At 65.5% G+C, this 57,367-nt stretch carries 50 protein-coding genes (1 of these 50 cut by a window edge); 21 read left to right on the top strand and 29 right to left on the bottom strand.

Annotation, left to right across the window (positions count from 1 at the left end; all coding sequences use genetic code 11):
• The 4 genes from RT424_RS09045 to RT424_RS09030 form a co-directional block, all read left to right on the top strand.
• Positions 1–150, top strand: the end of a protein-coding gene (locus RT424_RS09045) for an aldo/keto reductase (protein WP_313436618.1). It extends 771 nt beyond the left edge of the window; the window shows 150 of its 921 coding nt (coding positions 772–921); the start codon falls outside the window, past its left edge; it ends in the stop codon at positions 148–150.
• On the top strand, positions 147–1,214 hold the full coding sequence (locus RT424_RS09040) for an LLM class flavin-dependent oxidoreductase (protein WP_313436615.1): 1,068 nt from the start codon (positions 147–149) through the stop codon (positions 1,212–1,214). Before RT424_RS09045 ends, RT424_RS09040 begins: the two co-directional genes overlap by 4 nt.
• A gap of 293 nt (positions 1,215–1,507) precedes the next feature.
• Positions 1,508–2,743 (top strand): MFS transporter, encoded by a 1,236-nt coding sequence (locus RT424_RS09035; protein WP_313436613.1) that lies wholly within the window; start codon positions 1,508–1,510, stop codon positions 2,741–2,743.
• 72 nt (positions 2,744–2,815) lie between these two features.
• Complete coding sequence (locus RT424_RS09030; protein WP_313436610.1) at positions 2,816–5,101, top strand: TonB-dependent receptor; 2,286 nt, start codon at positions 2,816–2,818, stop codon at positions 5,099–5,101.
• A gap of 196 nt (positions 5,102–5,297) precedes the next feature.
• Here the strand turns inward: RT424_RS09030 and RT424_RS09025 are convergent, their stop codons facing one another.
• Complete coding sequence (locus RT424_RS09025; RefSeq protein ID WP_313436608.1) at positions 5,298–6,662, bottom strand: FAD/NAD(P)-binding protein; 1,365 nt, start codon at positions 6,660–6,662, stop codon at positions 5,298–5,300.
• A gap of 172 nt (positions 6,663–6,834) precedes the next feature.
• On the opposite strand from RT424_RS09025, the gene RT424_RS09020 reads away from it, so the two are divergent.
• Positions 6,835–7,425, top strand: a complete 591-nt coding sequence (locus tag RT424_RS09020) for a uracil-DNA glycosylase family protein (RefSeq protein ID WP_313436605.1) — start codon at positions 6,835–6,837, stop codon at positions 7,423–7,425.
• Between the two features lie 128 nt (positions 7,426–7,553).
• Here RT424_RS09020 and RT424_RS09015 read toward each other — a convergent pair whose 3' ends face one another.
• Together RT424_RS09015 and RT424_RS09010 are read right to left on the bottom strand one after the other, a co-directional pair.
• Positions 7,554–8,408 (bottom strand): MipA/OmpV family protein, encoded by an 855-nt coding sequence (locus tag RT424_RS09015; protein ID WP_313436602.1) that lies wholly within the window; start codon positions 8,406–8,408, stop codon positions 7,554–7,556.
• Positions 8,409–8,524: 116 nt separating this feature from the next.
• Positions 8,525–9,067, bottom strand: a complete 543-nt coding sequence (locus tag RT424_RS09010; RefSeq protein WP_313436599.1) for an N-acetyltransferase family protein — start codon at positions 9,065–9,067, stop codon at positions 8,525–8,527.
• 74 nt (positions 9,068–9,141) lie between these two features.
• Between RT424_RS09010 and crtY the strand changes: the two genes are divergently transcribed.
• From crtY to RT424_RS08980, 6 genes are all read left to right on the top strand, one after another.
• Positions 9,142–10,341, top strand: coding sequence for a lycopene beta-cyclase CrtY (crtY, locus tag RT424_RS09005; protein ID WP_313436596.1), 1,200 nt, complete (start codon positions 9,142–9,144; stop codon positions 10,339–10,341).
• Complete coding sequence (locus tag RT424_RS09000; RefSeq protein WP_313436593.1) at positions 10,338–11,816, top strand: phytoene desaturase; 1,479 nt, start codon at positions 10,338–10,340, stop codon at positions 11,814–11,816. The genes crtY and RT424_RS09000 overlap by 4 nt, the downstream gene beginning before the upstream one ends.
• Positions 11,813–12,265: a hypothetical protein gene (locus RT424_RS08995; RefSeq protein ID WP_313436590.1), complete on the top strand. Its 453-nt coding sequence runs from the start codon at positions 11,813–11,815 to the stop codon at positions 12,263–12,265. The genes RT424_RS09000 and RT424_RS08995 overlap by 4 nt, the downstream gene beginning before the upstream one ends.
• A 3-nt stretch (positions 12,266–12,268) precedes the next feature.
• The gene (locus tag RT424_RS08990; protein ID WP_313436587.1) at positions 12,269–12,865 is read left to right on the top strand and encodes a TIGR00730 family Rossman fold protein; all 597 of its coding nucleotides are present in this window, start codon (positions 12,269–12,271) and stop codon (positions 12,863–12,865) included.
• 48 nt (positions 12,866–12,913) lie between these two features.
• A complete protein-coding gene (locus RT424_RS08985) occupies positions 12,914–13,897 on the top strand; it encodes a phytoene/squalene synthase family protein (RefSeq protein ID WP_409521462.1) in 984 nt (327 codons plus the stop codon).
• 299 nt (positions 13,898–14,196) lie between these two features.
• A complete protein-coding gene (locus tag RT424_RS08980; RefSeq protein ID WP_021232111.1) occupies positions 14,197–14,346 on the top strand; it encodes a lmo0937 family membrane protein in 150 nt (49 codons plus the stop codon).
• A gap of 33 nt (positions 14,347–14,379) precedes the next feature.
• Here RT424_RS08980 and RT424_RS08975 read toward each other — a convergent pair whose 3' ends face one another.
• Entirely contained in the window at positions 14,380–15,639 is a 1,260-nt protein-coding gene (locus tag RT424_RS08975; RefSeq protein ID WP_313436580.1) for a multidrug effflux MFS transporter, read from the bottom strand.
• Between the two features lie 90 nt (positions 15,640–15,729).
• On the opposite strand from RT424_RS08975, the gene dinB reads away from it, so the two are divergent.
• Positions 15,730–16,851: a DNA polymerase IV gene (gene dinB, locus RT424_RS08970; protein WP_313436577.1), complete on the top strand. Its 1,122-nt coding sequence runs from the start codon at positions 15,730–15,732 to the stop codon at positions 16,849–16,851.
• A gap of 131 nt (positions 16,852–16,982) precedes the next feature.
• On the opposite strand, the gene RT424_RS08965 is transcribed toward dinB, so the two are convergent.
• The 6 genes from RT424_RS08965 to RT424_RS08940 form a co-directional block, all read right to left on the bottom strand.
• Complete coding sequence (locus RT424_RS08965; protein WP_313436574.1) at positions 16,983–17,513, bottom strand: GNAT family N-acetyltransferase; 531 nt, start codon at positions 17,511–17,513, stop codon at positions 16,983–16,985.
• The gene (locus RT424_RS08960) at positions 17,506–17,979 is read right to left on the bottom strand and encodes an NUDIX domain-containing protein (RefSeq protein WP_313436571.1); all 474 of its coding nucleotides are present in this window, start codon (positions 17,977–17,979) and stop codon (positions 17,506–17,508) included. The genes RT424_RS08965 and RT424_RS08960 overlap by 8 nt, the downstream gene beginning before the upstream one ends.
• A 29-nt stretch (positions 17,980–18,008) precedes the next feature.
• On the bottom strand, positions 18,009–18,629 hold the full coding sequence (locus RT424_RS08955; RefSeq protein WP_313436569.1) for a 6-phosphogluconolactonase: 621 nt from the start codon (positions 18,627–18,629) through the stop codon (positions 18,009–18,011).
• Positions 18,630–18,791: 162 nt separating this feature from the next.
• Entirely contained in the window at positions 18,792–19,250 is a 459-nt protein-coding gene (locus RT424_RS08950; RefSeq protein WP_313436566.1) for a DNA starvation/stationary phase protection protein, read from the bottom strand.
• A gap of 99 nt (positions 19,251–19,349) precedes the next feature.
• Entirely contained in the window at positions 19,350–19,907 is a 558-nt protein-coding gene (locus RT424_RS08945) for a hypothetical protein (protein WP_313436563.1), read from the bottom strand.
• A 19-nt stretch (positions 19,908–19,926) separates the two neighbouring features.
• Positions 19,927–20,679: an HAD-IIB family hydrolase gene (locus RT424_RS08940; RefSeq protein ID WP_313436560.1), complete on the bottom strand. Its 753-nt coding sequence runs from the start codon at positions 20,677–20,679 to the stop codon at positions 19,927–19,929.
• Between the two features lie 276 nt (positions 20,680–20,955).
• Between RT424_RS08940 and otsB the strand changes: the two genes are divergently transcribed.
• The 4 genes from otsB (at position 20,956) to RT424_RS08920 (ending at position 25,611) form a co-directional block, all read left to right on the top strand.
• Entirely contained in the window at positions 20,956–21,786 is an 831-nt protein-coding gene (gene otsB / locus RT424_RS08935) for a trehalose-phosphatase (RefSeq protein WP_313436557.1), read from the top strand.
• Complete coding sequence (locus RT424_RS08930; RefSeq protein ID WP_313436554.1) at positions 21,783–23,597, top strand: glycoside hydrolase family 15 protein; 1,815 nt, start codon at positions 21,783–21,785, stop codon at positions 23,595–23,597. The genes otsB and RT424_RS08930 overlap by 4 nt, the downstream gene beginning before the upstream one ends.
• Before the next feature lie 60 nt (positions 23,598–23,657).
• Positions 23,658–25,076, top strand: coding sequence for an alpha,alpha-trehalose-phosphate synthase (UDP-forming) (otsA, locus tag RT424_RS08925; RefSeq protein ID WP_313436551.1), 1,419 nt, complete (start codon positions 23,658–23,660; stop codon positions 25,074–25,076).
• A gap of 280 nt (positions 25,077–25,356) precedes the next feature.
• Entirely contained in the window at positions 25,357–25,611 is a 255-nt protein-coding gene (locus RT424_RS08920) for a hypothetical protein (RefSeq protein WP_313436548.1), read from the top strand.
• 251 nt (positions 25,612–25,862) lie between these two features.
• Here RT424_RS08920 and RT424_RS08915 read toward each other — a convergent pair whose 3' ends face one another.
• The 4 genes from RT424_RS08915 to RT424_RS08900 all read right to left on the bottom strand — a co-directional run bounded on the left by RT424_RS08915 (position 25,863) and on the right by RT424_RS08900 (position 32,214).
• Positions 25,863–27,224 carry a UDP-glucose/GDP-mannose dehydrogenase family protein gene (locus RT424_RS08915; protein WP_313436545.1) on the bottom strand — a complete coding sequence of 454 codons (1,362 nt, stop codon included), beginning with the start codon at positions 27,222–27,224 and terminating at the stop codon, positions 25,863–25,865.
• A 155-nt stretch (positions 27,225–27,379) separates the two neighbouring features.
• Positions 27,380–28,540, bottom strand: a complete 1,161-nt coding sequence (locus RT424_RS08910) for a hypothetical protein (RefSeq protein WP_313436542.1) — start codon at positions 28,538–28,540, stop codon at positions 27,380–27,382.
• Positions 28,541–28,546: 6 nt separating this feature from the next.
• On the bottom strand, positions 28,547–30,739 hold the full coding sequence (locus RT424_RS08905) for a polysaccharide biosynthesis tyrosine autokinase (RefSeq protein ID WP_313436539.1): 2,193 nt from the start codon (positions 30,737–30,739) through the stop codon (positions 28,547–28,549).
• 56 nt (positions 30,740–30,795) lie between these two features.
• Complete coding sequence (locus RT424_RS08900) at positions 30,796–32,214, bottom strand: O-antigen ligase family protein (protein ID WP_313436537.1); 1,419 nt, start codon at positions 32,212–32,214, stop codon at positions 30,796–30,798.
• 179 nt (positions 32,215–32,393) lie between these two features.
• On the opposite strand from RT424_RS08900, the gene RT424_RS08895 reads away from it, so the two are divergent.
• On the top strand, positions 32,394–32,828 hold the full coding sequence (locus RT424_RS08895; protein ID WP_313436534.1) for a hypothetical protein: 435 nt from the start codon (positions 32,394–32,396) through the stop codon (positions 32,826–32,828).
• A 30-nt stretch (positions 32,829–32,858) separates the two neighbouring features.
• On the opposite strand, the gene RT424_RS08890 is transcribed toward RT424_RS08895, so the two are convergent.
• Together RT424_RS08890 and RT424_RS08885 are read right to left on the bottom strand one after the other, a co-directional pair.
• Positions 32,859–34,046 carry a glycosyltransferase gene (locus RT424_RS08890; protein WP_313436531.1) on the bottom strand — a complete coding sequence of 396 codons (1,188 nt, stop codon included), beginning with the start codon at positions 34,044–34,046 and terminating at the stop codon, positions 32,859–32,861.
• A 55-nt stretch (positions 34,047–34,101) separates the two neighbouring features.
• Positions 34,102–35,268, bottom strand: a complete 1,167-nt coding sequence (locus RT424_RS08885; RefSeq protein WP_313436528.1) for a nucleotide sugar dehydrogenase — start codon at positions 35,266–35,268, stop codon at positions 34,102–34,104.
• 737 nt (positions 35,269–36,005) lie between these two features.
• Between RT424_RS08885 and RT424_RS08880 the strand changes: the two genes are divergently transcribed.
• Positions 36,006–37,049 carry an NAD-dependent epimerase gene (locus RT424_RS08880; RefSeq protein ID WP_313436525.1) on the top strand — a complete coding sequence of 348 codons (1,044 nt, stop codon included), beginning with the start codon at positions 36,006–36,008 and terminating at the stop codon, positions 37,047–37,049.
• A 52-nt stretch (positions 37,050–37,101) separates the two neighbouring features.
• Here the strand turns inward: RT424_RS08880 and RT424_RS08875 are convergent, their stop codons facing one another.
• The 9 genes from RT424_RS08875 to RT424_RS08835 all read right to left on the bottom strand — a co-directional run bounded on the left by RT424_RS08875 (position 37,102) and on the right by RT424_RS08835 (position 46,483).
• Entirely contained in the window at positions 37,102–38,076 is a 975-nt protein-coding gene (locus tag RT424_RS08875) for an acyltransferase family protein (RefSeq protein ID WP_313436522.1), read from the bottom strand.
• Positions 38,077–38,094: 18 nt separating this feature from the next.
• Positions 38,095–39,468: a hypothetical protein gene (locus RT424_RS08870; protein WP_313436519.1), complete on the bottom strand. Its 1,374-nt coding sequence runs from the start codon at positions 39,466–39,468 to the stop codon at positions 38,095–38,097.
• Positions 39,465–40,904: a lipopolysaccharide biosynthesis protein gene (locus RT424_RS08865; protein WP_313436516.1), complete on the bottom strand. Its 1,440-nt coding sequence runs from the start codon at positions 40,902–40,904 to the stop codon at positions 39,465–39,467. Before RT424_RS08865 ends, RT424_RS08870 begins: the two co-directional genes overlap by 4 nt.
• Before the next feature lie 11 nt (positions 40,905–40,915).
• Entirely contained in the window at positions 40,916–41,386 is a 471-nt protein-coding gene (locus RT424_RS08860) for a hypothetical protein (protein ID WP_313436513.1), read from the bottom strand.
• Positions 41,383–41,925, bottom strand: coding sequence for a hypothetical protein (locus RT424_RS08855; RefSeq protein WP_313436510.1), 543 nt, complete (start codon positions 41,923–41,925; stop codon positions 41,383–41,385). Before RT424_RS08855 ends, RT424_RS08860 begins: the two co-directional genes overlap by 4 nt.
• Positions 41,915–43,162: a glycosyltransferase family 4 protein gene (locus RT424_RS08850; protein ID WP_313436507.1), complete on the bottom strand. Its 1,248-nt coding sequence runs from the start codon at positions 43,160–43,162 to the stop codon at positions 41,915–41,917. Before RT424_RS08850 ends, RT424_RS08855 begins: the two co-directional genes overlap by 11 nt.
• A 41-nt stretch (positions 43,163–43,203) precedes the next feature.
• Entirely contained in the window at positions 43,204–44,598 is a 1,395-nt protein-coding gene (locus RT424_RS08845; protein WP_313436504.1) for a hypothetical protein, read from the bottom strand.
• The gene (locus tag RT424_RS08840; protein ID WP_313436501.1) at positions 44,595–45,650 is read right to left on the bottom strand and encodes a glycosyltransferase family 4 protein; all 1,056 of its coding nucleotides are present in this window, start codon (positions 45,648–45,650) and stop codon (positions 44,595–44,597) included. The genes RT424_RS08845 and RT424_RS08840 overlap by 4 nt, the downstream gene beginning before the upstream one ends.
• A 200-nt stretch (positions 45,651–45,850) precedes the next feature.
• Entirely contained in the window at positions 45,851–46,483 is a 633-nt protein-coding gene (locus RT424_RS08835; RefSeq protein ID WP_313436498.1) for a polysaccharide biosynthesis/export family protein, read from the bottom strand.
• A 541-nt stretch (positions 46,484–47,024) separates the two neighbouring features.
• Here RT424_RS08835 and galE point away from each other — a divergent pair.
• Positions 47,025–48,029 carry a UDP-glucose 4-epimerase GalE gene (gene galE, locus RT424_RS08830; RefSeq protein ID WP_313436495.1) on the top strand — a complete coding sequence of 335 codons (1,005 nt, stop codon included), beginning with the start codon at positions 47,025–47,027 and terminating at the stop codon, positions 48,027–48,029.
• A gap of 74 nt (positions 48,030–48,103) precedes the next feature.
• Here the strand turns inward: galE and RT424_RS08825 are convergent, their stop codons facing one another.
• The 3 genes from RT424_RS08825 to RT424_RS08815 all read right to left on the bottom strand — a co-directional run bounded on the left by RT424_RS08825 (position 48,104) and on the right by RT424_RS08815 (position 53,272).
• Entirely contained in the window at positions 48,104–51,280 is a 3,177-nt protein-coding gene (locus RT424_RS08825; protein WP_313436493.1) for an autotransporter domain-containing protein, read from the bottom strand.
• Positions 51,281–51,375: 95 nt separating this feature from the next.
• Positions 51,376–52,296 (bottom strand): intradiol ring-cleavage dioxygenase, encoded by a 921-nt coding sequence (locus RT424_RS08820; protein WP_313436490.1) that lies wholly within the window; start codon positions 52,294–52,296, stop codon positions 51,376–51,378.
• Positions 52,297–52,471: 175 nt separating this feature from the next.
• Entirely contained in the window at positions 52,472–53,272 is an 801-nt protein-coding gene (locus RT424_RS08815; RefSeq protein ID WP_313436488.1) for a response regulator, read from the bottom strand.
• Between the two features lie 686 nt (positions 53,273–53,958).
• Between RT424_RS08815 and RT424_RS08810 the strand changes: the two genes are divergently transcribed.
• Positions 53,959–56,160 carry an ATP-binding protein gene (locus RT424_RS08810; protein WP_313436485.1) on the top strand — a complete coding sequence of 734 codons (2,202 nt, stop codon included), beginning with the start codon at positions 53,959–53,961 and terminating at the stop codon, positions 56,158–56,160.
• Positions 56,160–57,089, top strand: a complete 930-nt coding sequence (locus RT424_RS08805; RefSeq protein WP_313436482.1) for an autotransporter domain-containing protein — start codon at positions 56,160–56,162, stop codon at positions 57,087–57,089. The genes RT424_RS08810 and RT424_RS08805 overlap by 1 nt, the downstream gene beginning before the upstream one ends.
• A gap of 26 nt (positions 57,090–57,115) precedes the next feature.
• Here RT424_RS08805 and RT424_RS08800 read toward each other — a convergent pair.
• Positions 57,116–57,367, bottom strand: a 252-nt coding sequence (locus RT424_RS08800) for a molybdopterin dinucleotide binding domain-containing protein (RefSeq protein WP_313436479.1), incomplete at its 5' end; no start/stop codon positions are given.

Genomic DNA, 57,367 nt, shown 5'->3' with positions numbered 1-57,367 from the left:
ATCATGGCTCACCCCTCGCGCGCGATCCCCATCGTCGGCTCGCAGACCCCGGAGCGCATTCTCGCCTCGCGCGATGCGCTGAAGGTCGAATGGACGGCGCCGGAATGGTATGCCGTGCTCGAAGCCTCGATGGGAGCACGCCTGCCGTGACACGCGATCCGTGCGAGATCAGCTGGTTTTCGGCGCTCTGCGACGATGACTACGAGTTCCTCGGCCAGCCGGACCCGATGCTGCGCTCCAGCTGGGAGCATTGCCGCAATATCGTGACGGCTGCCGAGGAAGGCGGTTTCGACAACGTGCTGCTGCCTTCGGGCTATACGCTCGGGATCGACACCACCGCCTTCGCCGCCGCCATCGCCACCCAAGTCCGCCGCATCAAGCTACTGATGGCCGTGCGCATCGGCGAAATGTGGCCTGCCCAGCTTGCCCGCCAGATCGCCACGATCGATCAGATTTTAGGCGGCAGGCTGAATATCAACATCATTTCCAGCGAGATGCCGGGCGAGACGCTGGACGGCCCCGCGCGCTACGAGCGCACGACCGAGGCCATCGAAATCCTGCGCACCCTGCTCTCGGGCCAGTCGCTGGACCATCAGGGCCGGTTCTGGAACCTGAAGCTCGACGCCCCGCGCATGATCGCGCCCGGTTCGAAGTGCCCGGCGCTCTACTTCGGCGGCCTTTCCGAACCCGCCCGAGACGTCGCCGCCAAGGGCTGCGACGTCTACCTGATGTGGCCGGACCGGATGGAAGCGGTGAAGGAAACCATCGCCGACATGCGCGCCCGCGCCGCCAAATACGGCCGCACCCTGCGCTTCGGTTATCGCGTCCATGTCATCGTGCGCGAAACCGAAGTAGAAGCGCGCGGCGCCGCGGATCGCCTGCTTTCGCGCCTCGATGCGGCCGAGGGCGCCGCGATCCGTGCGCGCTCGCTGGACTCGCAATCCGTCGGCGTGCAGGCGCAGGCCGCACTTCGCGAAACCGCCAGCGACGACGGCTATGCCGAAGACAACCTCTGGACCGGCATCGGTCGTGCCCGCTCGGGCTGCGGCGCGGCGATCGTCGGCGATCCGGACCAGGTGCTGGCGAAGTTGCAGGCCTATCGCGAGGCCGGGATCGATGCCTTCATCCTCTCCGGCTACCCTCATGCGCGCGAGGCGGACCTGTTCGCGCGGCATGTGCTGCCCCGGATCGATCACGGACCGCTGGCGCTTTAAGGACAAGGGAAAAGCAGGGGGGCAGCACCCCCTGCACCCCCAACACCGTCTAGGTCACGCCGACCAACTGCCTCACGCGCCCATGGTGGCGTCGGGAGACTTAATGGCTGCGCCGCAAGGAGCGCAGGACCGATAGGTAGCGCACAAAGTAGACATTCCGAGGGTCTGGGGGATCATCCCCCAGGACTTCTGACTTCACCCCTCCACCCTAGAATTTCTTGTTCGCCCCTGCCCCCCGCCATCGCTAGACGATCCGCGATGCAGAAATTCCTCCACACCCGGACGTGCCGCGCATGACCTTGTCCCCGCGCCGCCGCTGGCTGCTTTTCGCTCTCGCTCTTACGGCGGGCGTGCTCAATCTCGTCGACCGCCAGATCATCTCGGTGCTGAAGCCGACGATCGCCGCCGATCTCGGCTGGAGCGACGACGACTACGGCACCTTGGCCGCGTGGTTTCAGGCGGGCGCCGCGTTCGGCTTCCTCGCGGCGGGCTGGATCGTCGATCGGCTGGGCGTGAAGTGGGCCAATGCGGCGGGTGTGGCGGCATGGTCTCTGGCCGCGATGACGCATGGCTGGGCGCATAGCTTCAGCCAGTTCGTGCTTTGCCGCATCGGGTTGGGCGCCACGGAATCGATGGGCACGCCGGCGGGCGTCAAGACCATCGCCACCATCTTCCCGCCGAACTTGCGGTCGCTCGGCTTCGGGCTTTCGAACGCCATGAACAGCCTGGGTGCGATCCTGGCCCCGCTGACGATACCGCTGGTGGCGGCAGTCTGGGGCTGGCGCGCCGCATTCGTGCTGGCCGGCGTGATCGGCCTGTTCTGGGTTGGGGCGTGGCTACTGGCTTCGCGCGGGGTGGACTTCGGGGACCGGCAACCAACCGTGGAGGGCAGCCTGGTTTCAGGCGACAAGCTGTTCCTGAAGGAAGGGCGCACCTGGACGATCGCTCTGGCCAAAGTGCTGTCGGACGCCACCTGGTGGCTCATGCTGTTCTGGATGCCCGACTACTTCAACCGGCAGTTCGGCCTGTCCGGCACCGACCTTGGCCCCCCGCTGGCGCTGGCATACTGTGGCTCGGCGGCCGGATCGCTGATCTCGGGCTTCGCGGCCAACCGCCTGCTTTCGAGCGGCTGGAGCGCCAACCGCACGCGCAAGACGCTGATGCTGATCTCGGCGCTCTGCGTGGTGCCGGTGCCGCTGGCGCTCCATGTCGAGGGCTACTGGCCCGCCGTGGGCCTCATGGCGCTAACCCTGGCCGGACACCAGGGCTTCTCGACCAACCTGTTCGGCCTGATCGCCGACGTGACCCCGCGCCACAAGGTGGGCCGCGTGACCGGCTTCGGCGCCTTCTGCGGCAACCTGGGCGGCACGGCGATCAGCAAGATCGCCGGCCTCGTGCTCGCCGCCGGGCTCGGATACGGCCCGCTGTTCGGCTTCGCCGCCGTCTCCTACCTGCTTGCGCTTGGTTGGATTCAGCTCACCATGCCCCAAATCGTCCCGGCAGAGGACGCCGATTCATCTCGCGCATAGGGCGACTAAAGGAAAACTATCTTTCTCAACTTAAACAGTTGAGTTAGCGCCGCGCGATCCAGGGAGAATTCCATGACCATGACACCGCTCCGCGCCGCCCGCACCCTGCTGCTGGCTTCCGCGGTCCTGCTTCCCGCCACCGCCTATGCGGACGAGGCCCCCGACTCCAATTCGGGCGAGATCGTCGTGACCGCGCGCTACCGCGACGAATCGCTTCAGCAGGTGCCGATCGCCATCACCGCCGTCAGCGGCGAATCGCTGAACGACCGCGCGATCCACAACCTCCAGGACCTGAGCGCCACCGTGCCTTCGGTCGACTTCCGCAATGGCGCCTCGAACAAGGACCGCACGGTCTTCATTCGCGGTGTCGGCACGATCAGCACTTCGCCGGGCGTCGAATCCTCGGTTTCCACCGTGCTTGACGGCGTCGTCCTGACCCGCCCCGGCCAGGCCACGCTCGACGTCGGCGAAGTCTCACGCATCGAAGTGCTGCGCGGCCCGCAGGGCACGCTGTTCGGCAAGAACGCCTCGGCAGGCGTGATCAGCATCGTCACCGCCGCGCCTTCACAGGAATTCCATGCCTATGCCGAAGGCAGCGCGACCACGGACGAGGAATACCGCATCAAGGCGGGCGTCACCGGCGGCATCGCGCCCAATGTCGCCGCCCGGATCGACGGCCTCTATGCCAACTATGACGGCAACGTGCGCAACGTCTTCACCGACAACACGGTCAACGGCTACGAACGTTACGGCGCCCGCGCCAAGATCGAGGCGACGCCGGTCGACAATCTGAAGTTCACCCTCGCGGGTGACTACCTCTATTCGCACGACACCACGCCGAGCGGCGTCTACGCACGCACCAGCCAGATCGCCTATCCCACCGGCACCGTCACCCAGTCTCCGGCCCTCGCAGCCTTCCTGGCGGGCCAGGGCATCACCGCAGGCCCGGAAAACCGCGAGGTCAGCACCAACTTCGACACCGACGTGCGGGACAAGAACTATGGCGGCTCGCTGACCGCCGAGTGGGGCCTGGGCGACTACACGGTCACCTCGATCACTGCCTATCGTGAGTGGAAGAACCGCCAGCACCAGGACTACGACGCCCTGTCGCAGCTCTCCGCCACTTTCCCCGAAGGCGACGATCGCGGCATCGTGGACAACAGTCAGTTCTCGCAGGAACTGCGCCTTACCTCGCCAAAGGGCAAGCTGATCGACTACGTGGTCGGCGCCTATTATCTCCACGCCAAGACCGACGAGGTCTACACCCGCTCGCTCACGCGCCTGATTTCCGGCGCGCAGAACGTGGTGACGGGCGTGGCGAACTACGGCGTGAAGAGCGACAACTACGCCCTGTTCGGTGAAGCCAACATCAACTTCACCCCCTGGCTGCGCGCCATTGCAGGCTATCGCTCGACCTGGGACGACCTGAGCTACTATCACGTCCGCACCTCGACGAACGACCCCACCAACTCGGGCGCGACCGCGCTCGACGTGGCAGGCATCCGCGCCTACCACAATTCAGCCGGCTCCACCTCGACACGTGGCGATTCCTATCGCGGCGGACTCCAGCTGGATTTCGCGGCCAACAACCAGGCCTATTTCACCTACTCGCGCGGCTACAAGGGCCCGGCCTACAATGCCTATTTCAACATGCGCTCGCTCAACGCGACGACGCCGCTGGATGAAATCGCGCTGAAGCCGGAAACTTCGGACTCGTTCGAAGGCGGCATCAAGGGCTCGGCGCTGGGCAACCAGATCACCTACGCCCTTGCCGTCTACACCACCAAGTTCCACAACTACCAGGCCAACTACAACGACGTGGTCGGCGGCGCGCAGGTCACCCGCCTGATCAACGCCGGCACCGTGCAGACCAAGGGCGTGGAACTGGACTTCGGCCTCCGCCCGATTCCGGGCCTCTCGCTCGATACCTCGGTGGCCTATACCGACGCCAAGGTGCTGAACTTCATCTGCCCCACCGGCGCCCCGGCAAGCTGCGATATCAACGGCGAAGTCCTGCCTTTCGCGCCGAAATGGAAGCTCTACAGCAACGCGGCCTACCGCTTCGCGCTGTCGGGTTCGCTCGACCTCGAAGTGCAGTCGGACATCACGCTCAAGAGCCGCACGCAATACCAGCTGGCCCAGACGCCCGGCACGATCCAGCCGGGCTACTACATCTGGAATGCCAGCGTGGCCCTGATTGGTACCACCGGCGACTGGCAGCTGCGTGGTTTCGTGAAGAACATCACGAACCAGAGCTACTCGAACTTCCTCGCCAACGGCACGCTCGCCGGGATCGTCCGCTACGTGCCGCGCGACGACAAGCGTTATGCCGGGATCATGTTGCGCAAGGACTTTTAAGCAAAAGGGAAAGCAGGGGGTCAACACCCCCTGCACCCCCATTACCGTCTAGGTCACGCGGACCGACTGCATAGTGCGCCCATGGCTGCGTCGGGAGACATAATGGCTGCGCCGCAGGGAGCGTACAACGGATAGGTAGCGCGCAAGGTGGACATTCCGAGGGTCCGGGGGATCATCCCCCGGGTCTTCCCTTCCTCTAAAGCCCCTCACCCCCAACCCAATGCGCATCCGCCAGATAGCGCGCGAGGTTCCACACCTGCCGCCGGATATCCGGCACCGCCACGATCTCCCAGGCCTCGCCCTTGGTGACCGGGCCTACTGCAAACAAAGTATCCTGCGGCGCGCCTTCCGCATCGCGCACCCGGCCGAGATGATCGACGTCCAGCCCAAGCCGGTGCGCATCCGAACGCACCTTGCCCTGTGCCAGCAGATCCTTCACCAGCGGCGCCCCGCTGCGCATCAGGTCGCCCTCGGGTCCGGTGCAATTGATGGTGCGCGAGACTTCCAGCCGCACGAGATTGTCCTGCCCACGCGGGCGATAGACCACCGAAACGCCGCGCTCGGTCGGTTCCGCGCCGACGAGCTTTCCGGCAACGAATTCCAGCCGCCCTTCCGCCTCGATCTCGGCGATGCGCCTTGCCACATCCGGCGCCAGGCGATGGCGGTGGACGTCCCAATAGGGGCGGGCATGGCGAAGGAAGCGGCGCTGCCCGGCCTCGTCGTGGCGGCGCCAGAGGTTCTGGGTGTGGGGGCGCAATTCGTCTGCGGCGGCCCGCCAGCCGATCTCGGCAGCGCGATTGCGCACCCGGCGCACGAGGTGCGAGCCGCGCTCTTCCGGGGCGGGGACGTAGCTCACCGAGGGACCACTCTCCGCATGGGCCAAGGGCTTGAGCCCGCGCCGCGAAAGCGCGGTGATCTTGCCCCTGAACCCGGCCTTGTCGAGCGAGAGCACCATGTCGGCAGCCGTAAGGCCGGTGCCGATCAGCAGGACGTGATCGATCTCGTCGATCTTCTCCAGCGTGCCCGGCTGCCAGGGGTCGGTGAAGCGGCGATCCTCGGGAATGGCGGCCAGCACGGGATGGGGCGAAGGCGGGAAATTGCCCAGCGCCAGTACCAGCGCGCGGGCCTCAATCTCGTCTCCGTCCGACATTTCCACGACGACGCGGCCGTCCTCGAAGCGCGTGGAACAAGCCTCGGCATTGACGATGAGAGCGTTCTGCCCCGCTTCGGCCAGTGCCCGGATCAGAAGTTCGCGCAAGTAGAGGCCATAGGACAGGCGCGGGACGAAGCGGTTCGCCTGCTCGTCGCCGCTATGTCCGATCCAGCGCAGGAAATTGGCCTGATCGTCCGGGAAGGCGCTCATGTTGGCAGCGCGCACGTTGAGCAGATGCTCGGGCCAGCGCGTGCCGAATGCCAGGCCCTTGGCAAGCTGGGCGTCCTTGCGCTCGATCAGGACCACACGCACGCCGTTGCGCAGGAGGTTGATCGCCAGCAGGGTTCCGCTGAACCCTGCCCCTACGATCGCAACGGGAAGCGCGCCGTTTCCATTCTGAGTATTCAACTGGCTGCTCCCTTGCGGTATTCGAAAGCACCATCTAGCGACGGCGCCCAGGCTTTATCAACCGTCGCGGTTGAGAATATGACACTCCGGACACAGGCCTTCGACAAACCGGCTGACGCGCCCGGCATACGGTGCTTGCAGCGCGTCGGGCGGCTCTCCATCTGGAGGGGGCATGAACGCTGCTTCCCTTCCGGAACTCCTCGCCGCCATTCGCGAGTGTCGCGCCTGCGCCGACCTGCCGCAAGGCCCGCGCCCGGTCGTCCAGGCAGGCGAGGAGGCGCGCTTGCTGATCATAAGCCAGGCGCCCGGCAGCAAGGTCCATGCAAGCGGCCTTCCCTTCGACGATGACAGCGGGGACAGGCTGCGCGCGTGGATGGGGATCGACAAGACCCTGTTCTACGATCCTGCTGGAATCGCGCTGATACCTGCGGGCTTCTGCTATCCCGGCAAGGGCAAAGGGGGCGACCTTCCGCCGCGCCGCGAATGCGCGCCGCTCTGGCACGACCGGCTGCTCTCTGCCCTGCCGAACATCCGATTGACCCTGCTGGTCGGGCAATATGCGCAGAAGCTTTACCTCCCTCGCGGTTTCGCGCCGAACCTTACCGAGGCGGTGCGGCAGTGGCGGGAGGCGCCGGGCGGACTGCTTCCCCTGCCGCATCCCGCCTGGCGCAGCCGCCTGTGGATGGCGCGAAATCCCTGGTTCGAAGCCGAAATGCTGCCGGACTTGCGCGAACGGGTCCGGCAGGCGCTTTCGGAGATCTAGAGAAATTTTGCGGCATCGGCCCACGCCCCCACCCTACCACCCAACGGTAGTATCCTGCGGGTGGTAGGGTGGGGGCGTGGGCCGGTGCCGCCTTAAAAATGCCCCTGCGGGCATTTTTTCAAAAACAGTTAGAACGTGTAGGCGATGCCCGCGCCGAACGTCCATTGATCGGCACTGCCGCGCAGAGAGGTATAGGGCGTGTCCTTGCCGCTGTTCAGCATGGCCGAGTAGTTGACGACGCCGAACAGCGCGAAGCCGCCGTCGCGCAAGTCTCCGGAAAGGTCGTAGCCGACAAGGGCGCCCATCCCCACGCTGTCCCAGCCGCTCTTCGCCTCATAGACCGGCAGGCCGGAAGCCGCAGATTGCTCAGGCGTCACCGAGTAGTAGTAGCGGGAATAGTCGCCATCGGTATGGCGCGCGCGGGCATTGACGGCGACGATCATCGCCTTGCTCACCGGGGTCATGTAGGTCACCTGCGGTTGCCACACCATGCCGCCATGGGCGCCGGCGACATCCCATTTCACATCTGCCGAGACGGTGAAGGAATCGTAGGGGTTGAGCACGCGGTTGACGGTTACGCCTGCGGTCGCGCCCAGTTCGATGGCGGCGTCCAGCTTGCCGGCGGCGCGCACGACCGCGTCCTTGATGCGGCGGTTGCGGTTGAACGAAACGCCCACGACCGGTCCGGCCGAGAAGTCGATCTTGGCGTCGCGACTCGACGGGATGAGGTTGAAGGCCACGCCGCGCGCGCGGGGATTGACTTCGATGCCTTTGTAACGGCCCTGAACCAGCGGCACGGGCGAGAACGCCTCGTCATCGGAACCGTCGTAGCTGGGGCCGTAGATCGCGCCGACGCCGATAGTCAGGTGGTCCCGCTCGTAGACGTTGTCCGAAGGGGCGGCTTCCTGGGCCGAAGCGGCCGGGACGGAAAAGCTGGAGATACAGGCGCCGGCGACCAGGCCGGCGATCAGGGTGTTGCGCATCGGGTTCCTCATGAGGTTTCCCCGCGCAACGCATCCCACCCCTAAGGGTTGCACCCTAGGTATCGCCGAAGTGGATTGAAAAAATTAGGAAATCCAGGGAACCCTCTGCACGCGCCTCATGCTGCCCGGTCCGGCAGGCTCTGGTCGCCCTCTCCCAGTTGGCGCTGCATGATGAAGACGTCCAGCCACTTGCCGTGCTTCCAACCCGCCCGGTCCAGCGTGCCCACCGGCCGGAAACCGGCGCGTGCATGAAGCACCACCGAGGCCGGCTCGCTCTCCGCAATGACGGCGAAAGCCTGCCGGAACCCGCGCTCTTCGCATTGTTCGAGGAGCGTGCCGAGCAATCGCCCGCCGATGCCCCGCCCGATGCAGTCCGAAGCGACGTAGATCGTCGTCTCCACGCTGTAGCGATAGCCGATGCGCGGCCCGTAGCGATGGGCGAAGCCGAACCCGATCACCCGGCCGCTCGGTTCCTCGCGGACCACGAGGAAAGGGTAGCCGCTGTCGACGATTTCCTTGATACGGCGCGCACTTTCGGCAAGGTCGGGCGGATCCGTCTCGAAAGTTGCGGTACTTTCGAGCACATAGTGCGCATAGATCTCGGCAATGGCTGCGGCATCAGCGATAGAAGCGTCGCAGACAGTCAAATCATCGGTCATTGTCATCACAATGCCGTAAAGCCCCTGCCCTGCCAAGTTGCGGCAGGCATAACCTGTCCTTAAACGGTATTTTCATGGCCCAATTTTCCTCCGATCTGGCAATTCTGGGTGGCGGCCTCGCCGGATCGCTGATCGCGCTCGCCATGGCGCGCCATCGGCCCGAAGTGCGCGTGCTGCTGGTCGAACAGGGCGAGCGGCTGGGTGGCGACCACGTCTGGTCGTTCTTCGAGACGGACGTGGCCCCCGAGCACCGCGATCTGGTCGAACCGCTCATCGCCCGCCGCTGGAGCGGCTACACGGTCCATTTTCCCGGCCATTCGCGCCTGCTGTCGACGCCCTACGCAAGCGTCACCAGCGCCCGGCTCGACGCCCTGGTGCGGGCGACGCTCGGCCCGGATTCGCTGTTGACCGGGGCCTACGTCGCCGAGGCTTCGCCGGACGCCGTGCTGCTAGCCGACGGACGGCGCATCGCTGCCGGAGCGGTGATCGACGCGCGCGGAGCCCATGGCCTGCCCCACCTGACCGGAGGATGGCAGAAGTTCCTGGGCCGCATGCTGCACTTGTCCGTCCCCCACAACCTGGAACGCCCGGTGGTGATGGATGCGCGCGTGCCCCAGCACGACGGCTATCGCTTCGTCTACTGCCTGCCCTTTTCCGAGCGCGAGGTCTTCGTCGAGGACACTTACTATTCCAGCGATCATACCCTCGACCGGCCGGTGCTGCGCCAGAGGATCGGGGATTATGCCGATTCCATGGGTTGGCATGTCGATTCCGTCACTTATGAGGAAACCGGCGTGCTGCCGGTGATCGCCGGCGGCGATTTCGACAGGTTCTGGAACGCTTCGGCCGACCCCGGCGTTGCGCGTGCCGGAACCCGCGCCGCCCTCGTCAATCCGATGACGTCCTATTCCTTTCCCGACGCAGTTAGATTCGCCATGCACCTCACCGCTCTCGACAACCTCTCCGGCGTCAGCCTAGGAAGGACCAGTCATGCATGGGCTGCAAATCATTGGCGCAGGGGGCGCTTCTACCGGATGTTGACGCGCATGCTGTTTGGGGCCGCACGCCCGGAGGAACGCCGGGCGGTGCTTGAGCGCTTCTACACCCTGCCCGAGGGGCTGATCGAACGTTTCTACGCGGGCCGTCCGGGCCTGGCGGACATGGCGCGTGTCCTGGCAGGCAAGCCGCCGGTGCCGGTGGGCGCGGCCATGGCCAGCCTGGCCGGGGGCGGCTATCCGCTCAGCGATCTCGGTCTGGCGGGAGCGTCGCGATGAGGAAGGCCTGCGTTATCGGCGCCGGCTTCGGCGGCCTCGCCCTCGCCATCCGCCTGCAGAGCGCCGGGGTCGAAACCACCCTGGTCGAAGCGCGCGACAAAGTGGGCGGCCGGGCCTACGCCTGGGAGCGGGACGGCTTCACCTTCGATGCCGGGCCTACCGTAATCACCGATCCGGACGCCCTTCGCGAACTCTGGACGCTTTCATCGCAGGACATCGCCGACGACGTGGACCTGATGCCGGTCCTGCCGTTCTACCGCCTCAACTGGACCGACGGCGTCACGTTCGACTATTCGAACGACGAACTGGCCCTGCGGCGGGAAATCGATCGCGTCGCGCCGAAGGACATGGCCGGCTACGAGGAATTCGTGCGCTATGCCGCCGGGGTGTACCAGGAAGGCTACGTCAAGCTGGGGCATGAGGCGTTTCTCGACTTCTCCAGCATGGTGAAGGCCGCCCCGGCACTGGCCCGCTACCAGGCGTGGCGCTCGGTCTATTCGATGGTCAGCCACTACGTGAAGGACGAGCACCTGCGCCAGGCGCTGTCGTTCCACACGCTGCTGGTGGGCGGCAATCCGATGACCACCAGCGCGATCTACGCCCTGATCCACAAGCTGGAGAAGGACGGCGGCGTCTGGTGGGCGCGCGGCGGCACCAACAAGCTGGCGCAGGGCATGGCCCGCCTGTTCCAGCGGCTCGGCGGCGAACTGCGCCTGGGTGAAAAGGTCGTGCAGATCCACACGCTGGGCGACCAGGTCACCGAAGTGGAAACGGACAGCGGCTGGAAGCAGCGCTTCGATGCCATCGCCAGCAACGGCGACATCATGCACACCTACCGCGACCTGCTCTCCGGCAACCAGCGCGGCCAGGACATGGCGCACAAGCTCAAGAAGAAGCGCTTCTCGCCCAGCCTCTTCGTCGTCCACTTCGGGCTGGAAGGCACCTGGCCGGGCATTCCGCACCACACGATCCTGTTCGGCCCGCGCTACCAGGGCCTGCTGGACGACATCTTCGAGCACGGCGTGCTGCCGCGCGATTTCTCGATCTATCTTCATCACCCCACCGTCACCGACCCCTCGATGGCGCCGGCCGGCAAGAGCACGTTCTACGCGCTCGTCCCGGTCGCCAACATGGGCAAGCTGCCGATCGACTGGGACGAAGCCGGCCCGATCCTTGAACAGCGCGTGCTGGCCGAAGTCGGCCGCCGCCTGATCCCCGATATCGACGACCGCATCGTCACCAAGTTCCACTATGCCCCGCCCGATTTCGAGAGCGATCTGGGCGCCTACAACGGCAACGGCTTCAGCCTGGAGCCGCTGCTCACGCAGAGCGCCTACTTCCGCGGCCACAACCGCGACGACAAGCTGAAGAACTTCTACCTGGTGGGCGCGGGCTGCCATCCGGGCGCGGGCATCCCCGGTGTCGTCGGCTCGGCCAAGGCGACGGCAAAGCTCATGCTGGAAGGGCTGAAATGACCGTAGTCGCGGAGCCAGCCAGGGCACTGCATGCGCTCCGGCAGGCATGGGGCTGGACCCTCGTGGATTTTGCCGAGATCGTCGGGCAGAGCCTGATGGGCCACCTGCTGGTGGTCGACCGCGCGGGCACGTTCCACTACCTCGATCCGGACCTCCTGAGCCTGGACCGCCTGGGCGACGAAGCCGCGGCACAAGCCCATATGGCCCTCGATGAAACCCAGGCCATCTGGCGCGCCGACGCGCTGGTCGATGCCGCCACGCAGCGCCTGGGCTTTACCGCGATGGGGGAAGTCTACAGCCGCACGCTTTCCGCAATCCTGTCGGGCGACTATGGGCATGACAATCTGGTCCGGATCGACCTCGTCGACCTGATCTACCTGACCGGCGACCTCGCCAGACAGACCCGCGATCTGCCGGATGGGACGCGGGTGCAATTGAAGGCTACCTGACTGATGAAACGTATCGCCGTCTATTGCGGCTCCGCCACCCCCGCCGATCCCCGCTACGTCCAGCTTGCCCGCGACGTGGGCGCCGCCCTTGCCGCGCGCGGCCTGGGCGTGGTCTACGGCGGCGGTCGCCTCGGCCTGATGGGCGCAGTGGCCTCCGGCGCTCTGGAACAGGGCGGCGAAGTGATCGGCGTGATCCCGGAGGCGCTGACCGGCGCCAACGGCAAGGGCGGCGAAGTGGCCAACCACGATTGCACCGAGCTTTACGTCGTCAAGACCATGCACGAGCGCAAGGCCGAATTCACCCGCCTGTCGGACGGGTTCCTGGTCCTGCCCGGCGGGGTCGGCACCATGGACGAGCTGTGGGAAGCGGTAAGCTGGTCCCAGCTCGGCTATCACGACAAGCCGGTGGGCGTACTTAATTCCTTCGGCTTCTACGACGGACTGCTCGCCTTCAACCGCCACATGGCCGAAGTCGGCTTCGTCCGCCCTGCCCACCAGGGCATCATCCTGGCCGAAACCGAACTGGACCTCCTGCTCGAACGCATGGAAGCGCACGAGCCGATCGTCCCGATCGTCCGCATGGACGCCAGCACGCTGTGAGGATTTCGGGTGGCGGCTGATACTCTCCTCGAAACCGCTACGAACGGTGTGATCAGGAGCGGCAAGGCTCTGGACCGGGCGCGGCTCGTGAAGGAGGCGCACCGCTCGATCCGCAAGGGATCGAAGAGCTTCTCGGCCGCAAGCCGCCTGTTCGATCGCGAGACGCGCGAGCGGGTCTGGCTGCTCTACGCCTGGTGCCGCGCCTGCGACGATATCGCCGACGAGCAGGACCATGGTCATGCCGTCGGTCCGGTTCGGCTCGGCACCCGGCTCTCGCCCGAAGACCGGCTGGCGACGATCCGCACGCTCACCGAACTGGCCATGGCGGGCGAAACCACCGGCACCCCGGCGTTCGACGCGCTGGGCCAGCTCATGCGCGAAGTGCCGCTGACACCGGCGATGGTGGAAGACGTCCTCGCCGGTTTCGCGCTCGATGCCGCCGACTGGCGCCCGCGTTCGGAAGCGGACATGCTGCGCTACTGCTTCCACGTCGCCGGCGCCGTCGGGGTGATGATGGCGGCAGTGATGGGCGTGGCACCCGAAGACGACGACACGCTGGACCGCGCCTGCGACCTCGGCATCGCCTTCCAGATCGCCAATATCGTGCGCGACGTCTGGGAAGACGACGCCCATGGCCGCTGCTACCTGCCGGTGGAATGGCTGAGCGAGGCTGACATTCCACCAGGCGAAGTCACCAAGCCGCACTATCGCGGTGCGCTGGTGCCGATGGTCGCCCGCGCCTGCGCCTTGGCCCGCGACTACGAGGCTTCGGCGCGAGTGGGGGCGACGCGGCTGGCCTTTCGTCAGCGCTGGGCCGTGCTTTCGGCCGCCAACATCTACGGCGGCATCGCCCGCGAGGTCGAGCGGCTGGGCGCGCATGCCTGGGACCACCGGGTAAGCACCAGCCGTGGCGAGAAGCTCAGCCATGTCTGGACGGCGCTGGAGGAAGCCCGCACGGCGAGCGAACCGAAGCACGAAGCGTCCCGTCCGGTGCTGTCGAGGCGCGAATTGAGGGCGCTGGCGCAGGCCTGAGGCGGTAGCCTCTTCGCAAAACGCCCTCATTCCGAACACGTCATCCTGAACTCGTTTAGCTGCGCTCGCCTTCGGCTCAGGATCCGTTCCTGACCATCGACGGCGGCTCCATCGGCGAGATGGATCCTGAAACAAGTTCAGGATGACGATGGGGTTTCGCGGCAAGCACTGCGATGGGGCCCCAAAACTCGCGCCCGAAAACCCGCAATCCGCCGGAAGGTTATGAAACGACGGCGAAAGGTTGGGAGCCTCCTTCGCGACCGCGCGTTTACACTTCGTAACAATAAGGGAGAACCACCATGCTCTTCACCATTGCCGCCGTGCTTCTGGTCCTCTGGCTGCTCGGCTTCGTCGTGTTCCACGTTTCGAGTGCGCTCATCCACGTCCTGCTGGTAATCGCCATCGTCGTGGGCCTGGTCCAGCTGTTCCGCGGCGGCCGAGCCGTCTAGCGGATAGGGGGGCTTTCATGCCCCCCTTACGCCTCAGGGCCGCTTGCCCGCCGCGTAATAGCCCGGCGGATAGTTGAGGCGGCGGAACAGCTTGCCGCGTTCTGAATAGAGCACGAAAATCAGCCCGGTCAGCCCCGCCACCACCATCGCCGCCAGAATGGGGCGCGGTGTGCCGTCATAGGCCTGGCCGATCATCGCCCCCAGCACCGACCCCATCACCATCCGCACGAACGACATGATCGAGGCCGCCGCGCCCGCCGTTCGGGCGAAGGGCTGAATCGCGATCGACTGGAAGTTCGAGCCGATGAAGCTCATCATGCACATCGAGAACGTCATGAGCGGGATGAACACCCATAGCGTCTCGCCCCGCAGCGCGATCAGGAAGTGGATCACCGCACTGGCTATGTAGCCGAACAGCGCCACTTGCGAGACACGACGCGCTCCGAAACGCTGGACGATGCGCGAATTGACGAAGTTGGTCGAAGCCATGACCAGCGCCATGCCGCCGAACACCGCCGGAAAGAAGAAGCCCGCGCCGAAATGTTCGGCCACCAGCTGCTGGGCGCTGTTGATATAGCCGAACATCGCTGCCTGCACGAAAGCCACGCCGAACAGGTAACCCACGGATTCGCGGGTGCGCAGGGTGAGCGCCATGTTGGTGGCGATCACCTTCGGGCGAATTTCCTGGCGATAGTCGGGATGCAAGGTCTCCGGCAGGCGCAAGGCCGTCCACACGCAGACACAGGCGCCCAGCACCGCGATCAGGCCGAAAATCCAGCGCCAGCCGGCCACCAGCATGACCCCCTGACCCACCATCGGCGCGATCATCGGCACGACCATGAACGTCATCGACACCAACGACTGCATGCTGGCCATGCGGTCGCCCTCGAAGCGGTCGCGGATCACCGTCATCGGCATGACCATCAGCGCCGAGGTACAGAGCCCGGAAACCGCGCGCGCCGCCAGCATCGCGGGGAAGGTGGTGACCACGGCGCAGGCCAGTGCGCTCAGGACATAGGCGATGGTGGCGAAAAGCAGCACCGGCCGCCGTCCGTAACGGTCCGCGATGGCGCCGGGAAACAGCGAGCCAAGCCCCGTGCAGATCAGGAACACGCCGACGATCAGCTGACGCTGATTGGGATCGCCAACCGCAAGATCGTGGCTGATCTCCCCCAGGGCGGGCAACATGATATCGATCGAGAGCGCCTGGAGAGCCTGCAGCGCGGCCATGAGGACGACGAACTCGACCCCCCGCATCGGAAAGGGTGCGGGATTCGCTGTGTCGGATGTCATGTCCGGCGCATTGCAGCACTTGCAGGGCACTGACCAGCATTTTCGCGCTCAGGATGGCGCTTTCGGCGGGATTCGCCCTATATCGCCCCGATGGCATCGCACGACACCGAATCGGCTGACGGGGAGGAGGCGGACGGTCTGCGCAAGGTGATCCATGTCGACATGGACGCCTTCTACGCCAGCGTGGAACAGCGTGACGAACCCGCGCTGCGCGGCAAGCCGGTGGCCGTGGGCGGCTCGTCGCTACGCGGCGTAGTGGCCGCCGCCAGTTACGAAGCGCGCAAGTTCGGGGTCCGCTCGGCCATGCCTTCCGCCCGTGCGGCGCGGCTCTGCCCCGACCTCATCTTCCGCAAGCCGCGTTTCGAGGTCTACCGCGCGGTCAGCCAGCAGATCCGCGCGATCTTCCACGAATATACCCCCCATGTGGAACCGCTCTCCCTGGACGAAGCCTACCTGGATGTGACGGCGGACCTCCGGGGCATCGGTTCCGCCACGCGCATCGCCGAGGAAATCCGCCGCCGCATCAAGGCGGAAACCGGCCTCACCGCCAGCGCCGGGGTTTCCTACAACAAGTTTCTCGCCAAGCTGGCCAGCGACCAGAACAAGCCCGACGGCCTTTGCGTGATCCGCCCCGGAGAAGGCGCCCAGTTCGTGGCCGGACTGCCGGTGCGGCGCTTTCACGGCGTGGGACCGCGCGGCGCCGAGAAGATGGCCCGGCTGGGCATCGAGACCGGGGCGGACCTCAGGGCCAAGGACATAGCTTTCCTGCGCGCCCAGTTCGGCAGCTTCGCGGAGTATCTCTTCCAGGCGGCGCGCGGCGTGGACCTCAGGCAAGTGCGCGCCAACCGGCCCCGCAAGTCGGTGGGCGGAGAGAGGACTTTCTTCGAGAACATCCACGGCACCGAGGCGCTGCGCGAAACGCTCGGCAATATCATCGACATCGTCTGGGACCGCATAGAGCGCGCCGAGGCACGCGGCCGCACGGTCACCCTGAAACTGCGCTATGCCGATTTCACCACCCTCACCCGCGCGCGCTCGGTACATCATTTCGTGGCCGACAAGGCGGAGTTCGCGGCACTGGGCCAGGTCCTGCTGGAAGAACTGCTGCCCCTTCCCCAACCGATCCGGCTTATGGGCCTGACGCTTTCGGCACTGGAACGGGGAGAGCAGGACAGTCGCCCATCGAAAGATGGGCAATTGCCGCTACTTTGAACTCACGTCGTCCCGGACTTGATCCGGGACCGCTGGCAGTTCTTGAGGCAATAGCTTGCGTGATAGCGCCCTGCCGAGAGGTGGGCTGTTCCCGGCCAGCGGTTCCGGATCAAGTCCGGGTGACGAACGTTTCACTCTTTCGGAGCGTCGCGTGCCAGCACGATCCGCAAGCCCGTGGCGCCCGAGAGGCGATCGATCTCCCGGAATCCCAGCTTCGCCGCCAGCCGCAGCGAAGGCAGGTTCGCCTCCGCGACGATGCAGGCCGTGCGCTGCGGACCCAGCGCATCGAACCAGTCCAAGGCCGCGCAGGCCGCCTCGAAGCCGTAGCCCTGACCATGAAATCCCGATGCCAGAGTCCAGGTCATCTCGATCTCGGCTTCCGCCCTTGGCCCCAGGTCGCGCAGGAACCTTGCATGGCCGAGCTTGCCCACATAACGGCCGGACGCCTTCTCCAGCACCGTGAACTGTCCGAAGCCTTCCAGCGTCCAATGCCCCACGTCACGCTGGAAACGCACCCAGGCGTCGGCGCGGGGGAGCGGGCTGCCGCCGATATGCTGCGTGACGCGCGGGTCGCGGAACATCTGCCGCATCGCCTCGAAATCGGCTGCAACGGGCGGTCGCAATCGCAGGCGCTGCGTCTCCAGGGTCGGCCCATCAGCCATGATAGTCCGCCACCCATCGCCGGATTTCGGCGGGAAGGCGCGCCGCCATCTGCTCCGGCAAGGCGTCGAGGGCGAAGAACCGTGCCTCCACGATCTCGCGTCCGTCCACGCGCGGGCTGTCGTCGGTTCGCCCGGCCACGACATGGACATGGTTGCTGGCGCCGACCAGATCCTCGGTGGCCACCGTCAGCAAACGCGCCTCGGCCAGCCGGCAGCCGGTTTCCTCCAGCAGTTCGCGTTCGGCCGCAGGGACAGGCTCTTCCGCGCGGTTGAGGCCGCCGCCGGGGGGCATCCACTTGTCGGAGCCGTAGGAATGGCGCACCAGCAGCACGCGGCCCTCGGCATCGAGCGCCAGCACCCGCACGCCATGGAGGCTGGGCTGCCAGATCCGCCAGACCTGCTTGCGGCACCAATGCGCCAGCCGATAGAGCCTGCGGTGCAGAGGCGCCGGAAGGCGGTGCAGCACAGGGCCCAAGACTGAGCCTAGCAAGGTGCTTAGCAGAAGCACGTCACCTTGTGCCGGGCGGCGCGCAGCAGGCGGGCGACCGGCAGGTCATGCTCGCCCTTCACCGCCGCCTCGAATACCGCGCGCTTGTCTGCGCCGCGAATCACGAAGACGATCTCGTCGCTGTCGGTCAGGGCCGGAATGGTGAGGCTGAGGCGATCAAAGGGGGCCTCCGGCGGCAGCGGATCGGGAGTGAGGCGACGGATTGGGTAAGGATCGTCCGCTTGCGGGTCGGTGTTGGGAAACAGCGAGGCGATGTGCCCGTCACCACCCATGCCGAGCCAGGCGATGGCAAAGTGGGGCGGCTGCGCGTCTTCGCTCAGCGCCACGATCTGCGCGCCGACGGGTTCCAGCCGGGCACGGATCTTGCCGACGTTGCTGGCCGGATGGTCTTCGTCGACGATGCGATCATCGCCCGGCCAGATCGCGACGCGGTGCCAAGGCAAATCCATGGCCGCCAGACGGTCGAAGATCGGAAACGGCGTGGAGCCGCCGGGCACGGTAACGGCGATGTCCTCGGGACTGGTCGCCAGCGCCGCCTTGAGGCGTTCCGCGAACCATACGGCAATGGCGCTGTCGTCGGCGCCTTCGATGATTTCGAGCTTGGGCATGGCGCGGACAGTAGGACGGTTTTGCCGCCTGCGCGAGAGTGAAAGGAAAGGCGCCGCCCCAGCAAGGGAGCGACGCCATTCTTCACCGGAGCGGCCCCGCAAGGGACAGCGTGTCCGCGCCGGCAGTATGGGGGCTCACAGGGAAGAGCCCCGATGCAGTGATCAGGCGATGATTTCGCGCAGGAACCAGGCGCGCTGTTCCGCCTGGTCGGTCCAGTCGTCGATGATGCCGTCGGTGGCGTTGTCGCCCGCTTCGCCCGCCAGTTCCTTGGTCGACTTGAGCGACGCGACGTAGGCCGAATTGTCCTCGAACAGCTCCTTGACCATGGCCAGCGCGTCGAGGCGGGTATTGTCCTCGTCCTTGATCGAGGTCTTGGCGGCGATCGAACCCACCGATGTCAGAGTGGTGCCGCCAAGCTTGCGCACGCGCTCGGCGATCAGGTCGGTCAGGCCGAAAATCTCGGTCGCCTGGGTGTCGAACAGCAGGTGCAGGTCGTGAAACTGCGGGCCGCGGACATGCCAGTGAAAGTTCTTGGTCTTGATATAAAGCGCGAAGGTATCCGCGAGCAGCCCGTTCAGGCTGTCGATCAGAGCGGCCTTGGAATTGTCCTTGGAAGTCATGCCGATGGTCCCCTTGTTGCTGGATGGCATCTTCTATTCGTTGAACTATGTAGATTTATGAAGGCGGATTTGAACCCCTGGTTCGCCATCATTTTTCGATCAGAGTATCGAGAATTCCCGCAGGAACAGAATGAGGGCTGCCAGAAACAGCACAAGACCGATGGCGCGGCGAACCCGGCGCGCCGCCGCGCCATCGAGAATCTGTGGCGCGGCCCAGGCCGCGCCTCCCAGGATCGCGCCGCCCACGGCGCCTGCGGCACCCGCCGCCAGCGGCGCCGCCATGCCCACGCCCAGGGCAAAAACCACGAAGCGGGCCGCGTCCGTAAGCTGGCCCGCCAGCAGCACGAGCAGCAGCGCCCCCAGCGAGTTCGTCGGCTCGGCGGGGCGGCGCTTCGGCACGAACAGGATGGATTCGAGCCCTGCCAGCCCCAGCGCGATCCCTGCGAAGATGGCGCGCGCCGGCGGGGGCAACTGAGCGAGCATGATCCCGGCCAGCCAGGCCGCGAAAGCAGCGGTCAGGCCGGCACAGAGCAGTCCCACCAGCAGTACCCCCGGCCGTTGCCCCTGCCGTGCGGTCAGGCCGGCGATCGTCGCCTGGTCCCGCCCGCCGAAACCGGCAAGCAGGACTGCGATCAAGGTCAGATAGAACGCGGGCATCCGTCTCCGCGACCGATATTCAGCGCGCCTTCTGGCAGGCGACGATGGCGGCGATGACGTTGGCGGTGTCGGCGGGGTCGCGCACGCAGATGGTGTCGAGGCCCATGGCCTTGGCCGGATAGTCGTTGCCGCCGGGGAAGATGGCGTCGCCGATGAACAGCATGTCCGCCTCGGCCACGCCGCTGTGCTCGGCCAGGCGCTTGAGGCCCCAGGCCTTATCGACGCCGGGCTGGGTGACATCCACCGAAGTGGCGCCGCCCAGATTGACCGAGACGCCTGGCAGGCGCTTCACCAGATCGGCCTGGATGACCTTGCGCTTGGCGAAGTCCGGATCCCACACTTCCTTGGCTTCCAGCGGCGCCTGCTGCCCCAGCGCCGAGAAGGTGATCTGGCTACCGCGATCCTCGATCCGTTCGCCCCAAGTCTCTTCCGGCGTAAAGCCCGTGGCGGCCAGCGAGGCGTCGAAAGCATCCAGAATCTCGCGCTTCTGCTCGTCGGTGAAGAGTTCGGCGTAGACCGGGGTCCAGCCTGCTTCCTTGTGCACATAGAGCTTGGCGCCGCTGGTGGGCATCAGCCAGAGCCGCGAACGATCGGCATGGGCGGGCAGGCGGCTGGCCACCTGCTTGTCGAACTGCGGCCAGTCGCCGCCGGAAATCACCGCAACTTGCGCCACTTCCAGCAGCGCGGCCATGAGCTGCGCCATCTCGTCGGTCAGCGGCTGCTTGCTCAGCGCCAGGGTTCCATCGAGGTCGAACGCTACGATCTGCTTCATTTCCTGCCTTCTCGCATTTGCGTGTGTCAGCGGCCCTGCCACCAAAGCCGGAACAAGGAAATCGTGTTCCTGCACCAATACGATGACAAAATCCGCGAAACGTGCGGAAAATTCCCTGAGCTGCAAGGAGTTGCCTCCGAAATGGCGCTCGCTGCGGCTCTTTGTCCGGAACAGTTGCGAGAACCGTTCGTTGCACTGCATCATTCGGCCGATCCGGCGCAAGTTTCGCCGCAAGAGGGGTGGCCATCCTCCTTCGAAGGTGCAAGACTGAACGCAATGACCGATCCACGCGAAGCCCACTCGCTGGCGGAACATGGCGCAATTCCGCGCGATCTGCCGCTTCCTCCCCTTCTGGCGCCCCCCCTTTTGGCGCCTACTGCCGACGCGCTGTTCCTCGATTTCGACGGTACGCTGGTAGAGATTGCGGACCACCCAGACGGCGTGTTCGTGCCCCCGGAATTGCCGGGGCTGATCGCTCGCCTGTCGCAGCGGCTCGATGGCCGCTTCGCGATCGTCACCGGCCGCTCGCTCGATGCGCTCGAAGGGTTGCTCGGGACTTTGGAGGTGGCCGTCGCCGGCTCACACGGCGGCGAATTCCGACCGGCAGGCAGCCGCGAAGTCCATGCCCTCGCCCAGCCGCTTCCTGCCGAAGTGGTGACAGGCCTTTGCGCCTTTGCCGACCAACATGGCCTTCTGGTGGAACCGAAGCCGTTCAGCATCGCGGTCCATTACCGCGGTCATCCCGAGGTGCTCCCCGCCCTGCTCGCCCGCGCGAGCGAGACGGGCGAGGCATTCGGGCTGAAGATGAAGCACGGCAAGCAGGTGATCGAGCTTTCCATGCCCGGTTCCGACAAGGGCAGCGCGGTCGAACGCTTCATGCAGACACCCACCTTCGCCGGGGCGCGCCCGATTTTCGTGGGCGACGACGTTACCGATGAAGACGCCTTCGCCGCCGTGAACGCGCTGGATGGCGCGGGTATACTCGTTGGCCCCATGCGGCAGACCCACGCGCGCTGGCGGTTGGATGGCGTAGCGGATGTGCACGCCTGGCTGGCCGCAGCCCTCGACCCAGATTCCAATCCGCAGAAGGAGAACAGCCCGGTATGAGCGCGCTCGAACTCTGGCCCATCGGCAATTGCCAGGTCTCCGGCCTGATCGACACCAGTGGCGCCCTCGTCTGGGGCTGCGTGCCTCGGGTGGACGGCGATCCCACGTTCTGCGCCCTGCTGCGCGGTCCGGAAGGGCAGGACGCCGGCACCTGGCGCTTCGAACTGGAGAATCAGGTTTCGGTCAGCCAGCGCTATTCGCGCAATACGCCGATCCTGATCACGCGCCTGGAAGACGACCGGGGCGGCGTGGTGGAAGTGATCGACTTCTGCCCGCGCTTCGAGCGCTCGGGCCGTACCTATCGCCCGGTCGCCTATGCCCGCATCGTCCGCCCCGTCAGCGGCTCGCCCCGCATCCGCACGGTACTGACGCCGATGAGCGGCTACGGCGCGCAGTTGGCGACGATCACGCGCGGCTCCAACCACATCCGCTACCTGGTGGAACGCAATACGCTGCGACTCACCACCAATGCCCCGATCGGTTATGTGCTGGACGAACGCTACTACCGGCTGGAGGGCGCCCAGCACTTCTTCCTCGGCCCGGATGAGCCCTTCGCCGGCGATATCGAACACCAGATGGAATCGATGCTGCGCCACACCGGCGACTACTGGCGCCTCTGGGTGCGTGGCCTTGCCACCCCGCTGGACTGGCAGGACGCGGTGATCCGGGCCGCCATCACGCTCAAGCTCTGCCAGCACGAGGAAACCGGCGCCATCGTCGCCGCGCTCACCACCTCGATCCCGGAGGCGCCGGGCAGCCAGCGCAACTGGGACTATCGCTACTGCTGGATTCGCGACGCCTATTACACGGTGCAGGCGCTCAACCATCTCGGTGCGCTGGACGTGCTGGAAAAGTACCTCGCCTATCTGCGCAACATCGTCGACGATGCCGAAGGCGGCGCGATTCAGCCGCTCTATGCGGTCAGCGGCGGGCGCGAGATCATCGAATGGGAAGCCCCAGACCTTTCCGGCTATCGCGGCATGGGGCCGGTGCGGATCGGCAACGCGGCCTATTACCAGGTGCAGAACGACTGCTACGGGCAGATCGTCCTGCCTGCGATCCAGGCTTTCTCCGACCAGCGCCTGCTGCGGATTGCCACCAAGGAGGATTTCGCCAGCCTGGAGCAGGTCGGCGAGATGGCCTGGAAAACGCATGACCAGCCCGACGCCGGACTCTGGGAGCTGCGCACGCGCACGGCGGTGCATACCTATTCCAGCGTGATGAGCTGGGCCGCCTGCGACCGCCTGGCCAATGCCGCCGAGTTCCTGGGCCTGGAAGATCGCGCGGCGATCTGGCGCGAGCGCGCCGCCACCGTGCGCAAACATATCGACGAACACGCCTGGCACGAGGTGGACGGGCCGGACTTCGACGATGGCGGCGCCGGTGGGCACTATGCGGCGACCTTCGGTGGATCGCAGCTCGACGCCAGCCTCCTGCAGATGGTCGAGCTTCGTTATCTGGAAGCGGACGATCCGCGCTCTCGTGCCACGCTCCAGGCCGTTCAGAAGGCGTTGCGCCGGGGCGAGCACATGCTGCGCTACGACAGCGAGGACGATTTCGGCCTTCCCGAAACGGCCTTCAACATTTGCACGTTCTGGCTGATCGAGGCGCTCCACCGCAGCGGGGAGGATGAGGAAGCCCGCCGCCTGTTCGAAGCCATGCTCGATCACCGCACCCGGTCCGGGCTCCTGTCGGAGGACATGGATTTCGAGACGGGCGAGCTGTGGGGGAACTTTCCGCAGACCTATTCGCTAGTAGGTATCATCAATTGTGCCGGGCAGCTGTCCCGGTCTTGGCGGGACTGGCGCTAAAGCCGGTCCCGCTATGCGTGTCCGCCCCCCGCTTTGCGGGCGCGCCGCAGGGGATTTGAAATGGGTAGATTGATCGTCGTCTCGAACCGGGTCTCCGTTCCCAAAGCGGCAGGCGCAGCCGGGGCGCAGGGAGGGCTTGCAGTGGCGCTCAATTCGGCGCTGCGCGAACACGGTGGCATCTGGTTCGGCTGGTCGGGGCAGGAGACGGAGGAATTCACCGGCCACCTCGACATGCAGCGCAACGACGGCATCACCACCGCCACGATCGACCTCGAACCCCAGGATATAGACGAATATTATAACGGCTATGCCAATCGCACGCTCTGGCCGCTTTTCCACTATCGCATCGATTTGACCGAGTACGACCGCAGTTTCGGCGAGGGTTACGAGCGGGTCAACGCGCGCTTCGCCGATGCGGTGCTGCCGCTGATCGAGGACGAGGATCTCGTCTGGGTCCATGACTATCACCTGCTCCCGCTCGGCTCGCTCCTGCGGGAAAAGGGCGTGAAGAACCGCATCGGCCTGTTCCTCCACACGCCCTGGCCGCCGACGCGCCTGCTCGTCTCGCTGCCGTTCCATGAGCGGCTGGTGGCCTCGATGCTGGAATACGACGTGATCGGATTCCAGAATACCGAATGGCTGGAGAGCTTCCTGCACTATGTGCAGAAGGAGATGGGCCTGAAGGTCAATCTCGACAATTCGGTCGACTACCAGGGGCGCAAGGTAATCGCGCGCGCCTTTCCGATCGGCATCGATTTCCAGGAATTCACCGAGGCGGCACAGGGCCCCGAAGCCAAGGAGGCGCATGATCGCCTCAAGTCCAGCGTCCGCGGCCGCAAGATCCTGATCGGCGTGGACCGGCTCGATTACTCCAAGGGGCTCGGCGAGCGGTTCGAGGCGTTCGGCCGTTTCCTGGCCGACAACCCCGACGACGCCGGCAAGGCCGTGCTGCTCCAGATCGCGCCCCCTTCTCGCGGCGATGTCGCCAGCTATCAGCAGATCCGCGAGGATCTGGAGCGCAAGACTGGGCATATCAACGGCGCCTATGCCGATGTCGCCTTCGTGCCGATCCGCTACGTGAACCGGGGTTATCCACGCGACCAGCTGGCCGGATTCTACCGTGCGGCGGACATCGGCCTGGTCACTCCCCTGCGTGACGGCATGAACCTCGTGGCCAAGGAATATATCGCCGCGCAGGATCCGGAAAATCCCGGCGTGCTGATCCTCTCGCAGTTCGCCGGAGCGGCGCATCAGCTGAAGGATGCCCTCCAGGTCAATCCGCACTCGACCGAACACGTCGCGGAAACGATCCGCAAGGCGCTCGACATGCCGCTGGCCGAACGGCGCAAGCGCCACGCCCGGCTGCTGGCCTCTGTGCGGGAGAACGACGTGCAGCGCTGGCGCCAGGATTTCGTTGCGGCGCTGGTCGGAAAGGCTTCGCAGAAGGCTTCGAAGACCACGCAGGGCGAGGCGGTCTGAGAGCCCGTTTGCTGCGTATTTGTTGCAGCACGACATCGCAGCATTGACCGCGATTTCGTGCTGCCCATCGCCCCTCAGGCTAACCCGTAAGAACCGGCATTCATCATGAAAATCGCCGTCATTCGCAAAACGTCACTCGCCTGCCACCAATCTGACCTCTAACGTCACTATGAAGGGAAATGCGGAAGTGATTCCGCAAGGTCACGCGGCAAAGTCGCGGACCGCAGGATGACCAGAAGGACCTCGGGAAACCGGGTTCGAAGAACAGGCACTGAAGATTATGGATACGACTCTCTACGGCGAATGCGTCAGCGCCGGCGGTTCGACCGCAGTCCGCATCTCCGACCTTGCAAGCGTCGGCTGCGCCGTTGAAGCCGATGCTCCCGTGGCGGGCATCGAAGGCGATCTGACGCTGTGGATCGGCGCCATCGGCCCCTTTGCCGCCACCGCCACCCGCAAGGATTCGCGCAGTCTTTCGGTGCGCTTTGCCGAGCCGCTTGATTCGCAGATCGTCCAACACTTCGCGCTTGCCTGAAGGTTGCGCGTGAAGGTGGGATCAAGAGTTTAAAGGGCTCGCGCGAAGGCGCGGAGGCGCAAAGGTGTCGCGCGGCGCCGCAGGCTACTTCTCGCTTTTGACCGAGCGGCAATCGCACCGTTGCAGGAGAAAGCGTCTTCGACGCAGGCGCAACACCTCCGCGCCTCCGCGCGAACCCCTTTCTTTCTTTTCAAAAGGACCAAACCCCGGACCCGAGACAAGCCTCTAATCCGGGGCTGGCCGGTGGCAACTCAGGCGGGAACGGCTGCCAGTTCTCCGTCCCGGCTCTTTTCCTTCACGGACGTTCCCCGCCCGATCGAGAGGTAGGTGAAGCCGGCCTCGCGGACGTGCTCTGGCTTGTAGACATTGCGCAAGTCTACCAGCACCGGCGCCTTCGCGATGGCCTTAATGCGGGCGAGATCCAGAGCGCGGAAGGCATCCCATTCGGTGACGAGCACCACCGCGTCGGCTCCCTCGATGGCGGCATAGGGATCCTGCTTCATCTCAACGTCGGGCATCAGCGGGCGGGCCTGCTCCATCCCTTCGGGATCGTATGCGGCGACGCTGACCCCAGCATCGGCCAGGGTCTGGGCGATCGCGATCGAGGGCGAATCGCGCATGTCGTCGGTATTCGGCTTGAAGGTCAGGCCCAGCATGGCGACGCGCTTGCCCCGCGCCTCTTCCACGCCGCCGAGCGCGTCCACGACCTTGCGGCCCATGGCCCGCTTACGCGCGTCGTTGACCTTGACCACGGCCTCGACGATGCGGACCGGGCTGTCGTAATCCTCGGCCGTCTTGAGCAGGGCCAGGGTGTCTTTCGGGAAACACGATCCGCCATAGCCCGGCCCGGCATGGAGGAATTTCGAGCCGATACGATTGTCCAGGCCGATGCCGCGCGCGACATCCTGCACGTTCCCGCCCACCTTCTCGCAAAGATCGGCCATCTCGTTGATGAAGGTGATCTTCACCGCGAGGAAGGCGTTGGCGGCATATTTGGTCAGTTCCGAGGAGCGGCGGCTGACGAAGAGGATCGGCGATTCGTTGAGGAACAGCGGGCGATAGACCTCACGCATCACGTCGCGGCCGAAATCGTCCTCGGCACCGATGACGATGCGATCCGGACGCTTGAAATCGCCGATCGCCGCGCCCTCCCGCAGGAATTCAGGGTTAGAGACCACCGAGAAGCGGTGCGCCGGATTGCACGCGCCGATGATGCGCTCCACTTCGTCGCCGGTTCCCACCGGCACGGTAGACTTGGTGACGATCACCGCATCGTTCGACAGGTGCTCGCCCACTTCCTGGGCCACGGCGTAGACATAGGACAAGTCGGCATGGCCGTCACCGCGACGCGACGGCGTGCCCACGGCGATGAAGATCGCCTGCGCCCCGGCAATGCCCTCGGCAAGGTCGGTGGTGAAGGACAGGCGCTTGGAGGCGACGTTGGATTCCACCAGTTCGGCAAGGCCCGGCTCGTAGATCGGCATCATGCCGTGGAGCAGCCGCTGGATCTTGGTCTCGTCCTTGTCGATGCAGACCACCTCGTGCCCGAAATCGGCAAAGCAGGCACCCGAGACAAGGCCGACGTAGCCCGAACCTACCATCGCAATCTTCATGGCGCTTCCATTTCCTTATGAAACTGGGAGATGTGAACTGGGCGAACTTATCCTTGCCCCCTGTCCTCGCGGCAAGTCAGCCATTCGGGCAGGTGCCTAGCCGAAATCTCTCTCGACTTGCGGGGGGCTTCCCGGTTCGTTCGGTTTCCAAGCCTTTATTGCGGGGTAATCGTGAGGTTGCTGATCTCGCCCTCGCCGCGACCGGAGAGGAACACCAGTTCCTGGCTGTCGCAGAAGGTGTCCGGGATGAAGAAGTCAGTCGATCCCGAACTCATTTCCGCGTCGCCCAGGCGCCTGGCGCTGCCGTCGCGCGCGTAGCAGATGATCTGGAACACAATCGGACGAAAACCCGCCTCGGCATGGGCAGCGCCGTCGAGCCTGGCGGTATAGTTGCCCGCCTTCAGGACGGCGTTTCGCTTGGCGATCACGCTGCGCAGCGGCTCGCGGTTGCGATAGGCCAACACCGGGCCCTGCTTGCCGCGTGAGAAGGTGCGGTCCACTCCGGATACTTCGGGGTATTGCCAGTCGAACGGCCCAATGGGCGCGTCGTCGCCCAGATCCTCGCGAAAGGCGAAGGCGGCAGGTTCGGTGAAACGGCCATTCGCACACAAGTTGCGCCACAGGATCGATGCAGGCTCCGCCCGGCCCGACCGAACCAGAGTCAGCGTGCGCGGAGAAAGCGCTGTGCAGTCCACCCGCGCACCCTTGCGGGCCATGGTCGAGGCGACCTCGGTCAATGCCTGGGGTGCAAGAGCAGCGCCGGCCCAGGGAAGAAAGGCATTGGCCCAGTATTTTTCCCGGCCGACTTGAGCAGTGAAGGCATCGACACCGCGCGGTTGCGACAGCAGGTCGGCGGTCATGGCCTTCAGGCGATCGTCGTTGATGCCGATCCGCCAGAGCGCCACGGTGCGCTGCGCGGCAATGCTCCATTCCCCGGCCTGAAGCGCCAGCATCACCAGCGTCTCCTGGGTGAAGCGGTCCCGCCAGCCGCGATCGCCGGCCATGATCACCGATTGCAGCGCCGCATCCTGATCGCCCTTCTGGAGCTGCCCATAGGCCAGCAGCGCCAGACCTTCGGAAGGGATCGGCCGACGCCGCACCATGTCGCGCGCAAGCGCCAGCCCACCCTCGACGTTACCGGCGTCGTAAGCCGCATGCGCCAGCGACTCCAGCGACGACGACCGGAACGGCGCAGGCACCGCTTGTGCGACGGCAAAATTGCGGCGCCCTTCCCGGTCCATTTGCAGGCCCACCGCCGCGACCGCGACGACGCCCAGAACCAAGATCCAGACCACCCGGCCGAAGAGCGATGTCATCCCGCGTCAGTCCTTCTCGCCATAGCTGTAATAGCTGGCGGCGTAGTAGTTGTAGTCCTCGCCGCCGACCTTGGGATCGAAGCGGTTGAGCACGACGCCCAGCATGTTCGCCTTGATCAGCGCGAGGCGGCGCAGCGCCGATTTCACCGCGCCGCGATGGAAGCTGGAGGCATCGACCATGAACAGCACGCCGTCGGCATGGTTGGCCAGCAGCGCCGCGTCCGACAGGCCCAGCAGCGGCGGTGAATCGATCACCACCACATCGAACTTGCGGCGGGCCTCTTCCATAAACCGGTTCAGGCCTTCACCGGCAAGGATCAGCGCCGGGTCCGGCGGCGCGGGCAGTGCCGACATGTAGCGAAGCGTCGGAACCTCCGCCGGCTGGAGCGCGGCATCGAAGGTCTTTTCGCCGGTCAGCACGTCGGTCAGGCCGGTCGCCTTGCGGTCTGCGGCGAAGTTGTGCAGCGTCGGGCGCCGCAAGTCGGCATCCACCAGCAGCACCCGCTTGCCCAGCACGGCGATGTCGTGGGCGACGGCGCGCGCCGTGGTCGACTTGCCCTCTCCTTCGCGCGAACTTGTGACCATGAGCACTTCCGGCAGGCCGGTCGCGGTCGAGTAGCGCAAGTTGGTGACGAGCGAGCGATAGGCCTCGCTGACCCGCGATCGACGATCGTCGAGATGACCGGCAACGTCGCCGCCCTTCTCCAGCGGAACCAGGCCGAGCAGCGGCATGCCCAGCTTGCGTTCCACGTCCTCCGGCGAGCGGATCGCGTCGTCGAAAATCTCGCGCAGCAGCACGGCGCCGGCGGCGAGGATCAGGCCCAGCACCAGCGAAGCGGCGATATTCACCACCAGACGCGGTGAATAGGGCTTGGCCGGCACTTCGGCCTTGTCGACCAGCGTCAGGTTGTTGGAGGAGGCGCCCGCCGTCGCGTTGAGCTGGTTGTATCGCGACAGAAGCGTGTCGTAGAGCGTCTTGTTGGTATCGGCGATGCGCTTCAGCACAGCCAGCTGGACGCCGCGATCCTGTTCCTTCAGCGCCTCTCCCCGCAGCGAGTCCACCTGTCCGGAGAAAGTCTTCTCGCGCTCCACCGCGGACTGGTATTCGAGATAGGCGGATTTCTTGATGGAATCGGCGATGGCCCCGATGCGCTTGTCGTACTCGGCGATTTCCGCCTGCTTCGACTTGATCGTTACGAAGTCGTCGAGGTGGCGGGTGCGCTCTTCGGCCAGCGCGGCCTCTACCTTGGCCTTTTCCGCCAGCAGGCCCGACACCGCCGGGTTGGCGTTGACTTCCGGCATGGCGAGCGGCGTCGCCTTGGCCACCGTCAGCCAGCGATCCTGCGCGGCGATCCGGTCGGCCGTGGCCTTGGCCGCCGCGTCGTTGAGCTGGACCAGACTGTTGTTGGTGACCGAAAGCACCGATTCCTGGTTGCCGTCCTGCCCCTGGCTGGTGACGCGGATCAACCCGGCGGCGCTGGCATACTGGTTGAGATCGCGCTCGGACTGGGTGACCTTCGCGCGCGCCTCGTCCAGCTGGTCGGCCAGGAAGCGGCGGGCGTAGGACGAACTGTCGTACTTCTGGTTGAGGTTCCGCTCGATATAGCGCTCACCATAGAGCTGGGCCAGCTTGGCGGAATAGGCCGCGCTGCGGCTGCTGACGCTGATGCTGACGATGCGGCTGTCCGGCGGCAGCGCCACGGTGAGGTTGCGCAGCAGCGACTCGATCGACGCCTCCTTGCGCATCTGATCCAGCTTCTTGGTACCGCCGGATTTCAGCACGTCTTCCTGCGTCGGCATGTCGACGCCCATCGCCTCGTAGAAGGCGGGATCACGGTCCAGACGGCCGCTTTCGACCACGCTCTCGGCCAGCGAACGGCTCTGGATGATGCCCAGCTGGGTCTGCAGGAAACGCTCTGCGTCCTGCACGTTGGTCACTTTCTGAAGCTCGCTGCCTTCGATGATCTGGTCCGCCTGATCCTCGATCAGCACGCGGACCTCGGCACTGTAGCGCGGCGCGATCAGCAAGGTCACGATCACGCCCAGCACCAGCGTCGCGCCGACGATCGCCGCGATCAGGGCCAGGTTCCGGCGCACCATGCCCATGATGGTCTTCAGCAGCGCCGTCAGGTCCGGGCCGGACTCCTCGGGATAAGCGGATCCTTCCAGATCGACCCGATCGAGAAAAGCTTGGTTCAAGATGTATCCCGCCTTGTTATCGTTTCCACGCGAGTAGTGGTTGACCCGAATTTCGTTCATCGTTTCAGAAGATCCGTGCTGGAATGCCGGGCGGCGTCCGGCCTGCCGCTGGTCCTTCGCGGCCTTTGTGCGCTGCGTGCGCCATCCTCTTCGCTATCCGGGCCCTGGCCGCCTATCAGCAGCGCCAGCATGAGGCCGAACAGGCAGAGCAGCGTCTGGCTGCGCAACGGATAGTCGGTGATCGATTGTAGCGCGATCAAAGCGAAAGTGCCCACCGCCGCCAGTCCGCTGCCGCCACGAAGAAGCGCCTGCACGCCGGATCGCGCCAGGACGAAGGCCCAGCCCAGCACCAGAACGATGCCGACCACACCGGATTCGAGAGCCGCCTCCAGAAAATCGTCATGCGCCCGCTGGGCCCGGCCGTAGCTGAGGTTTTCCAAGGCTTCGTCGGCCTGGAACACGTCGTCGAAGCTGCCGATACCGCTGCCCACCGGCATGAAGCGCCCGATGGCGACCACCGTGTCCTTCCAGATCAGCGGGCGCTGTTCGTCTTCCACGGCGTCGAACCGGCCGAAGGCGCTTTGCACGCGCTGGTTGGTGGCAAGCACGCCCATTGCACCGGCCACCACCAGCAGCACGGCCGCGACCACGATCGCCGCCCGCTTGTCGAAGGCGGGGCGTCGCCAGCGCAACCAGCGCCAGAGCGCCAGCGCGGCGGGAATGAGCAGCAGCGTCATGCTGGACCGCGAGCGGGTGAGGACGACGCCGACGATCAGAAGCACCGCCGTGGCCATCCCGCCCAATGTCCAGATCGCGCGGATCTGACGCAGCGGAAACACGCCGACAAGCGCCACAAGCGCGATATTCAGCATGAGCCCGCCGGTGTTGCGATTGGCGAAAGTGCCTTGCAGATCGGGCGAGCCCAGGTTCTCGGCATAGAACACCAGGTGGCGGTTGCCGCTTGCAAGCTGCTGCGCCCCCAGCAGAACCACGACAAGCCCGCATGCCACCACGACCATCAGCAGCCCGCGGCGGCCCTCTCGTGAAAGCTGCCAGGCCAGCACCAGGGCGGCCAGCGCCGGTATCAGCGAAAAAAAGGCGATCGCGGTTCGGTTCGGGTCGAGCGAGAATGGCATCCAGACATCGGCACCGCCCGTGGCTTCCAGGGCCTGCGCGGCGAATTCGCGGCCGGGCAATGCCTGCCAGATCGCAGGCGGCAAGGGCACCAGCTGGAGCAGCGGCAAGAGCAGCGTCACGCCGAGGAGGATGACCAACCCGCGCGGCGCCGAGCGAAAGAACGCGCCCACCGCCGAACCGTTGACGGCCAGAAGGGCCAGGGCAACGAGTTGCACGACAAGGTTGGCCAGGCCGGCGCCGGAACCTCCGCCGCCGAACAGCAGAGCGGCCAGCACCAGGAACCCGGCCTGCACCGCGCGACTGCTCGCCCGGAAACCGGCCACTCGACCTTTCGGCACGAAAACCGTGCGCTTGTCAGCTAACGACCCAGACAGAGCTTCTTCCTTATGATTGCAGATCGGATTCGAAGGCGATTGCCCTCGGATCACCGTTCCTGCCGGCTTTCACGATCCTGCCGGCCAACAACATCCGCAGCTTGTATTGAATTCATTTCGGCCAGATCAGGTGTCATGCAGTCATGGAGCAGATGTCTGCGGTATATATTCCGCAACCCGAAGCATCGCCGATCATCGCGACGCTGGCAGCCATCGTCGAGGGCGGCGCGCTTCTCTGCTTCATGAGTCCTCCTGGAACTGCGTTATACAGGTCGATCGTCTGCTTCGACTATATCGCGCTGCACAATGAGGGGCAAACCGGGATGGCGCCATTTCGCCACGACACCTCCCCTCTCGTCGCAGTTTCAAGCCTTTCCACCGCAGTGCGGCAAAACACCCGCAGAGGCCTTCACAGTAAAACCGATTGCATCGACCGGAAGCGATGGCTCGGGACAACGCTAGAAGTGGCCGGATTCGTAATGCCGGTTATCTGCGCCGTTTCAGGGCATTGGCACACAGGACACAAAAAGCCGGGCCAAGCGCATCGCTTGCCCCGGCTTCGCCTAGCTCAAGTATAAGTTCGGATCGACTGCGCCGAGTATAGTCGATCAGTTAATGAAACTATTGACGCACTCGGAATACTGCTGCCGAAACCGCTGCTCGCCGAAGCTGGCGGCATTGGCGATGCAGTCCTCGGCGCGGATGTCGCCTTCGCCTTCCACAAACCTGTCGATCGCGCCGACAAGGCTTTCCACGGTCTGGTCCTCGAACCACACCCCGGTAGCCGCGCTCCCTCCGAGCGGTCGCACGGTTTCCGCCGTGCCGCCCTTGCCCAGGCAGATCACCGGCGTCCCGCATGCCTGTGCTTCGACGGGAACGATGCCGAAGTCTTCAAGGGCGGCGAAGACGAAGGCCCGCGCGGTCTGGAACTCCGCGATCAGCTGCTCGAACGGCACATGGCCCAGGATTTCGACGTTCGGTCCCGCGATCTGCCGCACCTTCTTCATGTCCGGCCCGTCACCGATCACCCGAAGGTGCAGATCGGGGCGGCGGTTGAAGGCTTCCACGATCATTTCCACGCGCTTGTAGGGCACCAGTCGCGACGCGGTGACGAAGTGGTCCCCGCGCTGCGCGGTGCCGGGCACGAAGTTGCCGGTGTTGACCGGCGGATAGATGACCTGCGCCTCGCGCCGGTAGATCTTCCAGATGCGGCGCGCGATGAACTGCGAATTCGCAAGATAGTGATCCACGCTCTGCGCAGTGCGCATGTCCCATAGCCGGAAGCGATGCATCATCTCGCGCGCGACGGCCCGCTTCAATCCGCCCAACGTCCCGCCCACGGTAGCAATATATTCGTGAGTCAGATCCCAGGCATAGCGGGCGGGACTGTGGACATAACTGACATGCAACTGCCCCGGCCCGGTAATCACGCCCTTCGCCAGCGCGGCAGAGGAACTGAGCACCACGTCATGTTCCGACAGGTCGAACCCTTCGATGGCGCGGGTCGATTGCAGGAGAAGGAAGCGGTAATACTGCTCCACCAGCGGAAGGTCGTTCAGTCCCGAGGTATGGATACAGTGATCGTCACCGAAGAACGCATGCGTCGTCTCTTCGGGCAGGAAGTTGAACAAGGTGTAGATGTCACTGCCCGGCGTGCAGTGCGCCATTTGCTGGAGCACCCGCTCTGCTCCGGCGATCACCGGAATCCAGTCATGGACGAGCGCAATGCGCTCGCCATGGATCAGCGCCTCGCTCCCCGTTACGGGTGCCTGGGCGACAGGAACACTATGTTTCATGGCGTAAGTGGTCCTTCGAAGGGGAGCGGGACTTCAGAGTGGAAACCAGCCGCAACTAGTCGGAGCCGAACAAGTCGCGCGAGAACACCTTGTCCCTCACATCGTCCAGTTCCGGCAGAATGCGGTTGGTGACGATTACGTCGGCCCGCCGCTTGAATGTTTCCAGATCCGCCTCGACCGGGGTGTTGAAGAAGGTGTCTTCCGGGTAGCTCGGCTCGTAGAGCACCGTTTCGATGCCCTTGGCCTTGACGCGCTTCATGATGCCCTGGATCGAGCTTTGGCGGAAATTGTCGGATCCGGCCTTCATCACCAGTCGGTAGAAGCCCACGACTTTGGGCCTGCGGGCCAGGATCGTGTCGGAAATGAAGTCCTTGCGCGTGCGGTTCGCCTCGACGATGGCGCCGATGATGGTCTGCGGCACGTCATGGTAATTGGCCAGCAACTGCTTCGTATCCTTCGGCAGGCAGTATCCGCCATAGCCGAACGAAGGGTTGTTGTAGTGCGAACCGATACGCGGATCGAGGCCGATGCCTTCGATGATCTGGCGTGCCTCCAGCCCGCGCGAAAGCGCATAGCTGTCCAGTTCGTTGAAGTAGGCGACGCGCATGGCAAGATAGGTATTCGCGAATAGCTTGATCGCTTCCGCTTCGGAAGGATCGGTGAAGAGAACCTCCACGTCCTTTTTGATCGCACCTTCCAGCAGCAGTTCCGCAAAGACTTTCGCTCGCTCCGACTGCTCGCCCACCACGATACGACTGGGGTGGAGATTGTCGTGCAGCGCCCTGCCCTCGCGCAGGAACTCGGGGCTGAAGATCAGGTTGCGGGTGCCCATGGCCTGCGCGGTCGCGGCGGTGAAGCCGACCGGGATGGTAGACTTGATGACCATGACCGCATCGGGCGCATATTCCATGACTTCGCGGATCACGGCCTCTACCAGCGTGGTGTCGAAGCGATTGGTCACTTCGTCGTAGTTGGTCGGCGCGGCGATGATCACATAGTCCGCGCCGCTGTAAGCCTCGACCGGATCGAGGGTGGCGCGCAGGTTCAGGTCGTCGCGGCGAAGGAAAGCCTCGCATTCGGTATCGACGATCGGGGACCGGCCGGCATTGATCATGTCCACTTTGGAGGGGACGACGTCCTTCGCCACCACTTCATGGTTCTGCGCAAGCAACAGCGCATTCGAAAGACCGACATATCCAACGCCAGCAACCGCGATCTTCATCTCTGCTCCTCTGACCGCCCGGCTGGGCAGGTTCGGCAAGTGCGCGCCGGCAGGGTGATCCGGCGCTTCCGACGCGGGGATATCGGAAAGTTCCGGCCCATGAAACCGCTACCGATGGGCTGTCCATGCTCTGCCGAGGATCGATTGGCGGTTCAAGCGCTTCGGGAAAATATGGGATAATCGGGTGCAGTAACGCGACGGAATTCGTCTCTATCCGCAAATCGCTCCCTTCGGACCTCAATCGCAATGCTGCGGCGCACCCAATTTCCAGCTTAATCGGTCCATTCCGAACATCTCGATTAGAGAGGCCTGTTCACGAAACAGAGGTCCGATTCGCGTCCCGAAACGAATCGATAGATCGCCCTCAGTCATTCATCTTGGATACATCTAGTTGAAAGAAAATAATAGTTTAGAGCCAGTTTACCAAGCGCGCCGCTCATTTGGCCAATTCGCGACATCCTGGAAGGGAAGGATCGTGGAAGCGGCGGGGCCTGTGCCGGGTCATTGTTGCGGTGCAAAAGGGCGGGCGTCGACCGAGTGGTGTCGAAGATTTTCCGCTGCAATCGATTTGTAGGATGGCTGGCGAAAATCATATCCCGGTCTCGACTGCGAACAACCGGAGCGAAACTGTCGGCCACCCGTTCCGCTAGTCGGACACCTGCCCTTTCGGACGACTTGCCAAGTCTGTTTCTACCCTGCAAAAAGTGCGGACATCTCCACAAAATCTGGACTTTAGCATGACTGATGACGTCGTCGGCAAGGCAGCCCCCCGCACGGCTTTGATTACGGGTGCCGCGGGTTTTATTGGGTACTACCTTTGTCGCAGACTGCTGGATGACGGTTTTCGCGTAATCGGTCTGGACAGCCTGAATGATTACTACGAAGTCGCCCTGAAGGAGCGGCGCCTGGCCATGCTCAGCCAGAACGAGCACTTCCGCTTCATCAAGGGCAAGCTGGAGGATCCCGAACGGCTGATGCAGCTTTTCGCGGACGAGCGCCCGGACATCGTGGTCAACCTCGCCGCGCAGGCGGGCGTGCGCTATTCGATCGACAACCCGCGCGCCTATGTCGAGGCGAACCTGATCGGCGTTTTCGAACTGCTGGAAGCGGCGCGGGCCTATCCGCCGCAGCACATGCTGATGGCGTCCACGTCATCGGTCTACGGCGCCAATACCGAGATGCCTTATGCGGAGACCCACAAGGTCGATACGCAGATGTCGTTTTATGCGGCCACGAAAAAGGCCAATGAAGCGATGGCGCATTCCTATGCGCATCTTTACGGTCTGCCGATCACGATGTTCCGCTTCTTCACGGTCTACGGCCCCTGGGGTCGCCCGGACATGGCGCTGTTCAAGTTCACCAAGAACATCCTCGCGGGCAAGCCGATCGACGTCTACAACCACGGCGACATGAAGCGCGACTTCACCTATGTGGAAGATCTCGTGCAGGGCATCCGCCTGCTGATCGACAGCGCCCCGGTCCGTCCCGACAGCGCCGAGGACATCGCCGGGCACGACAGCCTTTCGCCCGTGGCGCCGTGGCGCGCGGTCAATATCGGCAATTCGAACTCGGTGCAGCTGATGGACTTCGTCCGCGCGATCGAAGAGGCGACCGGCGTGAAGGCCGAGATCAACATGATGCCGATGCAACCGGGAGACGTGCCCGCGACCTGGGCGGACGCATCGCTGCTCCAGGAGCTTACCGGCTATCGTCCGACGACTTCGGTGACCGAGGGCGTGGCCAAGTTCGTGGCCTGGTATCGCGACTACTATCAGGTCTGATCGCTCAGGCTCCACCGGGAAAGGGGCTGCGTCGCCGACGCGGCCCCTTTTTTCATGCTCGTACGCCGTGCCCCTCAGACGGTGCAACGGTCTTGTCTGCGCGCCTTCGCAACGGTTCGAAGCCCAATATCCCCGTGAGGCCGAAGCGCCGCGATATCTCGAACAGGATCAGCGGCAGCACCACACCTGCCGCCGTCGAGACCAGAACTACCGTCGCCACGTCCTTCAGGCCGAGCCGCGTCAGCACGACCCGCATTCCGGCGGCGAAGATGATGTGGGTGAGGTAGATCGGCATCGTCCTCTCACCCAGCTTGCGGACGAGAGCCGGTCCGTTCAGGCAGATCCCGAGGAAGCCCACGCAGGCCACGAAGCCGCAGATATAGGCGGGCACGGTCTCGAAAGGCGAGACTGCCAGCGCCCAGGCGACGCCCTCGGCCAGGGCGAAAGCGGCGAGACTGGCGGCCAGCGGCAGCCCCTTCTCCAGCCAGCGGGTGCCCGCCAGCAGACCGACGAAGAAGAACGGCGCGTGCTGGAGGATCTGGCCGGTCAGCCCCTGCGGCTGCGCGATCGCGACAAGGGCCACGCTGCCGGCCGCGATCACGGCGGCCGCACCCCGCCCGCGCAGAACTATCGCCGCCGCCTGGAACAGGAACAGCGCCAGCAGGAACCAGAACACGCTCTTGGGCGGAAACGGGTAGGCCAGCACTTCGAAGGGCGAAATCCGCCCCTTGTTGCCCGCCCCGGTCACGAGATGGACGCAGCCCTCCACCCAGGCCCAGAGGCACATCGGCCAGAGCAGGTTGAGAGCACTGCGCGACAAGCCGCCCAGCAGCTTCTCCGGCGCCTTGAACAGCATGCCGGAGATCAGGAAAAATACCGGCATGTGAAAGAGATAGACCGCGCGGTCGATCGTTTCGAACAGGCGCGGTTCGACAAGCCCCTGCCCGTCCAGCCCGCGCCAGACATGGCCGAACACCACGAACACGATCGCAGCGCCCCGCGCGGCGTCCAGGCCCTTAATTCTCATGGGTTCCTCGAAGAATCATCACAGCGTCCGGGGCTGCCAGGACCCTCGGGGGCCGGGCTTCGGCAGCATGCGGATCGCCTTGCGCCCCGTATTCCTCGCGGTGTTCGCCAGCGCCGGATAGGCGCCAAGCGAGGCAGCAAGGCCGATCAGCACCAGCGGCGCGGCGCCCTGGCAATTGATCGTGGCGGAAAGGATCGCGATCACGAAGCCGATATGGCGGTCCGGCCGGGGCACGCGCACCAGCCTGCGGATCAGTTCCACGCCCATCAGCACGCCGAACAGTCCGAACTGGTAGAGGATGTAGAGGAACAGATTGTCCACCGCGCTGAACGGCGAGACATAGACCCCGGTGTAGAAGGCCGCGGGCCCGACCGAGCCGAAGCCGTGGCCCAGCAGCGCGGTGGCCGGGCCGCCGTCCATGATCATGTCCCAGACGCCCGGCCAGGTGACGTGAAGGCGTACGACCGTGCTGCTCATGCCCACCGATATCTCGCCCACGCCGTCGATCGCCAGCAGCCAAAGCCCGGCCAGCGCGGGCAGGAAGAAACAGATCGAGAGCAGCATGCCCAGCGTCTTGCGACCCGGGCCAAGGTTCTGGAACCAGTGCCAGGGCCAGAAATCCACGATCATGGCCACGGCCAGCGCGATGAGGTTGGTGCGCGAGGTCGTGGTGTTCAGCGCCCAGAGCGTCGCGACGTAGATCAGCAGGCGGACATGCCAGGCACGGGCCTGCCGCAGCACGATCAACGCCAGCAGCAGCAGGACGCTGGCCGAGGCGCTGCTGGCGGCGCCCAGCCCTGCGATACGCTCCTGCCCGTGGATCCACCATTCGCGGCCCGCCTCGCGCTCGACCCCGAACTGCGAGACGGAATAGCCGGTCCAGGGCATCGTCATGCGGGTGTCCGCCGCCACCCCGGCGATGCCGAGCGCCAGCAGCACGAGGCACACCGTGCGCCACCACTTCGCATTGATGTAGCCCGGCGGCAGCATGAGCACGGCGATGATCGGGCAGAGCAGTTTGAAGCCGGAGAACACCGCCACCGGGTTGTGATAGGCGACAATGCCGACCGCCATCTGCACCCCGGTTGCGGCGAAGAGCCAGATCAGCGGCGTCGGCAGGCGCAAGGTCACCGCAGCCAGCAGCAGCCGCATCAGCACAACCGCGATCACCGCCAGATCGGGCACGAACCAGAGCGGGCCCAGCCCGAAGCGGTCGAAATAATAGCGCGCCGCCCCGCCGAAGACTTCGCGCGCCACGATCAGCAGCACGGCGGCTCCGGTCAGCGTCGTCAGCAGCGCCGCGAAGCTGCGCCTTCCTGAACCACTCGGGCCGGGATCGCGCGACATGGGCTGCCGAGGCGGCAGAGGTCTATATCGGGCGTCGGCCTTCATGCCGGGCTCCAGCTCTGGCTGTTGCGCATGATCCACCCGCGTCCCCGCCAGATGACGAGGCAGTAGACCAGCCCCGCCGCCGCCAGCAGGCCAAGGCAGGCGACCGGCTCGCTGAAGCCCCTGAGCGGCACCAGCGCCGCGCCGAGCACCAGCGAGAGCACGACCACGAACAGCGACGAACGCGTCAGCAGCGGCGTGCGGACATGGCGGCTCACCACCAGATAGAACAGCGCGAAGCTGCCGATCTGCGAGATGGCGATGCCGATCGCCATGCCGGTAAGCCCCGCCAGCTTCACGCCCACGATCCCGCTCGGCACCAGCAGCGCCAGATTGACGGCGGGCGAGATGATCAGCAGCTTGGTCTTCTTGACCAGTTGCAGCGCCACCGAGAGGTGGAACGTCGTCAGCGCCTTCAGGATCGCCGCGATCGCTACGTAGGGCAGCAGCATGGCCACGGTGTCGCGGAACGACGGCCCGACGAAGAGCCGCGCCACGCCCGGAGAGAGCGCCGCCAGGATCGCCGCCGCCGGGGCGCCGATCATCAGGTAGACGATGAAGTTCTCGGCCAGGATTTTCTCGCCTGCCTCGCGTCCGTCATTCTCGAAAGCGCGGACGATGGCGGGATAGGCCGAAAGGTTGACCGCCAGCATCAGGAAGATGACGGTCTTCTGCATGAGGTCCACCGAGACCGAATATTGCCCGACCGCCGCCTGGCCGAGGGTGGAGGAGACGATGTAGCGGTCCGCCACGGCGCTGGCATAGCCCAGGCCCGAACTGACGATCAGCGGCGCACCGTAACGCATGATTTCCTTGAGGTCGGCGCGGCGGGCACGGAATGGCCGCAGGCCCCGCCAGGCGGCGTCGGTCAGGTTGCCCAGCACCGCGCAGCCGATCTGCGCGCCGAGGATGCCCAGGGCCACGCCCAGCGCGCCCATGTCGAAGACCCACACGAGCACTGCGCCTGCCGCCAGCGAGAGCGAAGAGCGCAGCGTCATCATCGCGAAGAAGCGCCAGCTCAGCAGACGCAGGCGCGCGGTGACCGTGCTGATCGCGAAGAGCATTTCCGAGAACAGCCAGAGCCACATGGCCGGCCACCAGTCCGGCGCCACGCCCAGGAAGTGGATCTGGAACGCGCGCAGCGACAGGGCCACTGGCAGCAGCAGCAGGATCAGCCCGAGGCAGACCGTGGAAAGCGCATTGGCGATGTCCGGGTTGAGCTGGTGCTCGGCGGCGGGATCGTAAAGCAAGCGCGAGGCGGTAAGACGCAGCCACTCGAAGACTGCGGCATTCAGGAACAGCACCGTTGCCGAGACGAGCGCGTAAGTTCCGAACTCGGCCGGGCTGAGCAGGTGCGTCCAGACGATCAGCGAGAGGAAGTTGAGCCCGCTGGAAATGCCGAGCGCCGCCGTGGTGATCGCGCCTTTGGAAAGTTTCATGCGCCCCAGTTTCATGCAGCCGAGAGGTCCTTGCGCTTCGGCGTCACGATCCGCGCGGGGGCGCCTACCGAAGTGGCGCCTTCCGGCACATCGCTCAAGACCACGGAATTGGCCCCGATCCGGCTGGCCCGGCCGATGCGCAGCGGCCCGACGACCACGGCCCCGGCATAGATCACGGCATCGGCGCCGATCACCGGATAGCCTTCCTCGCGCCCGGACTGGCCCAGCGTGACGTTCTGGTAGATCGTGGCGTTCTCGCCGATCTCGACATTGTGGCCGATCACGATGCCCACCGGATGGGGCAGATTGATCCAGCCCGCCGGGCGCGACAGCGGAGAGATGTGGCAGGCGTAGCGCCAGTGGATGTAGCGCCGGATCACGTTCGCCAGTGCCCGGCTTGCGCCGCCGCGGCGGTGCAGGCGGCACATGCGCTGCCACAGCGAGACGAGGCCCGCACCTTCCATGGCCCGAGCGCCGCTCATGGCGCGGCCCTCCGCGAGGGCGGCAGGATGCGCGCGGGAACGCCCACGGCGATATGCCCGGCCGGAACCGAACACTTCACAACTGCATTGGCGCCGATCACCGCGCCCGCGCCGATATCGATATCGCCGATCACCATGGCGCCCGCGAAGATCGTCGCCCCGGCGCCGATGCGCGGGCAGCGTCCGGCTGCGCCGTCCTGGCCGATGGTGACGTTCTGGTAGATCGTCACGCCGTCCGCGATCACGGCATTGTCGCCGATCACCACGCCCACGGGGTGCGGCAGGTAGACCGCCTCGCCCACTTTCGTCGTCGGCGCGATGTAGCAGCCGTAGGCGCGGCGGATATGCCCCCGAATCGCCCGCGCGAGCAGACGCCCCGCCGGTCCCGAGGCCCAGAGGCCGCTCATGCGCTGCCAGGCGCGCAGCACGCCGCTGCTGGGGCTGAAACGCCCCACCGGCAGGCGTGTATGAACCGGATGTGGCACCGCGACCGGCGCGAAAGTCCCGTCCGTCACGGCCATCTCACGCTCAGGCCGCATCGAACAGCTTCTCCAGATGGCTCTCGTAGCGGTCGATTACCGCGCCCGAAGTGAACACCGCGCCCATGTCCAGCGCGCCCGCGCTGTAATGCGCGTAAGTCTCGGCCGGGAGGGTGCGGAAGTGCTGGATCTTCTCGGCCAGTTCGGCAGCATCCTCGCCCTCGTAAAGCTCGCCGGTCTCGCCGGGAGTCACGACTTCCGGGTTGCCACCGACGCGCGAGGCGACGACCGGCAATGCGAAGCCATAGGCCTCGTAGATCACGCGGGGCAGCGGCTCGTTGTAGACCGAGGGGCAGATCACCACGTCGACCGCGCCATAGAAGTCTTCCGCCGCCTGCCAGCCAAGGAACTTCACGCGCGGATCGCCCGCCGCCTGCGCCTTCAGCCCATCCACATAGCCGGGCTCGCCGTCGCCCGCGATCACCAGCGTCCAGGGGCGGCCGCCCTGCGGCAACTGACGGACCGCCTCGATCAGCTTCTCCACGCCCTTGGTGGGGGCAAGGCGGCCGATATAGCCGAAGACCATCGGCGCGCCGTCGGCCAGTGCTCTCGGCTCGGGCACCAGCGGCCGGTCGTTGACGTTCCACTGCACCGCGCAGGGCTTGTCGTCTCCGAAGGCGCCGTGGCGGCGATGGGTCTCGGCCACGAAGGCGCTGTTGGACAGGAACATGTCGACGTTGCGCGTCTGGCGGCGGTTGACGCCGGCCACCACCTTGCAGCCCGAACAGAGCGAGGTGCAGTTCTCGCCCGCGCGGTACATGCCCGAGCGGCTGCAGATCAGGTAGTAATCGCGCATGGTGTGGATCAGCCGCGCGCCGCTGCGCTTGGCCTCGCGCAGGATCGCGGTGGAGAAGCCGTCGATGATGCTGGTGTTGACCACGTCGGGCCGGATGATGTCCAGCATCTGCCGCACGTCGCGCGCGGCGCGGAAGTTCCAGAGGTCCAGCGTGTGCCACACCGCCTTCATCGCGGGCGAACGGCGGCGCTTGTCGTAGGGCCAGTAGATGTTGCGGATCGGCAGGACGTGCAGCGTCGGCTTGCCCGGTCCGGTCACCCCGGCCTCCATGCCTGCGCGCAAGGTCGCGGCTTCCTCTCCGCGCGGGGCGAGGCGCAGGATATGGACGTCATGCCCGCGCTCGACCAGGCCCTCGGCCAAGGTCTGCACGGACTTGGCGCCGCCACCCACCTGGTCGGGCCGGTAGGAGCGGATGATGAAGAGAATTCGTCGGGACGTCATGGACGTGCTGTCTCCGTTGCGAGGTGCAGTGCTCATATCGCTCATGGGTTCTGCGGGCAGGTCAGCGCCGGGCGCGCGCCACTGGAGGCGGGGCGCAGGCGCATGTAGACGGGGGCGTTGCTCAGCCGCTGCTCGCCATCGGGAAGAGGCTTGCCGGTCATGTCCACAAGCCCTGCAAGCTTCCAGCCGGACGGTACCAGCTTCGCCGGTTCCAGCAGGGCTGCGCCGGTCCTGGCCCAGACCAGTGCCTCCGCGCGGCTGCCTTCCGAGAAGATCGCGCCTTCCACCCCCGCCCGCTGGACCGGGCAAGCATAGCGCATCGCGCCGAGTTCTTTCAGCATGGTCCGCAAGGCATGGTAGGCAGGCTTGGGCGTGCCATCGGGCAGCAGCAGGCCGAAATGGTGCTGGTCGTAGTCGGGATCCCTGCCCGCGTCCTTCCATGAATACCAGACGTTCGGCGCCACGTCGGCCGCCAGCGCGGAGACCAGCGTGCGCACCAGATAACGCGCCTGCGCCTCGCCATCGACCCGGCCGACGACCGGGCGGCCCCATTCGGAATTGGCGATCTTCGGCGCCGAGACGTGCCCGCCCGCCGCGATCCGGCGCGACAGTCCCTGCCAGAGCGCCGCATCGCGGGTGGCGTCGCCGGTCATCTGATAGGGGTGAACGCTGATCCGGCTGAAACAGGTCACCGCCTTCGAGCCTGCCAAGGCCGAAAGGAATGCGCCGTCCACCCATTTCGAGGCGGCAGGACCGTAGACCTCGGCGCCGCTGTCGGCACTGCGAATGGCCTGGCAGGCGGAAAACGCCATGCGGCCATAAGCGGCGGCATCCGGCTTCGGTGGCCAGAAACGGGGGTGATCCGGCTCGTTCCAGACCTCCCAGATCGGATCGTAGGCCGCGAAGGCCTTGGCGGCAGCGGCGGCCCAGTCGCTATAGGCCTTGATCTGCTCCGGGGAGACAGGCGGAGAAGTGCGCCGCTCGTCACGCCCGCGCCACTGGATTTTGGTGAAAGGCGTGTGGACCGGGTTGCCGTAGTCGAGAATGAACAGCGGCCGCATCCCGCGCGCATGAACTTCCCGCGCGAACTCCAGATACGTTCCGAAGTCATATGTGCCGGGCTTGCGCTCGGTCCCGGCCCAGCTGAAATCGCTGCGCACATAGCGCAGGCCCAGCGCGGCGATGCGGTCGAGATCGGCGGACTTGAGGTTGTTTCCGGCAATGCCCACCACTTCGCCCACCGGCGCGGTAACGTGGCGATCCGAACGGACGGCGGCAGGCTGGAGCAGCAGGGCAGCGGCCAGTAAAGCGCCGGGGGTGAGCAGCAGTGCGCCCGCCAGCACGGCATTGCGCAGACGCGCCCGCCGCGCCCGGCGGCGCGCCGTGCCCAGGACAGTCCCGCCCTGCCCGCTTCCAGTCTGCCGCCAGTCGATCACCTGCCGAGCACCGCCGAATAGACGTCATTCACCTGCCGGTGCATGCGCTCCATGCCGAAGCGCTCTGCCACGGTGCGCGCGGCGCTCTTCTGGAGTTCCACCAGCATCGGGCCAAGGCTGGAGATTTCCTCCATGGCCGTGCAGAAGGCCTGGGCATCGCCGGCCAGCCAGCCGTTTTCGCGATGGTCGATCATCTCCACGATGCCTCCCGCCGGATAGCCGACCACCGGCAGACCCATCGACATCGCCTCCATCACCGAGCGCGGCAGCGGGTCGGGCGTCTCGGACGGCACAAGCACCGCGTCGAGCCCGTTGTAGATCGCTGCCAGCCCTTCGAAACGGCCTTCGAAGTGCACGAAGTCCCTGAGGCCCAGCGCCTCGGCCTGGCGCTTCAGACTTTCGAGGTAGGGACGATCCTCTTCCTCGGCCTCGCCGCGCACCAGCAGCGTGATGCGAAGCCCCCGGCGATGCGCGGCACCAAGCCAGTCGAGCGCGACATGGTGGCCCTTGAAGGGATGGATGCGTCCGCAGATGCCGACGACCAGCGATCCGCCCGTGCGGCGGGACTGGATCGCCGTATCGAGCGATACGGGCATGTTGTCCGGCTTGACGCCGTTGAACACCACGGAAACGTTGCCCGGCAGCATCTCGCCCGGCCAGCAGGCGCGGCTGACCAGAACGGTGTGATCGGACGTGCGGGCAAGGCTCTTCCAAATCAGCCGTTCGGAGCCCCGCACGGCGATATCGCGTACGTGGAAGACGCAGGCCTCGCCGCCCAGCTTGCGGGCGAGCCCGGCAATACAGTGCGCCTTCAAGCCGTTGCTGTGCACGATCTGCGCGCCGTGACGCCGGGTCACGGCCTTGAGCTTGCGCGCGGCGCCGAACCAGTCGCTCATTGCCGCGCCGACGCTCGACGGCCGCACCGGCCGCCGGATCGCGGCCACTTGCCCGAAGTCCACGACTTCCACCGGGATCCCCCGGCTGGCCGCCTGCTCCGACACGGGGCCTTGCTCGGGCACGACCAGCAAGGGATCGATATGCGGGTTCGCCATCAGATCGAACAGCGATCGCTCCGCCCCTCCTTTAAAAAAGGGCACAGGAGACAAAAAGGCGATTCTATATTTCATAGGATCAGTTCCGCCACTTGCCGGATTCAACATCGCTTATCCTTTCAAAGGACAGTATATCGGCACACTGGGACCGGGCGACTTTCGCGCTTCCATGCCGATCGACCGCCCGCCGGAGCACTCCGTCAGCGCGCGAAGACAGCGAAGGCATTGAAGATCGGGGCCGTCCTCAGGAAATCCTGCCAAAGCCCCTTGATCTGCGAAAATCCGACCACGACGACATCGCCATCCATGACGATGGGATCGGGACTGACGCCGCCGCGAATGTCCTTCAGATCGAACCGCGCGGCCATGCGCTGGCCGTTGATGGTCCTGAAGATCACCACTTGGTCCAGCTTGGCGGTGACGAGCGGGCTCTGCGCCCGTGCCAGCGCGCCCAGCAGAGTGGTGTTGCTGGTCATCTCGTAGACGCCCGGCACCTTCACTTCGCCTTCGACCGAGACGAAGCGCGGCGCCGCCTCGTCCACCGAGATGCTGACCTGTGGGTTTTTCAGATACTTGCGGCCCAGGACGGTCGCGACCTCGCTCGTCACTTCGGGCGCGCTGCGGCCCGCCGCCTTGACCTGGCCCGCAAGGGGAAGCTGTATGAAGCCGGCCTCGTCCACGCGCGCCTTCTCCACCGAAAGGTCGGGTTCGCCCAGCACGCGGACTTGCAGAACGTCCTTGGGAGAGATGGCGTAGACGGTGGGTGCCGGAACGGTGGCGGGAATCGTTTGATAGGCGGCTTGGCCCACGGGAACATCCGGATTGGACGTCATGGTGGAGGTACAGCCGTTCAGGATCGTGCCGTAAAGGAGAACAGCGAACCCGGGAAATTTCTTTGTGCAGTGCACTTACGGTCGTCTCCATAAGGCCATTGTCAATCGCCTATTCGGGTAATCAGGTGCGCATGAGGGTGCAAGTGGCTGGGCGGGGCACGAAAACGGTGAAACCCAATCCTAAAACGGCACGTCGCAAATCTCTTCCGCAAGTGCGAAGTCGAGCTGCCCGCAACCGGAATGAACCGGTCAAAATGGCTGCGAATCCGATCGGACGATGCAATGGTTAGCATTCCGCTTTAAGGTCGTTCATGTGGCGTTCAACTGAGCTGCCGAGCGATATTTCAGTTAAAAGGCAGTAATTCTTAGCTTAACGCCTCTCGAATTGGTTAGCGCCCTCGAAAGGATGGCGCAGCTATGGAGCGAGTTGGATTTGACGCAGCGCAGCGCGCCGCCTATCCCTTTGATCGGCCCGTCAAAGGGTAGGAATAAGCGTAACGTTCGGCCGCCCGGCGGATCGATCGTCCAGCAGGGCAGGAACATGACAGACAAGATTCCCGTGCTCGTCACCGGCGGGGCCGGTTATATCGGCAGCCATGCCGTTCTTGCCTTGAAGGATGCCGGCTGGCCGGTCGCCGTGATCGACAACCTGACCACGGGCTTCGGCTTTGCCATTCCCGAAGGCGTGCCGCTTTACGAAGGCGATATAGAGGACGCGGCACTGCTCGCGCGAATCTTCCGCGAACAGGGCATCAAGGCAGTGATGCACTTCGCCGGCTCGATCATCGTGCCGGAATCGGTCGAGAACCCGCTGAAGTACTACCACAACAACACCGCGAAGAGCCGCGCCCTGATCGACGCGGCGGTTCAGGCGGGCGTGCAGCACTTCATCTTCAGTTCCACCGCCGCCACATATGGCATTCCGGAAGTCTCGCCGGTTACAGAGGACAGCCCCAAGCAGCCGATCAATCCCTATGGCATGTCCAAGCTGATGACCGAGATCATGCTGGGCGACGTATCCCGCGCGCATCCTTTCAATTACTGCGCGCTACGCTACTTCAATGTCGCCGGGGCCGACCCCCAGGCCCGCACCGGGCAGTCTACGGCGGGCGCCACGCATCTCATCAAGGTGGCGGTGGAAGCGGCGCTGGGCAAGCGCGAGCATGTCGGCGTGTTCGGCACCGATTTCGACACGCCGGACGGCACCGGCGTGCGCGACTATATCCACGTCTCCGATCTTGCCGATGCCCACGTCCTGGCACTTGAACAACTGATCGCCGCCCCATCGGAATCGCTGACGATGAACTGCGGCTACGGCCAGGGCTTCTCGGTGCTGGAAGTGCTGGACGCCGTGGACCGGGTCACCAATCGCACGATCGACCGCCGCCTGCAGGGCCGGCGTGCCGGCGATCCCGACGCGCTGATCTCGGACAACCGCCGGATCAAGGCCACCCTGCCCTGGCAGCCGAAGTACGCCGATCTCGGCAAGATCGTCGAGCATGCCCTCGCCTGGGAGCGCCGGTTGACCGAACTGCGCGGGGTTTAGGAACGCGGCAGGTTTGCGTCGGGAAATGCGTCGTCCCGGATCAGGTCCGGGACGACGTGGGGATCACCTGCTTGTCAGAACGCCACGCTCAGCGAGGCGCGGGCTGACATGTCGGTGGCATCCTGCGTCCGTTCGGCGCGGGCGGAAAGCTTCCAGGTGAAATCGTAGCCGCCCGCCAGCATCGAGACTTCGCTGACCCAGGCCCCCTTCAGGCTCTCGGGCGTAATGGTGAAGGCGCTTCCGGCGTCGTAGGTGTCGCCGCCGTTGAACCAGGCCGTGGTGCTGCCGAGCTTGCCGGACAGCACCTCGCGGCGGCCGGCTTCGAGCTGGAAGGTCAGCGGCCGCCAGTCGGGCGAGATCGTGCCCAGCGAATAGGAAGCCGTCAGGGTCGGCGTCACCGTGGTCATCTTGCTGGTGCGGTCGGCCACCGTCAGCGCCATGGCATCGCTGTCTGCGGTTTCGCTGTAGCCGTTCTCCTTCAGCCAGAACTGTTCGAGTTCCACCTTGGGCTTGAGGTTGAAACGGCGCGACATCTGGAAGCGGTACGAGGCACCCGCCAGGCCCGAGATCAGCCATCCGTTCCACTTGCCGTCGGCCGAATAGGTGAAATCGGTATCGTCGATGGTGCCGGTGAACGTGCGGGTGGAATCGACCGATATCTTCGAGGCGCCGATGCGCGCCCAGGCCATGAACGGCCCCTTGCCGGTGCGCCAGAACAGGCCGAAGTCGTGCTGGCCCACGCCGAGATCGCCCGCGCCTCCATTATCCTTCACGGTGCCATGGAGCCAAGCGTAGGAGACGCCGAAGTAACCCAGGTTCGTCCGGCGCTCGACACCGGCGGAAAGGCCCCAGCCGCTCGCCTTGTAGCCTGCCGTCGAACCCGCATCCTTGGCCGTGCGCCAGTAGACGGGCTCGAACCAGCCGCCGATGTCGGAGATCGTGAAGAGCGAGGTCTCGTCCGAAAGGTGGCGGGAGGCCATGCGGTCGCCGTGCGTCACGGCATCGAAGACGCCGCCCGAATGGTCAGGCAGCAACCCCGCCACCTGGCTCTGGAGCGTCGCCGAATCCTCGACCTGAAGCAGGCTGGAGGTCAGGCTGTCGTCGTTTTGGGCCGTGGCATAGATCGCATCCCAGGCCGAAGCCTCGCTGCGGGTGAGGCCCAGCTCATCGGTCGTCTTGCGCGCGATGGTGAGGTAGATGCTGTTCGCGCCGGTGGTGACATCGCCGTTGTAGATGAAGGGCAGGTCGGTGTCCGTCCCGTCCAGCGTACCCTGCACGTCCAGGCTGCTGGCGGTGAGCACCGTGTAAGTGCCTTCCGCGTCCCCCAGATCGGTGACGGTGGCCGTAACCTTGGCGCCGTCCTCAAGCGTGGCATTGGCTACGGTGTAGAGCGAACTCGTCCCTTCCGCCGTATCGACATAAACCCCCAGCGAGCCCCCCGATTTCACGATCAGGCTGCCGAAGGCGATAGTGTCCGAATCGCTGGCGGTCAGCTTGGCGCCGCTGCCTACCGTCAGGGTCAGGTTGTCGGCATTGTCGAAATCGCCTGAGTAGACGGCACTGTCCGCCAGGGTCAGCGTTCCGGCGTTGCCATCGAAATCCATGGTGCCGACGAAGCTGGAGGTTCCCGCCAGCGTAGCGGTTCCCGTTCCGGCGCCGAAGTAGACATCGCCCGTGTAGACCGCGTTGCCGGACAGGCTCAGCCTGTCGTCGCCATCGCCGAACGTGGTGTTCCCGGTGATCGTGCCCGATGAGGCAGCGATGGTGTCGTCGCCCGATCCCAGCAGGATATTGCCGGTGATCGCGGTGTAGATGGTGGGATCGGTGTCCGTATCGTTGTCGTCCAGATAGTCGGCGCTGGTCTCGATATCGGCGGCGTTGAGGTACTGGTTGATGGTGACGCCGGAGGGGTTGGCGGACAGGTCGATCGCGGTGCGGGTGTCGGTGCTCGATCCGCTCGCCGCGATGTAGCCGGTGTTCTCGATCGTGGTCAGCGTGCCGGAAAGGTCGCGGATCGCCGTGGAGGAGCCTTCGCCCTGCGAAGTGATCGACGCGGTGATCGAGCCGCTGTTGTAAAGGCTGGTCACCGTGCTGCCCGCATTGATCAGCAACGCGGTCGCGGCCGAATCGTAGGTCGTGGCGTTCAGCGTGCCGGTCACCCCGATACCGTCGGTCAGGGTTACGTTGCCCCCTTGCCCGCCGATCACCAGACCATAGGCATCGGTGTTGCTGTAATAGGCGTTGGCGCTGACCGAGCCGTCGATGGCAATGGAATAAGTGCCCGAATTGCTGGACACGCCGCCCACGGTGATGTCGCCGGTGCCGCCGACCTGGATCGCCGGGCCATTGCCATAGGCGATGACGGCGCCCGTGCCTTCCTCGTCATCATCGACACCGTCGCCGTCCTCGTCGTCGTTGGAACTGTCGTTGTCGACCGGGGCCGCCGCCACATAGATGCCGCCCGCCACGTTGCCGGTGATCTCCACCGCCGCCGCGCCCGAACGCAGGGCCGCGCGTGAAAGCACGGTCGTGGTGCTGTCGTCGTTCGTATAGGAGGCGCGCTGCGAGACGGTGCCCTGGATCGTCACGGTGCCGCTGACCTCGCCGTCCACCACCAGTGCCTGGGCCCCCGCGCCGGTGGCGTAGACGGTGCCTTCCACCGTCACATCGCCGTCCACGCTCCTGGTGGAAATGCCGACCGCGTTGTCGCCGATCACGTTGATCGTGCCGGTGTTGGTCACGCTGCCGACATAGTCCGAATCGACGACGATGCCGCCGGAATTCAGGCCTTCCACCTTGATCGTGCCTTCGTTGAGGATCGATCCGCTGGTGGTGGCGCCCGACAGGACGTGGATGCCGTAGCGATTGCTGGCCGAGGCTATCGCACCGTCGGCGATGCCGTTCGAATCGGTGTCCGCCGGCACGAAGTCCTCGGTGACGGTAAGCGTGGCATCCTCGCCCACGGTAATGGTCGCGGTGGTACCGGCATCGACGGTGATGCCGCTGGCGCCGTCGGCATCGTCGAGGACGATCGCGCCTTCGAGGTCGACTGCATTATTGCCGTCCACCGTGATCGCGCTGCCGCTGGGCAGGGTGATCGTGCCGTCCTCTGTCACGGTGACATCACCCGCGCTCGACGTGACGAGGGCTTTGGTGGTGGACGTCGAAACGGTGGTGGCCGCAAGCGAAGGCGCGGTGGAAAGCGCGAGAACGAGCGCGCCGATGCTGGAAGAGGTGTGCAGCGAGGTCATGTCTTTGGTCTCGTCATGAGCGAAGGGCGTGGAGATGGCGCGGGGAGACGGCGCGGAGAGGGATCGCCGCCGCGCCACGCCCAAGAGTCAGGAGGTCAGACGGCGATGCCGATCAGCGCGGTGCCGGTGTATCCGGCGGTCAGGCTGCCGCTCAGCGTGGGGGTCATCTGTGCGACCTGCGCCGAAGTGTTGTCGCCGAAGACATTGTCCGACGAGAGCGAGATCGCGTTGTAGTTGGCGATGCTGGCGGTGTAGCGGGTATCGCCGGTGAAGACGGCGGCATTGGTCGCCGCGGGCAACGCCAGTTGCGAGATCAGGCTGGCCGAGCGGCCGGTGCTCGCGGAAGTCAGGCCGCCTGTGAAAATCTCGAAGTGGATATGCGGCCAACGTCCGGAATAGCAGGCGGGGTAGATCGTCGTGAACGTCACCTTGCCCTCGGCGTCGGTCACCTGCACGCCGCGCAGATAGCTTTCGGTGGTGACGCCGCTGGAATAGAGCGAGTAGCGGCCCGCCGCATCACATTGCCAGATGTAGATCGCGGCACCTTCGATCGCGGCGCAGCCCTTGTTCACGTCCACCAGCTGCAATGTGAGTTCCAGCAGCACGCCGTCCGCCGTGGTCGTCGAATTGATGAAGCTGGAGCGGATGTCCGAACGGACCACGCCGCTGACGGTCAGCACGTTGGAGGTCGCACCGCTGGCGCTGTTGGTGCCGTCGGCCGGATAGGGGCCGTTGGTCTCGGTCGGATCGGCGATGCAGGTGCTGCTGGACGTCCCGCCCGAGGTCGTGGACGTGCTCGTGGAGGACGTGCCGGTAGAGCTGGAACTGCCCGAAGTCGTGCTCGACGTGCTGGTAGAGCCGCCGGACGAAGATCCGTCATCGCCTCCGCAGGCCGCGACGGCGGTGAAGCCTCCCGCACTCGCCAGGATGGCAAGCGCCCGGCGGCGGCCGATCAGGTTTTCGCTCAAGGTCTTCAGATCGTGGTCCAGGCCGCGATCGTGGTCATGGTCTTCCATTGCAGTCTCCCCGCTTGTCGCGTTTCGCGCGACGGGTCGGGAGACCTTCGTCGCGGATCAGTTCACGACGACGAGTGGAGCGTGGCGTTTGCGTTGGAATTTCGGGCGGATTTCAGGCGCATTTCATCCCTTTGACGGAACGCTTGCGTCGCCCGTCCGGCAGGGGAGCGCCTTGTCATCCAGGCGAAATATCTCCCGATACCGAGGGGACGAAAAGATATCCCTCATTGCGCACGGTGCGGATGATGTCACCGCCACCCTGGCCTTCCGAAAGCTTGCGGCGCAGGCGGGAAAGCTGGACATCGATGGCGCGATCGTAGTGATCGCTGTCCTCTCCGCGCGACCAGTCGAGCAGCTGATCGCGGGTAAGCACGCGGCGCGGATGCTCGGCGAAGGCCCTGAGCAGGCGGAATTCGCCATCCGAAAGCGAGATCAGGCGATTGGCCGGATCGAACAGCAGGCGCAGGCCCACGTCCATGCGCCAACCCGCGAAATGAAGGCACTCGCCGGAATGGATGTCGTTCACCGGGCGCGGCTCGGGCAAGCCTTGCGAAACGACGCGTTCGACCGGCCCGCTACCGCCGGTGGCGGCGCGGCGGCGCAGCACGGTGCGGATGCGGGCAAGCAGTTCGCGGGGGTTGCAGGGCTTGGCCAGATAGTCGTCCGCGCCCATTTCGAGGCCGACGATCCGGTCGACGTCGCTGCCCACTGCCGAAAGCATGATGACCGGCGGCGCATCGGGGCCCAGCGCCCGCAAGGCGGTAAGGCCATCCTCGCGCGGCATCATCACGTCCAATACGATCAAGTCGAAATGCCCCCGCGCGAGATGCTCGCGCATGGCGGCGGGATCGGCCGCCGTCTCGGTGGCATAGCCGTGCTTGCCCAGGAACTCGCTGATCAGCGAGCGGATGCCTTCATCGTCATCGACGATGAGGATGCGGGTTTCGAGGTCCATCGGTGCGCGTTCTAGGATCATTGTGCACCGATAGAAACCCCGTGTGCCTTCCAGATTTCACCCGCGATACAGCTTGCGACAAGATCGCTGCCCTATTGCAACCTGCGTGAAATCCGCAGGCAAACTCGCTGCCCAAAATCCAGCGACATGAACATTCCAGTTCGTCAGGTTCCGTCCTGGAGGGACCGCAGCGCAGATCGAGCGACATCCCCCGTTGCCCCCGAATCTCCGCTGCATCCTTTCGGAACGGCCGGAACCGCCGTCCGGTTAGCCACCGCCAAGGCGCCGGACGGTGCCGGGATCGTCGCAGCGGCAGGTCACGTAGTCGCACCCGCCCTGTCCTGCGACGGTCCCGGACTTATATCAGCAGGCGATCGAAGGCCGGAACGCCTTCCCGATAGTGACACAAACCGGTGCTACCCGGCACATCGCCGCCCCGGCCGCGCTCGACAGGATGCGCAGGCTGGCGCGCACGGAATTCTCTTTCCGGCAAGGCCAGGAAGGCCCGCCCCGGAAAGGTACCTGGGTGACCGCCCTCGTCGCACAGTCGCGGACTGTTCGGCCGGGGCGTGGAGCGGGTTCGGAAGAGTTGTGTCCCTCTCTTCCGAACCTGCTTCGCAAAATCGCCGATTTGCTGGAACCCGCCGATTCGCTCGAATCCCCCGATTTGCTCGAACCCTGCGCCGATTCGTGGCATTGGCGCGATCATGAGCCCACCCCTCCGGATTCTGGCCCGCCCGATCCTTCCCCGTTTCGCCAACCGTCTCGGACTGCCGTTGGCGATGCAGATGATCGTCATCCTCGTCTGCGCGCTGATCGGTGCGCAGCTGGTGACGCTGGCGCTTACCGTGATCCTGCCTCCCAGCCCCGCCGCGCGCTGGAATATCGACGAGGTGGCCAGCGCCCTGACCTCCAGCGAAGTCCCGGACCGGCTGGAACGCAAGCCGATGCTGGGCCCGCCGGACGTCAGCGGGCAAGGCTGGCTCGTGTCCGAATCCTCTCGCGACGCCCTGGCGCAACGCCTCGGCCGCGCGCGCAAGGACGTGATCCTGGCGTTCTACACCCAATTGCCGGTGGGCGGCGTGGCCGTGCCGAGCAATGGGCGCTCTCCCTTGGCGAGGGTCGAGGGTGTGGCGAAAGGGCGTTCCGGCACGGCCTCGCTGCTGATCGGTTCGGCGGATGCGCAGTCGATTCCGGGTGGACCGCCTCCGGGCGGCGCGGCCGGTCCCGGCGGCATGCCGGGGGGGCACTTTCCGGGCGGCCAAATGCCCGGAGGACAAATGCCGGGCGGCTCGATGCCGCGTGTGCCGTCGATGCCCGGCGGCGCCTCGGGCATGCGCGCTCCCCCCGTTCGCGCGCCGGGTGGCCAAGCGGCGGGAGGCCAAATGCCGGGCGGAAAGGTGCCCGGTGCGCCGAACACGGGCCAAACGCCAGCGTCTGCTCCCCCCTCATCCGGCCCGCGCCCCGGCGGACCGAGCGGCGGCACTCCGGGAGGCGGTCAGATCGGCGCCCAGAATCCCTCGACCGGCCCCGCCTCGGGAATCGCCAATCCGGAGGGCCGCCCAGGACAGGCGCCCGGTCTGGGCTTCCGCCCCGGCGGGATCACCGGGCCGGTCGGCAACGGTGCCATGGGCTCGGGCATGGTCGGCCCGGTCATGCCCCGCATGAACGACATACCCCGCACGACCCTTCCGATCGCCACGCCCGATCCGGTCGCCAGCGCTGCCGCGCCCAGCCGACCCCAGCCGCTCACCGTCGCGGCGCCGCCCGCGATGCTGACCCCACCCGCAGCGTCACCCTCCAACACCGCGGAAGCTCCGGCGAACCCTGCCGTGGAGGCGCGCCCAGCTACGCTATCGACACCCCGGCCCGCGATCCCGGGGACGCCGCAGCCGATACCCTTCCGCCATTCGGGCGGCAGCTTCTTCGCGCTGACTTCGCCCCCCTTCATCGAGGGCGATTTCGTCGCCGCCACCCGCCAGCCGGACGGGCAATGGCTGGCGGTCGCGCCCCGTGCCGAGCCTTTCCCCAATGCATGGCAGAAGCGCGTCATGCTGTGGTTCGCGCTCTCGCTAGCGATCATCAGCCCGCTCGCCTGGCTATTCGCGCGCCGCATCGTCGTGCCGCTCAAGGACTTCGCGCAAGCCGCCGAACAGCTTGGCCGCGACCCCTCGGCGACGATCCTGCCGCTCTCCGGTCCTGCCGAGATCGGCCGTGCCGCCAACGCCTTCAACCAGATGCGCCACCGGCTGCGCGCTTTCGTGGACGATCGCACGGCCATGGTCGGCGCGATCAGCCACGACTTACGCACACCGCTCACCCGCCTGCGCTTCCGCATCGAGGACGTGCCGGACGACCAGCGCGACGGCCTGCTGAAGGAAGTGACCGAGATGGAAGCGATGATCAGCCAGGTCATCGCCTTCATCCGCGACGCCTCCACGCCCGGCCCGCGCGAGCGCGTGGACTTCGCCGATCTTATTGCCGGCAGCGTCGCCGATGCGCAGTTCGTAGGCGGCCGGGTGACGATCGAACACAACCTCCACATCCCGGTCGAAGTGGACCCGGTGGGCATTCGCCGCCTGCTGGGCAACCTGCTGGAAAACGCCATCAAATACGGCGAAAGCGCCAAGGTCCGCGTCAGCCTGCAGGACGGCGAGGCCGTGGCCGAGATCGTCGATGCCGGCCCCGGCATTCCCGAGGCGGAGTTCGATCGGGCCTTCGAACCGTTCTACCGATCCGACAACGCCCGCCGCTCCGGCCAGAAAGGCACCGGGCTGGGCCTGGCGGTCTGCCGCTCGATTGCGCGCGCGCATGGCGGCGATGTCAGCTTCGCGCACGGTGGAGACGGGTTCGCAGCCCGCGTGACGGTTCCCGCCGCCTTCGATACGCCCCTTCGTAAGGTCGCCTGATGCCCGTCCCGTTTCAGGCGCGCCTGCTCACGGCGGGAATTGCTGCCCTGTTCCTTTCTGCCGCCGCGCAGGCGCAGGACGTCTCGGCAGAGAGCACAGGCGATGCCGCTACCCAGGATGCCCCCGAACCACCGGAGCCCGCGCCGTGGACGGTCACCGCATCCGCCGGGGTGAGCAATCGCGACGACGGCCCCGACGGCTCGTGGCAATCGCTGTCGCTCACTCGGCAGCTGGGCAAAGGCTATGTGCGCGGCGGGCTGATGCGCTATCACGGCACGCTGATCCAGGCCTATACCGCCCTGCCCTCGGACTATTATGTCGGCACCCTTGGCGCGGGCGGGAATTTCGACAACTGGGTGGTGGATGGCTGGGCCAGCTACGGCCGGCAGGATTATGGCCGTATCACCACCGGCCGTGGCAGCCGCGAGAGCACCGGCGCCAAGAGCAGCCGCTATTTCGCATTAGGGGGCGACTTCGGCCGAATTCTGCCGCTATCGCCGCGCTGGTTCGTGACGCCTACCGTCGTCGGCTCCTATGCCGAAGGGCGGCTGCTGCGCCCGGCGCCCGAATTCACCGGCCTGATCGACCTGGAAACCCGCGAGCCTACGTGGACGCTCGGCAGCACCCTGCGCATCGACCATGCCTTCGGCAGGAACGCCGATAATTACGCGGGGCTCTCGGTCTCCCGGAACTGGACGAGCAATGCGGTCTCGCAAGTCACGGGCGGTCAGTTCGAGGATTTGAGCGACGTCCCTCGCTCCGGCCTGCTCCCCTCGCAGCACTATTCGGATGCCTGGTGGGAAGTCGGCGTCAGCACCAACATGAAGCTGACGGACCGGCTCCATCTCGACCTCTATGCCTCGCGCAGCTTCGATGCACTGGCGGGCAACACGACTTCCGCAGGGGTTTCGCTGCGGCGGTCGTTCTGACGTCGATCACCCCGAAACCCTGGGGCCTACGCCGCCCGGACAATCTCCACCGGTATCGACTTGTAGGCCGGAGTCCCGCTCACCGGATCGAATTCCTCCAGCGGCACCAGGCAATTCGCCTCGGGATAATAGGCCGCCAGCGAGCCGCGCGCGATGGCGTGCTTGACGACCGTGTAGCCCTTGAGCGCGCGCCCGGCCCTAGTGGTCACATCGACGATATCGCCATGCGCCAGACCCAGCATGTCGAGATCGACCTCATTCGCGAAGATCACGTCGCG

The organism is Novosphingobium sp., assembly GCF_032093395.1.
Classification (GTDB): domain Bacteria; phylum Pseudomonadota; class Alphaproteobacteria; order Sphingomonadales; family Sphingomonadaceae; genus Novosphingobium.
The sequence above is the reverse complement of the archived record's forward strand: the minus strand, read 5'-3'. Positions and strand labels throughout refer to the sequence as shown.

What these genes read in the sequence shown, in the direction of transcription:
- RT424_RS09035 (WP_313436613.1), top strand. Translation starts at nt 1,508, where the DNA reads ATGACCTTGTCCCCGCGCCGCCGCTGGCTGCTTTTCGCTCTCGCTCTT.
- RT424_RS09030 (WP_313436610.1), top strand. Translation starts at nt 2,816, where the DNA reads ATGACCATGACACCGCTCCGCGCCGCCCGCACCCTGCTGCTGGCTTCC.
- RT424_RS09020 (WP_313436605.1), top strand. Translation starts at nt 6,835, where the DNA reads ATGAACGCTGCTTCCCTTCCGGAACTCCTCGCCGCCATTCGCGAGTGT.
- RT424_RS09015 (WP_313436602.1), bottom strand. Translation starts at nt 8,408, where the DNA reads ATGCGCAACACCCTGATCGCCGGCCTGGTCGCCGGCGCCTGTATCTCC.
- RT424_RS09010 (WP_313436599.1), bottom strand. Translation starts at nt 9,067, where the DNA reads ATGACCGATGATTTGACTGTCTGCGACGCTTCTATCGCTGATGCCGCA.
- crtY (WP_313436596.1), top strand. Translation starts at nt 9,142, where the DNA reads ATGGCCCAATTTTCCTCCGATCTGGCAATTCTGGGTGGCGGCCTCGCC.
- RT424_RS09000 (WP_313436593.1), top strand. Translation starts at nt 10,338, where the DNA reads ATGAGGAAGGCCTGCGTTATCGGCGCCGGCTTCGGCGGCCTCGCCCTC.
- RT424_RS08995 (WP_313436590.1), top strand. Translation starts at nt 11,813, where the DNA reads ATGACCGTAGTCGCGGAGCCAGCCAGGGCACTGCATGCGCTCCGGCAG.
- RT424_RS08990 (WP_313436587.1), top strand. Translation starts at nt 12,269, where the DNA reads ATGAAACGTATCGCCGTCTATTGCGGCTCCGCCACCCCCGCCGATCCC.
- RT424_RS08980 (WP_021232111.1), top strand. Translation starts at nt 14,197, where the DNA reads ATGCTCTTCACCATTGCCGCCGTGCTTCTGGTCCTCTGGCTGCTCGGC.
- RT424_RS08975 (WP_313436580.1), bottom strand. Translation starts at nt 15,639, where the DNA reads ATGACATCCGACACAGCGAATCCCGCACCCTTTCCGATGCGGGGGGTC.
- dinB (WP_313436577.1), top strand. Translation starts at nt 15,730, where the DNA reads ATGGCATCGCACGACACCGAATCGGCTGACGGGGAGGAGGCGGACGGT.
- RT424_RS08965 (WP_313436574.1), bottom strand. Translation starts at nt 17,513, where the DNA reads ATGGCTGATGGGCCGACCCTGGAGACGCAGCGCCTGCGATTGCGACCG.
- RT424_RS08955 (WP_313436569.1), bottom strand. Translation starts at nt 18,629, where the DNA reads ATGCCCAAGCTCGAAATCATCGAAGGCGCCGACGACAGCGCCATTGCC.
- RT424_RS08950 (WP_313436566.1), bottom strand. Translation starts at nt 19,250, where the DNA reads ATGACTTCCAAGGACAATTCCAAGGCCGCTCTGATCGACAGCCTGAAC.
- RT424_RS08945 (WP_313436563.1), bottom strand. Translation starts at nt 19,907, where the DNA reads ATGCCCGCGTTCTATCTGACCTTGATCGCAGTCCTGCTTGCCGGTTTC.
- RT424_RS08940 (WP_313436560.1), bottom strand. Translation starts at nt 20,679, where the DNA reads ATGAAGCAGATCGTAGCGTTCGACCTCGATGGAACCCTGGCGCTGAGC.
- otsB (WP_313436557.1), top strand. Translation starts at nt 20,956, where the DNA reads ATGACCGATCCACGCGAAGCCCACTCGCTGGCGGAACATGGCGCAATT.
- RT424_RS08930 (WP_313436554.1), top strand. Translation starts at nt 21,783, where the DNA reads ATGAGCGCGCTCGAACTCTGGCCCATCGGCAATTGCCAGGTCTCCGGC.
- otsA (WP_313436551.1), top strand. Translation starts at nt 23,658, where the DNA reads ATGGGTAGATTGATCGTCGTCTCGAACCGGGTCTCCGTTCCCAAAGCG.
- RT424_RS08920 (WP_313436548.1), top strand. Translation starts at nt 25,357, where the DNA reads ATGGATACGACTCTCTACGGCGAATGCGTCAGCGCCGGCGGTTCGACC.
- RT424_RS08915 (WP_313436545.1), bottom strand. Translation starts at nt 27,224, where the DNA reads ATGAAGATTGCGATGGTAGGTTCGGGCTACGTCGGCCTTGTCTCGGGT.
- RT424_RS08910 (WP_313436542.1), bottom strand. Translation starts at nt 28,540, where the DNA reads ATGACATCGCTCTTCGGCCGGGTGGTCTGGATCTTGGTTCTGGGCGTC.
- RT424_RS08895 (WP_313436534.1), top strand. Translation starts at nt 32,394, where the DNA reads ATGGAGCAGATGTCTGCGGTATATATTCCGCAACCCGAAGCATCGCCG.
- RT424_RS08890 (WP_313436531.1), bottom strand. Translation starts at nt 34,046, where the DNA reads ATGAAACATAGTGTTCCTGTCGCCCAGGCACCCGTAACGGGGAGCGAG.
- RT424_RS08885 (WP_313436528.1), bottom strand. Translation starts at nt 35,268, where the DNA reads ATGAAGATCGCGGTTGCTGGCGTTGGATATGTCGGTCTTTCGAATGCG.
- RT424_RS08880 (WP_313436525.1), top strand. Translation starts at nt 36,006, where the DNA reads ATGACTGATGACGTCGTCGGCAAGGCAGCCCCCCGCACGGCTTTGATT.
- RT424_RS08875 (WP_313436522.1), bottom strand. Translation starts at nt 38,076, where the DNA reads ATGAGAATTAAGGGCCTGGACGCCGCGCGGGGCGCTGCGATCGTGTTC.
- RT424_RS08870 (WP_313436519.1), bottom strand. Translation starts at nt 39,468, where the DNA reads ATGAAGGCCGACGCCCGATATAGACCTCTGCCGCCTCGGCAGCCCATG.
- RT424_RS08865 (WP_313436516.1), bottom strand. Translation starts at nt 40,904, where the DNA reads ATGAAACTTTCCAAAGGCGCGATCACCACGGCGGCGCTCGGCATTTCC.
- RT424_RS08860 (WP_313436513.1), bottom strand. Translation starts at nt 41,386, where the DNA reads ATGAGCGGCGCTCGGGCCATGGAAGGTGCGGGCCTCGTCTCGCTGTGG.
- RT424_RS08855 (WP_313436510.1), bottom strand. Translation starts at nt 41,925, where the DNA reads ATGCGGCCTGAGCGTGAGATGGCCGTGACGGACGGGACTTTCGCGCCG.
- RT424_RS08850 (WP_313436507.1), bottom strand. Translation starts at nt 43,162, where the DNA reads ATGACGTCCCGACGAATTCTCTTCATCATCCGCTCCTACCGGCCCGAC.
- RT424_RS08840 (WP_313436501.1), bottom strand. Translation starts at nt 45,650, where the DNA reads ATGGCGAACCCGCATATCGATCCCTTGCTGGTCGTGCCCGAGCAAGGC.
- RT424_RS08835 (WP_313436498.1), bottom strand. Translation starts at nt 46,483, where the DNA reads ATGACGTCCAATCCGGATGTTCCCGTGGGCCAAGCCGCCTATCAAACG.
- galE (WP_313436495.1), top strand. Translation starts at nt 47,025, where the DNA reads ATGACAGACAAGATTCCCGTGCTCGTCACCGGCGGGGCCGGTTATATC.
- RT424_RS08825 (WP_313436493.1), bottom strand. Translation starts at nt 51,280, where the DNA reads ATGACCTCGCTGCACACCTCTTCCAGCATCGGCGCGCTCGTTCTCGCG.
- RT424_RS08820 (WP_313436490.1), bottom strand. Translation starts at nt 52,296, where the DNA reads ATGGAAGACCATGACCACGATCGCGGCCTGGACCACGATCTGAAGACC.
- RT424_RS08815 (WP_313436488.1), bottom strand. Translation starts at nt 53,272, where the DNA reads ATGATCCTAGAACGCGCACCGATGGACCTCGAAACCCGCATCCTCATC.
- RT424_RS08810 (WP_313436485.1), top strand. Translation starts at nt 53,959, where the DNA reads ATGAGCCCACCCCTCCGGATTCTGGCCCGCCCGATCCTTCCCCGTTTC.
- RT424_RS08805 (WP_313436482.1), top strand. Translation starts at nt 56,160, where the DNA reads ATGCCCGTCCCGTTTCAGGCGCGCCTGCTCACGGCGGGAATTGCTGCC.